Origin of the sequence: Mixta sp. Marseille-Q2659 (assembly GCF_940807255.1) — a bacterium.
Lineage (GTDB): Bacteria > Pseudomonadota > Gammaproteobacteria > Enterobacterales > Enterobacteriaceae > Mixta.
In genome coordinates this window covers 1-55,734 of record NZ_CALNWY010000028.1, presented here as the reverse complement: position 1 = coordinate 55,734, position 55,734 = coordinate 1, and the positions used below count along the sequence as shown (strand labels likewise).

The following is a 55,734-nucleotide window of genomic DNA, read 5'->3' as shown; positions in this document are numbered from 1 at the left end:
AGCACCTTAAAATCACCATCATACACTAAATCAGTAAGTTGGCAGCATTACCCAATTACTCTACAGAAAAAATATATTTTAAATAACAATGACGGGCGTGAAGGAAATAAATCTTTATTTCCCGCTGTGTTATCTCAACCTTGCCGCCTGGCGTGCCAGCTGCATTAATGCTTCCGACAGCGCCTGCGGGGAAAGGTTTTTTCCTCCCGGCGCCGCGGTGGTTTTACGCTCCACCAGGCTGACCGACAATAGTTCAGAGCGCGTCGGCGCATCGGGCTGATAAATCATCTCAACCAGCCGCTCGACACTATCTTTGCCTAACATTTTGAAGTCCTGCTTAATGGTGGTTAACGGCGGAATAAAACAGGCGCTGTCGGCGGTGTCGTCATAGCCGATAACCGAAACATCGCCCGGCACCTGCAGGCCAGCTTCCGACAGCGCCCGCAGTGCGCCCAGCGCCATCTGATCGTTCGCCACCAGAATTGCGCCGGGCTGCGCGCCATCATTCAGCAGGCGAGAAACTTGCTGATAACCGGAAAGGGCGCTCCAGTCGCCTTCCATTATCGCCGCCGGCTGAAGCTGCTGCTGTGCCAGTGCCTGTTGCCAGCCTTCAAAGCGCAGGCGCGCCGAAACGGAGCTTTGCGGCCCCGCAAGCAGCGCAATGTTGCGATGCCCCAGCGTTAACAGATGCTCAACGCCCAGACGCGCGCCTGCGGCAGGATCAAAAATCACGCTATTCGCCCTGAGCTGCGGCGAAACATCCAGAAAAAGCACCGGCACATCCTGACAGAGCGCCGCCAGATTTTGTGCGTCCTCATCTTCCAGTGGAATATTGACAATCAACCCGTCCACACGCTGCGCCAGCAGATTATTAATCGCGGCTCTGGCGGCCTCGACGCCGCTTTGCTCGGTCATTGAGATAACCACGTTAAAGCGTTTTTCCCCGGCGCGGGATTTAATAGCGGCAGCAATTTGCGAAGGGGCATGCAGGGAAAGGTCGGAGGTAGCGAGGCCGATGGTATGGCCGATTTTTCCGGCCAGCTGTTGCGCCACGCGATTAGGCACATAATTCAGGGCGGCCATCGCCGCCTCCACTTTCTGCCGGGTTTTGGGAGAGACGTTCTCCGCCTGATTGATCACGCGTGAAACGGTTTGATAAGAGACGCCGGCACGCTGCGCCACATCATAGAGAGTTATCGACTTCGCTTTCATCCCGGCTTCCTTATTACATTCACGTGAATCACTGGTGGCAAATAGTATGTCGAGAGGTGAATAAAGTAAAAGCAGGAAAGGGTGCGCTTGTTAACGAGGCGCTATCTGCCGAGCAGCAAAGCAAGAGTATCTCCGTCTTGCCGCCGTCTGGCGTTTTATCTTGATGAATAATGACTATTTCATGAGGCAAAGCAAGGAAGTTAAGTTGATGCCAGGTAAGGTGTAACGCTTTAGTTTCTTATTCTTCATTCGTGAAAAGTATTTAAAAATGAAGCTTTTTCCCGGCGCTTTAACCATTGCTGCACTGCTAACGTTTTCGTCTGCGATTCAGGCGGAGAGTTTGCCGGTTAAGACCGATAATCTTTATCGAAGCCGCGGCCTGGCCATCTTTAATAATCAAAATGACAATATAAGGCCTTCACAAGATTTTAATGAAGATACATTAAGAGAAATGCAGCGCACCCTTAAGCAACTCGAGACGGCGCAAAACTCGAGTGTTAATGGATCCTATAATCAGGAGCGTGAATTTTCTGAGATGAAAAGTAAAATTTCTCAATATGAGCGTGAAATTGCTGACCAAAGCAGCAGGATAAATAAACTGGAGCAGGAAAACAGCCGTCTCGCCAGAAAGATTAATGAACTGGCAAATAAAATTAAATAAGCTTCTGAAGGCGTTTGAGCGGCGAATTGGCGGAAGATCACAGGAGTCGAACCTGCCCGGGACCGCTGGCGGCCCCAACCGGATTTGAAGTCCGGCCGCCTCACCGGAGACGACGATCTTCCATTCCATTCCATTCGATGAGGCGCAAAGTATACCACCGGAAACGTCGTGATACAGCCAGCCTTTACGCCTCAATAATCGGCTAATTATTCTACAAACGTTCTCTTATCATTGTCGGGTCGGTAACTGACCGGCCCGTGCCCTTTGCTAACTCATCACCTCGCCATTCTGCTGCCGATACTCCTTTGGCGTACTGGCGTAGCTCTTTTTAAACACCGAATAAAAATATTGCAGCGAAGGGTAGCCGCACATTTGCGAAATCTCGTTAATCGGTATAGACGAGGAGATCAGCAGCGTACGTGCGCGCTCCAGCTTCTCGCTGTGAATAATGGTGTGAATTGTCTCGCCGGTTTCATCCTTAAAGCGCTTTTCCAGGTTCGAGCGCGACATGCCTACCGCATCCAGCACCTGCTCAACCTTAATCCCTTTGCAGGCGTTGAAGCGGATATAGTGCATCGCCTGAATCACTGCCGGATCGTGCAGGGAACGAAAGTCGGTGGAGCGGCGGGCGATCACCTTAACCGGCGGCACCAGAATGCGCTGCAGCGGCATCGCTTGTTGATCCAGCAAGCGATGCAGCAGCTTGGCCGCCTGATAGCCCATCTGGCGGGTGCCCTGCGCCACCGATGAAAGCGCGACGCGCGACAGATAGCGCGTCAGCTCTTCATTATCGATACCGATCACGCAGAGCTTCTCCGGCACCGGAATTTTCAGATGTTCGCAAACCTGCAGCAGATGGCGGGCGCGCGCATCGGTAACGGCGATAATGCCGGTCTGCGGCGGCAACGTTTGCAGCCAGTCGGCAAGCCGGTTTTGTGCATGCTGCCAGTTGGCGGGCGCCGTCTCCATTCCCTGATAGATCACGCCCTGGTAACGCTCTTTCGCCATCCGCTGGCGAAACGCATGCTCGCGCTCCTGCGCCCAGCGTTTGCCGCAGGAGGCGGGTAGGCCATAAAAGGCAAAACGGTTAATGCCTTTCTCTTTCAGGTGCGAAAAGGCGCTTTCTACCAGCGCGGCGTTATCGGTCGCAATATAGTGAACCGGCGGATAATCCTCTGGCCGATGATAAGAGCCGCCGACGCCGACAATGGGCACCTCGACATTACGCAGCAGCGCCTCGATCTCTTTATCGTCGAAGTCGGCGATCACGCCGTCGCCGAGACACTCGCGCATATTGTCGATACGGCAGCGAAAATCCTCCTCAATAAAAATATCCCAGTCGGTCTGTGATGCCTGGAGATATTCGCCAACGCCCTCGACAACCTGTCGGTCATACACTTTGTTGGCGTTAAACAGCAGGCTAATGCGGAATCGTTTTTCAAACATGATCACTCCCGTTTTTTCTTCTGCATCTTGATTACCACAGCGAAACCAGACGCAGAAAAAAATTGGTGAGCCCTGTGATCTGCTTCGACGATTACACACGCCGCCGGGTGGCGGAGTCCATCCAGACCGCCAGCAGCAGGATGGCGCCCTTCACGATGTACTGCCAAAACGTGGGGACATCCATCATGCTCATACCGTTATCCAGCGAGGCCATAATAAAGGCGCCCATCACCGCGCCAGCGACCGATCCGATCCCGCCCGCCAGGCTGGTGCCGCCGATTACGCAGGCAGCGATGGCGTCCAGTTCGGCAATGTTCCCGGCGGAAGGTGAACCGGCGCCGAGGCGCGAGCTGAGGATCAAGCCTGCCACCGCAACCAGCAGACCGTTAATGGCAAATACCGCCATTTTGGTGCGCGCCACGTTAATCCCGGAGAGGCGGGCGGCGTCGAGGTTGCCGCCAATGGCGTAGATGCGACGGCCAAACGCGGTGCGCGTAGCCATAAACATACCGGCCAGCATCAGCAGCGCCAGCAGCAGCACCGGCGTCGGCACGCCGCGATAATCATTCAGCAGCCAGATAGCGCCCAGCACCAGCAGCGCGGTAATGGTCTGACGCGTTACCGCGTTGCGGGCAGGCTGTTGCGCCAGCCCCATCTGCTGACGTCGCAGCCGAAGCCGCCACTGCCAGGCGACAAACAGCCCCAGGCCGATAATGCCAAACCCGAAGCCGATGCCGTCGGGCAGATAGCTCTGGCCGATTTGCGACATCGCCGGACTGGTAGGCGCCACCGTGGTGCCGTTGGTTATGCCGACCAGCACGCCGCGAAAGGCGAGCATCCCGGCCAGCGTCACAATAAAGGAGGGGACTTTGCGATAGGCGACCCACCAGCCGTTCCAGGCGCCCAGCAGCAGGCCGAGCGCCAGCGTAACGATGATAGTTAACGGCAGCGGCCAGCCCAGCCATACATCGAAAATGGCCGCTGCGCCGCCCAGCAGGCCCATCATCGAGCCAACCGAGAGATCGATTTCCGCGGAGATAATCACAAACACCATGCCTACCGCCAGGATGCCGGTAATGGCGGTCTGGCGCAGCAGGTTGGAGACGTTACGCGCGCTCAGATAAGCGCCGTCGGTCATCCAGGTGAAAAACAGCATAATCAGCAGAATCGCGGCCAGCATCACTAGCACCTGGAGATTGAGCAGGCGCAGTTTGCCCGGCGCGCCGCCGCCGCTGGCGGGCAGCATAGCAGTATTGGTTTTAAGCATAGTGTCCACTCCGCAACGCCGCTTCCATCACCTGCTCCTGCGTCAGGTTGAGGTTCGGCAGGTCAGCTTTGATTTGTCCTTCGTGCATCACCAGCACGCGATCGCTCAGCCCCAGCACTTCCGGCAGCTCAGAGGAGATCACGATAATGGCGATGCCCTGTTGCACCAGCTGATGGATCAGCTTGTAGATTTCGACGCGGGCGCCAATATCGATGCCGCGCGTAGGCTCGTCGAGAATTAATATTTGTGGATTGAGCAGCAGGCATTTGGCGATCACCGCTTTTTGCTGGTTGCCGCCGCTGAGTCGGCCTACCGCCAGCTCCGGCGAGGAGGTTTTCACCCGGAGCTGGCGGATAGACTCGTTAATGGCAACCTGTTCGCGCGCCTCGTCCAGCACCGAAAGCGGGCCGCTAAACTGACCGAGCGCGGCCAGCGTGATATTTTTCCCCACGCCCAGCAGCGGCACGATGCCATCTTTTTTGCGGTCTTCTGGCACCATCGCAATGCCATGGTGAATGGCCTGCTGGCAATCCCAGCGTTTGGGATTCACCCGATGCGCGCCGATCGTCACTTCGCCCTCCCAGCGCCCTGGCCACAGGCCGGTAAGACACTGAACGGTTTCGGTGCGCCCGGCGCCCACCAGACCGGCGATGCCGAGAATCTCTCCGCGCCGCAGCGTGAAAGAGACATTATTTACACACCGCAGATGACGATTAACCGGATGCCAGGCGGTCAGGTTTTCCACCCGCAAAATCTCCGCGCCCTGTTCATGCGGCTCGCGCGGATAAAGCGCGGTGAGTTCACGCCCGACCATCATGGTAATGATGTCATCCTCGCTCAGGCCGGCAGCCGGACAGGTAGCGATATGCTTGCCGTCGCGGATAACGCAGATGGTGTCGGAAATCGCTTTGACTTCATTCAGCTTATGCGAGATATAGACGCAGGCGATGCCGTGATCGCGCAGATCCTTGACGATCTCCAGCAGTACGCCGGTTTCCTGCTCAGTCAGGGAAGAGGTCGGTTCATCCAGAATCAGCAGGCGCACCTGCTTGTTCAGCGCGCGGGCGATCTCCACCAGCTGCTGTTGGCCGATGCCCAGCTCACCGACGCGCGTATGCGGCGAGATATCCAGCTTCACCTGTTTCAGCAGCCGCTGACAGCGTAGCGCCATCGTCTCGTCATCCACCACGCCGCCCCGGCTGATTTCGCTGCCGAGGAAGATGTTTTCCAGCACCGTCAGCTGCCTGACCAGCGCCAGCTCCTGATGAATAATGACAATGCCTTTGCGCTCGGTATCGCGGATGGTGGTTGGACGCAGCGGCTCGCCGGCAAAGCGGATCTCGCCTTCGTAGTCGCCTGCCGGATAAAGCCCGCACAGCACCTTCATCAGCGTTGATTTTCCAGAGCCGTTTTCGCCGCACAGCGACACCACTTCGCCCGGCTCAAGGCGCAAAGAAATATCGTCCACGGCCTTCACGGCGCCGAAGCGCTTGGTAATGTTTTTCATTTCCAGCAGCGTCGTCATGACATTCTCCAGCGGTTGATTTGCCGCCAAAAGGCGGCAGCGGGCTCAGAGGTCGCTCTTTTTGTGAAAGCCGTCGGCAACGACGGTGCTGTCGATATTGCTTTTATCAACTGGAATCGGCGTCAGCAGCCAGGCAGGCACCGCTTTTTTGCCGTTGTTGAGCGTGGCGTTGGACTGCGGCTGTTTGCCGTCGCCCAGCTGAACGGCGATTTTCGCCGCCTCATCGGCCAGCTTGCTGATCGGTTTATAGACAGTCATGGTTTGGGTGCCGTTCATAATGCGCTTAATCGCCGCAAGGTCCGCATCCTGCCCGGAAATCGCCACTTTGCCCGCCAGCCCCTGCGCGGAAAGGGCCTGAATCGCGCCGCCAGCGGTCGCATCGTTTGATGCCACCACCGCATCGATATGGTTGTTGTTGGCGGTCAGGGCGTTTTCCATAATTTTCAGCGCGTTTTCCGGCAGCCAGGCGTCAACCCACTGGTCGCCGACCACCTTGATTTTGCCGGAGTCGATCAGCGGCTTCAGCACTTTCATTTGGCCGTCGCGGAACAGGCGGGCGTTATTATCCACCGGCGATCCGCCCATTAAGAAATAATTCCCCTGCGGCACCTGCTTCACAATACTTTGGGCCTGAAGTTCGCCCACTTTTTCATTATCAAACGAGATATAGAAATCAATATCGGCATTATTAATCATGCGATCGTAAGCCAGCACTTTAATTCCTTCCTGCTTCGCTTCGGCGATCACATTACTTAATACCTGGCCGTTATAGGGAATAATCACCAGCACATCGACGCCGCGGTTAATCATATTTTCTATTTGCGCCATCTGGGTTTCTTCGCTGCCGTTAGCGGACTGCACAAATACGCTGGCGCCCAGCGCCTCGGCTTTTTTGACGAAAATATCGCGATCTTTTTGCCAGCGCTCAAGGCGCAGGTCATCAATCGCCATGCCGATCTTAACCTCTTTTGCGGAGCCAGCCTGACTAAACAGAGCCAGCGCAGCGCAGATGGCCAGTAATCCGTGTTTCATTTTCATCGTTATTACCCTGTAGGTTGAGGTGTTTTTATCGGAACGATCCTGAACGGGCTGATGAATTCTTGACCTGAGCGCGGACTTTCTTCAATTACAGATTTTAATCCCGGCGTTACGATTTTTGGTTTATTGCTGGTTTTATGATGGCGATCTGTTTTTTAAGTAAACCAACTTTGATCGGAAATATTTTTTGCGTGTTTTCGCGAAGAAACAGACAACCATTCACCTTATTTTGCGAGCTGACGCACAGTTAATAATTATCTCAATTGCGGTGTGAAATAACGTAATTGAGCGTGGCTCGGGCGCTTACCAGAATAGAAGCCTGGTTGCTGACCATTTCCGGTCAACTTGTTAAGGAGTCAACGATGCAGGCTTATTTCGATCAGATTGAACGCATTAGTTATCAGGGGCCGGACAGCAGCGATCCGCTGGCATTTCGTCACTATAATCCCGACGAGATCGTGCTGGGTAAACGTATGGCGGATCACCTGCGCTTTGCCGCCTGCTACTGGCATACCTTCTGCTGGACTGGCGTGGATATGTTCGGCGTCGGCGCGTTCGATCGTCCCTGGCAAAAGGCGGGCGACGCGCTGGAAATGGCGAAGCGGAAAGCGGATGTCGCCTTTGAATTTTTCTATAAGCTGAACGTGCCTTTTTACTGTTTCCACGATGTGGATGTGTCGCCGGAAGGAGATTCGCTGCAAAGCTATCAGCGCAACCTGGCGCTGATGACCGAGGTGCTGCAGGAGAAACAGCAGCAGACCGGCGTTAAGTTACTGTGGGGCACCGCCAACTGTTTTACCCATCCGCGCTACGGCGCCGGCGCCGCCTCGAATCCTGACCCTGAAGTGTTCGCCTGGGCGGCCAGCCAGGTGTGCAGCGCCATGCAGGCGACGCATCAGTTAGGCGGCGAAAACTATGTGCTGTGGGGCGGGCGCGAAGGCTATGAAACCCTGCTGAATACCGACCTGCGCCAGGAGCGCGAGCAGCTTGGCCGCTTTATGCAGATGGTGGTGGAGCATAAACATAAAACCGGCTTCCAGGGCACGCTGTTAATCGAGCCGAAACCGCAGGAGCCGACCAAGCATCAGTATGATTACGATGTGGGAACGGTGTACGGCTTCCTGAAGCAGTTCGGCCTGGAAAAAGAGATTAAGGTTAACGTCGAGGCGAACCATGCGACGCTGGCGGGTCACAGTTTCCATCATGAAATCGCCACCGCTATCGCGCTGGGTATCTTCGGTTCGGTAGATGCTAACCGGGGCGATCCGCAGCTGGGCTGGGATACTGACCAGTTCCCTAACAGCGTGGAAGAGAACGCGCTGGTGATGTATGAGATTATCAAGGCGGGCGGCTTTACCACCGGCGGCCTGAACTTTGATGCCAAAGTCAGGCGTCAAAGCACCGATAAATACGATCTGTTCTATGGTCATATCGGCGCGATGGATACCATGGCGCTGGCGCTGAAAGTGGCGGCACGCATGATCGAAGCGGGAGAGCTGGATCGCCGCGTGGCGCAGCGCTACAGCGGCTGGAACGGCGAGCTGGGCCAGCAGATTTTGCAGGGCGAAATGTCACTGTCGGCGCTGGCCGCGCATGCCGCGCAGCATCAGTTTAATCCGCAGCACCAGAGCGGCCGCCAGGAGCAGCTGGAAAACCTGGTCAACAGCTGGCTGTATCGTTAATTAAATAAAGGGAGCCGCAGCATGGTGATCGGCATCGATTTAGGTACCTCCGGCGTCAAGGTGGTGTTACTGAGCGAGGCGGGCGAGGTTATCGCCAGCCAGACGGAAAAGCTGACGGTTTCACGCCCGCAGCCGTTGTGGAGCGAACAGGATGCCGAAAGCTGGTGGCAGGCGACCGATAACGCCATGCAGGCGCTGCGTCAGCAGCACGATCTCAGCCAGGTTAAGGCGATTGGACTGAGCGGGCAGATGCATGGCGCAACGCTGTTGGATGCGCAAAACCAACCGCTGCGTCCGGCGATCTTATGGAACGATGGCCGCAGCCAGGCACAGTGTCAGCAGCTGGAAGCGGCGGTGCCGGAAGCGCGCCGGATTACCGGCAACCTGATGATGCCGGGCTTTACCGCGCCAAAGCTGCTGTGGGTAAAGCAGCATGAGCCAGAGATCTTTGCCCGAATTGCGAAGGTGCTGTTGCCAAAAGATTATCTGCGCTGGCGGCTGACCGGCGAGTTCGCCAGCGATATGTCCGATGCGGCGGGCACGCTGTGGCTGGATGTGGCGCAACGCTGCTGGAGCGATACGCTGCTGCAGGCCTGCGGCCTGACTCAGGCACAGATGCCCCGGCTGTTTGAAGGCAATCAGATTACCGGTTTCCTGCATCCTGAACTGGCGCAGCGCTGGGGCATGGATTCGGTGCCGGTCGCGGCGGGTGGCGGCGATAACGCCGCCGGCGCGGTGGGAACCGGCATGATTAACGCCGGGCAGGGCATGCTGTCGCTGGGCACCTCCGGCGTTTATTTCGTGGTCAGCGACGGCTTTCTGGCGAACCCGGAAAGCGCGGTACACAGCTTCTGTCACGCGCTGCCGAATCGCTGGCACCTGATGTCGGTAATGCTCAGCGCCGCCTCCTGCCTGGACTGGGCCGCCACGCTGACCGGCTGCGCTGATGTGCCTGCGCTGTTGGCGGAAGCGGAACGGGCGCGAACGGATCTGCCGCCGCTCTTTTTCCTTCCCTATCTTTCCGGCGAACGCACGCCGCACAACAATCCGCAGGCCAAAGGGGTTTTCTTTGGGCTGACGCATCAGCACGGCAGGCCGGAGCTGGCTTTGGCGGTGCTGGAAGGCGTTGGCTATGCGCTGGCGGCGGGGATGGATGCGGTGCATGCCTGCGGTATCCGTCCTTCCAGCATTATGCTGATCGGCGGCGGCGCGCGCAGCCCTTTCTGGCGGCAGATGCTGGCAGATATTAGCGGGCAGACACTTGATTATTGTCGCGGCGGCGATGTTGGGCCTGCGCTCGGCGCCGCCCGTCTGGCGCAGCTGGCGCTGCATCCTGAAACGCCGCCGGAAACCTTCCTGCCCACGCTGCCGTTAGAGCAGCGTCACCAGCCGGATAGCGCCCGCCATCAGCACTATCAGGCGCGGCGCACACACTTTGCCCGCCTTTATCAGCAGCTTGCGCCGTTAATGGATACGGAATCATTATCATAGCGAGCGGTTACGGAGGCTTAATGGCAGACTACGTAGTCAGTCAATAACGCCTCCGCGTGGCTCCTCTTACTTTCATTTATCGTGCCAGCTCACATTTCAGGAATTTAGCGTTCTCACTGCAGGTCAGTGACGTGGTCTTTAACCCGCCAAAAAACAGTGAATGATAATAAAGTGTTAAATATATGTTTAATTAAGTGCGTTATTTAACAAATAAAGTCAGCCATCCTGAGACGCCAATCTTTTATTTAACCTTTATTTAACTAAATAAATGACAAAATTTCACAATAATAAACATTGATCACATTTCAATCAATTGCCATTCATCCTCTCTTCCCTTCGTTGTTAATCTCCTTTCCGTGACATGCCTCGGTCCCTAAAAAAGGTAGAACTATGAAATTCAAACTCGCCCTGCTCAGCGCTGCCCTGATTTCTGCATGCATGTTGTCCGGTACCTCCGTTGCGGCGGAAAAATATGAAATTGCCGTGGTCGCTAAGGTCACTGGTATTCCGTGGTTTAACCGCATGGAAACCGGTGTTAACGAAGCGGCTAAAAAACTGGATGTTAACGCTTATCAAACCGGCCCTTCTACGCCCGATCCGGCGCAGCAGGTGAAGGTGATTGAAGATCTTATCGCCAAGAATGTTAACGCAATTATCGTGGTGCCCAACGACGCCAAAGTGCTGGAGCCGGTGCTGAAAAAAGCACGTGATAAAGGCATTGTCGTGCTGACTCATGAGTCGCCCGACCAGCAAATTGGTCAGTGGGATATCGAAACCATCGACAGTGAAAAATATGCGCAGGCCAACGTGGATGAGCTGGCGAAAGATATGGGCGGCAAAGGCGGCTACGCCATTTACGTCGGCTCATTAACCGTGCCGCTGCACAATGCCTGGGCCGATTACGCCATTAAATACCAGAAAGAAAAATACCCGGACATGTTTGAGGTGACCTCACGCCTGCCGGTGGCGGAAAGTATCGATAAGTCTTACTCCACCACGCTGGATCTGATGAAAACCTATCCGCAGATGAAAGGCATTATCGGCTTTGGCTCGCTCGGCCCGATCGGCGCAGGCCAGGCGGTACAGAAGAAGCGTGCCAAAGAGAAAGTGGCTGTGGTGGGTATCGCGATGCCGGGACAGGCGGCGCCTTATCTGATGCGCGGCGACATTAAAAAAGCGCTGCTGTGGGATCCGAAAGACGCGGGTTACGCGCTGGTTACCGTCGCCGATCAACTATTGCAGGGCAAAGAGGTGACGCCCGATCTGACCATCGACGGTTTAGGGAAAGCCGATGTCGATATGGATAAAAAAGTGATTCGCTTTAACAAGATTCTCGAAGTCACCAAAGATAACGCTCAATCGCTCGGTTTCTAAGACCCTCAGCCAAACACCAGGGAACCGCAACGCCGGCCGTCTGGCCGGCAATATCACAAAAACGCACTTTAGCGCCCGGCTGGGCGCTACCAGGGGTATTGTCTATGGCAGACACCACCGCATTTATCACGCTTGAGAATATCAGCAAGCAATTTCCAGGCGTGCTGGCGCTGGATAATGTAAATCTGACGCTGCAAAAAGGCGAAGTCCATTGCGTGGCGGGGCAGAACGGCTGCGGCAAAAGCACCATCATTAAGGTGATCTCCGGGGTTTATCATCCCGAAAAAGGGGCGCAGATTCTGCTGGATGGCAAACTGTTCCATCATCTTACGCCACAGCTTTCTTCCCATTACGGCATTCAGGTAATTTACCAGGATCTCTCGCTGTTTCCCAACTTTAGCGTGGCGGAAAATATTGCGGTTAATCGCTATCTACCGGGCGGCGATATTTGGGTTCGCCGTGGCGCCATGAAGCAGCAGGCGCTGGCGGCAATGAAACGCATCGGCGTCACGCTCGATCCCGACAAAAAAGTAGAAAAACTCTCCATTGCCGATCGCCAGCTGGTTGCCATTTGCCGCGCCATCGCCGCCGACGCCCGTCTGGTGATTATGGATGAGCCGACCGCTTCCCTGACGCGCCAGGAGGTTAACGGCCTGCTGCGGGTGGTGAAAGAGCTGAAAGCGGCGGGGATTTGCGTGGTGTTTGTCAGCCACCGTCTGGATGAAGTAATGGAAGTGGCGGATCGCATCAGCGTGATGCGCGACGGCAAGCTGGTCGGCACCTTTCCGGCACAGGAACTCAACAGTCACGAACTGGCGTTCCTGATGACGGGACAACGCTTTCACTACAGCCCGCTCCCTGAAAAGCCACCGGTTGAACAGGCACCGATGCTGGAAGTACGTGGCTTAAGCCGTAAAGGTAAATATCACCATATCGATCTGTCGCTGCGCAGCGGGGAAATCGTCTCGATAGTTGGCCTGCTGGGGGCCGGACGCACCGAACTCTGTCTGAGCCTGTTTGGCATGACGCAGCCGGAAAGCGGTGAAATCCGCATTAACGGACAGCCGGTTACGCTACGCAGTAACCACGATGCGATAAAGCACGGGATCGGTTACGTCTCGGAAGATCGTATGACGCAGGGATTGATCATGGAGCAGTCGATCCATGACAACACCATCGTGACGGTCTTCGATCGTCTTCATACCCGCAGCGGCCTGCTCGATCGCCCCAAAGCGCACCGGCTGGTGGCCGATCTGATTCGCAATCTCAATATCAAAGTGTCAGACCCGCAGCTGCCGGTAAAAACCCTCTCCGGCGGTAACGCGCAGAGGATAGCGATCGCTAAATGGGTGGCGACTAACCCGCGCATCCTGATCCTCGATTCGCCAACGGTCGGCGTGGATATCGCGAATAAAGAGGGCATCTACCAGATCGCCCGCGACCTGGCGGAGCAGGGCATGGCGGTGCTGATGATTTGCGATGAAATCCCGGAAGCGTATTACAACAGCCATCGCGTGCTGGTAATGCGGCGCGGCGAACTGGTGGCGGAATTTAATCCCCATCGCTGCACGGAACAGGAGATTGCTAAAGAGGTTGAGGTGATCAATGAATAACGCACTTTCCCGCTTAGTAGGGCAACATGAGTTCTGGCTTGGGCTGCTGGTGATTGCGCTGGCCGTTGGGCTGAGCGTCAGCACCGATGAATTCCTCTCGCTGGGTAACCTGACGGATGTCGCCACCAGCTACGCCATTCTCGGCATTCTCGCCTGCGGGCTGTTTGTGGTGCTGATCTCCGGCGGCATCGATATCTCTTTTCCTTCCATTACCGCCATCGCCCAGTACGCGATGGCGAGCTGGGTGATCGCCCACGGCGGCAACTTCGCGCTGGCGCTGCTGATTTCCGTCGCGGTTGGGCTGCTGCTGGGGCTGCTCAACGGCTTTCTGGTGTACTGGCTGCGCGTGCCGGCGATTATCATCACCATCGCCACGCTGAACGTCTATTACGGGCTGCTGGTCTACGCCACCAAAGGCACCTGGCTGTATGGCTTCCCGGACTGGTTTATGAACGGCATCAACTGGTTCTCCTTTACCGCCGCCGACGGCTATGACTACGGCCTGACCCTGCCGCTGCTCTGTCTGGCCGCCACCATTATCTTCACCGCTATTTTGATGAACTACACCCGCCTTGGCCGCCAGATCTATGCGATGGGCGGCAACCGCGACGCGGCGTCGCGCCTGGGGCTGAACCTGCTGAAGCTGCACTTTTACGTCTACGGCTATATGGGCATTCTCGCCGGGATTGCCGCCGTGGTGCAGGCACAGATTACGCAGTCCGTGGCACCGAACTCGCTACTCGGCTTTGAGCTGACGGTACTGGCGGCGGTGGTGCTGGGCGGCACCAGCATGACCGGCGGTCGCGGCACCCTGACCGGCACGCTACTCGGCGTGATCCTGCTGGCCTTTCTGCAAAACGGCCTGACGCTGCTCAGCATCTCCTCCTACTGGCACACCGTCTTCAGCGGCACCATCATCCTGATCAGCATCAGCGCGACCGCCTGGAATGAAAAACGCAAACTTGCAAGGGAGCTTTGAGATGAAAACGTTCGCCAGATTTTTGCCCGGTGATGCCATCATCCGCTTACAGTGCGTGATTATCATCGTGGTGGCATTGGCCTTCTCGGCGCTGCTGGGCGGCCGTTTTTTTAGCGTCGCCAATTTTCAATCCATCGGCTCGCAGCTGCCGATCCTGGGAATGCTGGCGTTAGGCATGGGCATCACCATGCTGACCGGCGGCATTAATCTGTCAATTATTGCGGGCGCCAATGCCTGCTCGCTGGTGATGGCCTCAATTATCGTCAGCCACCCCGATAGCACGCTCTTTCTGCTGCTGGCGCTGCTGGCGGGCATCGCCGTGGCGGTCGCCATCGGCACGCTGAACGGGGCGCTAATCGCCTGGGTTGGCGTTTCGCCGATTCTCGCCACGCTGGGCACCATGACGCTGATTACCGGCCTGAATATTCTGCTCTCCAACGGGGCGGTCATTTCAGGCTTTCCGGCGGCGATCCAGTTTCTCGGCAATGCGACGATCGCCGGGATTCCGGTGGCCTTGCTGCTCTTTCTGCTGGTGGCGGTGTTGCTGTGGGTGCTGCTGGAGCATACAACGCTGGGCCGCAGCCTCTATCTGGTCGGCTCCAATGAGCAGGCGACGCGCTACAGCGGCGTGAATACCGTGCGCGTACAGATTGCGGTGTATGTGATTTCCGCGCTGCTCGGCTGGGTCGCCGCCATTTTGATGATGGCGAAATTCAACTCCGCCAAAGCCGGATATGGCGAATCCTATTTGCTGGTGACCATCCTCGCGTCGGTTCTCGGCGGCATCAATCCCGATGGCGGTTTTGGCCGCATCCTCGGCCTGGTGCTGGCGCTTATTGTGCTGCAGATGCTGGAAAGCGGCTTTAACCTGCTGGGGATCAGCAGCTATTTGACGATGGCGCTCTGGGGCACCGTGCTGATCCTCTTTATCGCATTACAGAATCGTAAAGCCTGATTTCAGGAGAAAGAGTATGGCGAGTTACTTTATTGGTGTGGATGTGGGAACCGGCAGCGCCCGCGCTGGGGTGTTTGATCTGAACGGCAGAATGGTCGGCCAGGCCAGCCGGGCGATTGAAATCTATCGTCCGCAGGCGGATTTCGTTGAGCAGTCCTCCGACAATATCTGGCAGGCGGTGTGTAATGCGGTGCGCGATGCGGTCAACCAGGCGGATATCAATCCGATTCAGGTGAAAGGGCTGGGTTTCGACGCTACCTGTTCGCTGGTGGTGCTGGATAAAGAGGGCAAGCCGCTGAGCATCAGTCCTTCCGGGCGCAGCGAGCAGAATATTATCGTCTGGATGGATCACCGCGCCATCACGCAGGCCGATCGTATTAACGCCTTGCATCATCGGGTGCTGGATTATGTTGGCGGCATTATCTCGCCGGAAATGCAGACGCCAAAACTGCTGTGGCTGAAACAGCATATGCCGAACACCTGGGCCAACGCCGGTTACTATTTTGATCTGCCGGACTTCCTCACCTGGCGCGCCACGGGCGACGATACGCGCTCGCTTTGTTCCACCGTCTGTAAGTGGACCTATATGGGCCATGAGGATAAATGGGACGCCAGCTATTTTCGCCAGATTGGGCTGGACGATCTGCTGGAACACGATGCGGAAAAGATTGGCCGCTACGTGAAAACCATGGGTGAACCGCTCGGTTACGGCCTGACGCAGCGCGCCGCCAGCGAAATGGGTTTGATTCCCGGCACGGCGGTCAGCGTCTCGATTATCGATGCCCATGCTGGCACGCTCGGCACGCTGGGCGCTTGCGGCGTCTCCGGTGAGGTGGCGGATTTCGACCGCCGCGTCGCGCTGATCGGCGGCACCTCGACGGGCCATATGGCGATCTCGCAGCAGCCGCGCTTTATCAACGGCGTCTGGGGGCCGTACTATTCGGCGGTGCTGCCGGATTACTGGCTCAACGAGGGCGGACAGTCAGCCACCGGCGCGTTAATCGATCATATTATCCAGTCGCATCCCTGCTATGACACGCTGCTGGCGCAGGCAAAAACCCAGGGGCAAACCATTTATGAGCAGCTTAACGCGCTGCTGCGCAAGATGGCCGGCGAGCCGGAAAACATCGCCTTCCTGACGCGCGATATTCATATCCTGCCGTACTTCCACGGCAACCGTTCGCCGCGCGCCAATCCTACGCTGACCGGCGTTATCAGCGGTCTTAAGCTGTCGCGCACGCCGGAAGATATGGCATTGCACTATCTGGCGACCATTCAGGCCATCGCGTTGGGTACGCGCCATATTATTGAGACCATGAACCAAAGCGGCTATGCCATCGATACCATTATGGCTAGCGGCGGCGGTACCAAAAATCCGGTATTCGTGCAGGAACATGCCAACGCAACCGGCTGTGCCATGCTGCTGCCGGAAGAGAGCGAAGCGATGCTGCTGGGCAGCGCGATGATGGGCACCGTGGCGGCGGGCGTGTTCGATACGATCCCGGAGGCGATGTCGGTGATGAGCCGTATCGGTAAAACGGTCACGCCGCAGACGAACCGCATCAAGCAATATTACGATCGCAAATATCAGGTGTTTCATGAGATGTACCACGATCATATGAAATACCGTCAGCTGATGCAGGAGGGCGCATGAGCAACGCATGGCAGCAGGCCGCCGACGTATGGCAAATCTACAGCGACGCGCTGACTTCGCTGGGCGCGCATCTCAGCGAATCGCATTGGGCGGCCTTGCTGGCGGAACTGCGCGGCTGCAAAGGTAAGATTGTGGTAACGGGCGTGGGCACGTCCGGCATCGCGGCGCGCAAGATTGCGCATATGCTGGCCTGCGTCGAGCGCCCGGCGATTTACCTTAACGCCACCGACGCCGCGCATGGCGATCTCGGTTTTTTACGCGCCGACGATTTAATGATTATGATTTCCCGCGGCGGCAATTCCGACGAGTTGACCCGGCTGCTGCCAGGGCTGGCGGCGAAAAATGTGCCGCTACTCAGCGTTACTGAAAATCCCAATTCAGCCATTGCCAGTGCCGCCAGACTGGTAATTTCAACCGGCGTACAGCGCGAAGCCGATCCGCTAAATATGCTGGCTACCACCTCGATTATTCTGGTGCTGGCGATTTTCGATGCGGCCTGCGCCTGCCTGATGAGCGAAAGCGGCTATTCAAAAGAGACGCTGCTGGCGGTACATCCGGGCGGCGATGTGGGATTAACGCTGCGTCAGCAGCCGTAGCGATATTCGTTCACCTGATGTTGCCTGAGGCGACGCCGCGCGCGTTTTACTGTTCTGTTACTGCTATTAGGGGTCAGTTTGGATATAGGGAATTATTGTAGGGTAAGCCTGTTTTTTGAACAGGCTTACCCTACAATGGGAAGTACTCTTGCGTCGCGCTATACGGTGTTTTCAGGGGATTTGACCCTTAATCGGATAACCTAAATGCGAGACCAAAAGAGCGACAACTTAAAAGCGATAGCTGCTGACCCAAAATCAATCCGTCATGCAACTCGATGGGTTAAATAATGTGCTTAACGTACAAAAATTTCCGTTCCCAAATTGACCCCTGTATGCACGAATCCCCCCGTTCAGCCCGACTGCTGCGCCCCTTCCGGTAACTATCGTCTTGAGTCCAACTCGGACGGACACGTAAAAACGCCACTGGCAGCAGCCATTGGTAACTGGAAAGGTGGATTTAGATATGAGAGTTCTTAAAGTGGTGGTCTGACAGCGGCTACACTGAAAGGACAGTATTTGGTATCTGCGCTCCGTGAAAGCCAGTTACCATCGGAACAAAGAGTCGGTAGCTCTGAATTCCGGCAAACGAACCACCGTTGGTAGCGGTGGTTTTTTTGTTTACAGGGCGAGAGATTACGCTCGAAAAAAAGATCTCAAGAAGATCCTTTTTGATTTAACGTTCAGCCGTTAACAATTACGTTAATACGACTCATATTTAAGCCCGTAATTCCTACTCCACCTAACGTCAAAAAGCGGCTTTCTATCAATACACCGAACCTCTGTCGGGAGGTCGTTAAAACAATAAACCTCATCTGTAGAAAACAGCAGGCTTTCATCCGGTTCCGTGCGATACCCATTCCCAAAATCAATAATCCATACATGGTAAAAGCCATCTTTCCCCTTGTGAGGTATCCCGTATTTCGCCTGAATCATGTCCTTATTGCCTTCCCACCAGGCTATCTGACGACTTTTCAGGTACGGAAAATGTCTGACCAGAATCGTATTGCCATCATGAACCGCCACAATCTCAACCGGTGTCAGATACTGCCAGAGCAGATAACCACCGACCGCAGCCGCCACAACCCCCGCTATCAGTCGCTTATTCACCCCGCCTCCCGCTGATTTCTACAGTGGCATTCATCTCGGTGATAAATGGCCTGTAGCCGTATTTCACATAGCGCTGCAGCACAAACCAGATCCGGAAAAGTCGCCCCTCACGGTAAACAGAGTTCAGGATATCCGCGTCATCAAGCCCGAAGTGATCCTGTACCCGGTAATGCACTTTCGCCCGGAAACTGCCGCCCGTCACCTCCAGTGATTTGAGCGTGATATGCGTCGACCAGGTATCATGAACGGTAATCACCAGCCCGTTAGTTTTATCGATCTGACGGTCAAATTTAGGCAGGACAGCTTTATTAACTTCCTTAAGGTTGCCCTTTTCGTCGAATAAATCGTCCTTTTTATCGAGCGGAATAAAGCCATATTCGTAGCTAACAGCATCATCCAGAGCCCTTTTAATCCCCAACAACGAGCTATCACTCGAACGGTCATTCAGGATCTGCTCCTGCAGCGCCCTGTCCAGTAGCGGGCTGCTGAACGGTGTGCCGCTATTCTCCTGCATGTGGCTGATCATCTCAGTAATGATGTTTTTGTACGGACCGTGGAATGAGAACACCCTGGCCAGCGTCCGGAACTCATCAAACATCAGCCGTGCGCTTTCCTCCCGGCTGACCACGACCGGCGCACTCTCCGTCAGGCTGCCCGGATAAAATCCGCCATACGGACTGGCGGGCGTTGACGGGACAAGGGTCAGCGTATACGGGTTCACTTTCGCCGAGACGTCCGTCAGACCAAAGCGCTCTTTCAGCGCTTCCTCGCTCAGATCACCGTGGTGCATGTCCTTCGCGCCGTAGTCATCCATTGTCCGCTTCGTGGCATAAATCAGCGCCGGAATGGGCATGGGTTCGAGCCCCTTTTCCTTCGCCTCGGCCAGTTTCTTCTTGCGGGCAGTCTCCTCCCGCTCTGCCACCCTGCCAGCATTACAGGTACTTTCGTAGGTGTCCGTCTCGACTGCGGGAATGAACCGGGCGCAACACGGGCAGGAACTGTAGCTGTCCAGCGAACCCGCCCACTCTTTCAGCTCTCCACCGACCTCGTAAGTATCACCCATGCCGCCACACACGCGAAACCTCCCCGCATGCTTACCGCAGCTCACCGGGTCGCCCGCTCTGACCTTTTGCCGCTCAATGCCGCCGATTTCGTAGGTATCATCGGATGCGCCAGCAAGAATGCGTCCGCCACAGGTCGTTTTATCCAGGTGATACAGAAAGAATCCCGTTGCCATAATCCCTCACGACATAAATGGTTATAAAACCAGCATCATACAGGAACCAAGACCCAACCTAAATCAACACACTGATTTACCATAACATCCCTTGCCCGTGTAAGTATCACTGACAGTCAGCGTAATCGGGGATTTGGCCTGTGTTTTCTGTATCTGCGTAACGTAAAAGGTTTCCGGTTTAACCATAAAAGGGTGTACCGGATTTTTTGCGGGTTGTCGCTTAACATGCGGATCAAACCGGAAAAACGACAGAAACGGGATAAACCGGAGCCACTGGCGGTGCCTGAAAGTGGCAACGAATGCTGGTCGATGGATTTCATGCCTGCTCAGCTATCGGATGGACGTTCTGTTCGTTTACTGAATGTTATCGATGACTTTAACCGGGAAGCGCTGGCGATTGAGGTGTATTTTTCCCTGCCAGCGAGTCGGATGGTCAGAACACGGGAGCAACTCTTTGAATGAAAGGGAAAACCAGCAGCTATCCGGTGCGATAACGGGCCAGAATATACAGGCAGGATACTAATGTCATGGGCGGCCCGACAGAATATACCCCTGCGTTTTATTCAGCCCGGTAAACCTCAGCAGAATGCTTATATTGAGCGATATAATCGTACAGTACGCTATGACTGGCTGGGGCAGTACCAGTTTTCCTCGCTGGATGAATTGCAGGACTGTGCCACACGCTGGCAATGGTTTTATAATCACCGGCGTCCGAATATGGCATTGAATGGCTACACGCCGATGCAGCATATTCAACGCATGTCCTGATTCTACTTATCACCTCCGTTAAAAATGGGAGGATTACCTTAACGCCGTTGTTTTTCCCTTCAGATCTGGGATGTCTTTACGGAAACGGTCTGGAACGTTATCAGCTCACCAGATGATGCCGGTCGAGACGGCGCAGCCCTAGCGCCAGCAGCAGGCTGCCCGCCAGCGTCACGCTAAAGACCAGTGCAATATCCAGCAGCGGCCATTGTTTGTGATCGAGATAATGCGTACGCATAAAGTGAATAAACAGCGCGTGAAAGCCGTAAATCGGCAGGGAATTGCGCGAGATAAGCGCCAGGCCTGGCAGCGTGCGCTGACTAAGCGTGTTCTTAAACAGCACAAACAGGCTCAGCGCGCCGATAAACACCAGCGGCCCGCAGTAGAGATACCATAAATCGGAAAACGCGCCGTTAATATGCAGCTCTTTTTTCGTGCCGATGGCGATACCGACGACGCACAGGATAAACAGCAGGCCCGCCAGCCAACTCACGCCGCGCTTTCCGGTATCCATGGTGCCGATGGCCCGACCCAATAAGGCGTACAGCAGATAATAGATGCTGTCTCCGCTGATATAGAGATTGATGGGCAGCCAGTGAAAGCGGCCTGCGGTTTGATCGGCCGTATTGGGATTCGCCAGCACCGCGACCACCAGAACCAGCGCGGCAACGTAGCGCGCGCTTACCGCCTTGACCTGAATCAGCGGGGAAAAAAGGTAAATAGTGATGATGGCAAAGAAAAACCACAGGTGATAGAAGATCGGCTTTTGCAGCAGGTGCAGTAACGAAAGGGATTCGCTAATCGGCGTCAGAACGCTGATATAAATCAGCGCTACGGCGCTGTAGAACAGCAAGCACAGCACAATCCGCAGAAAATGGCGCGACTGCGCGCTGCGCTCGCCAAAAAACAGGTAGCCGGAAATCATAAAGAACAGCGGTACGCAGACGCGTGAAGCAGAGTTCAGCAGATTCGCGCTATCCCAGGCTGATTCCGCCACCCGATCGCTGTTGGTGATATACCAGGTCGTGGTATGAATCATGATGACCATCAGGCAGGCCACCGCACGTAAGTTATCTAGCCAGCTAATCTTTTGCGAAGACATTTTTCCCTCATAAAGCTTGCACTTGCGTTTATGAGGTTAGTCCGGCGTTAGCGCTTCAACAACTCTCCGCCGTCAGGAAGCGGTTTTCATCCCGCCAGCCGCCATTGTTTCAACCTTAGCGATACAAAGCGCCAGCCAGACGAGATCACAAGCTGCACAACGCCCGGTCAGAGGGTATACTGACGCACACTTTTTAACTGACCCGTATCGCGTGCGAACTCAACATGCAAAAGTTTGATACCAAGACCTTTCAGGGCCTGATCCTGACCTTGCAGGATTACTGGGCGCGTCAGGGCTGCACCATTGTCCAACCGCTGGACATGGAAGTGGGCGCTGGCACTTCTCACCCGATGACCTGCCTGCGAGCGCTGGGGCCGGAGCCGATCGCTGCTGCCTATGTGCAGCCTTCTCGTCGTCCTACCGACGGCCGCTACGGGGAAAACCCGAACCGCCTGCAGCACTATTACCAGTTCCAGGTAATTATTAAGCCTTCGCCGGAGAACATTCAGGAGCTGTATCTCGGCTCGCTGAAAGAGCTGGGCCTCGATCCTGGCATTCACGATATTCGCTTCGTAGAAGATAACTGGGAAAACCCGACGCTGGGTGCCTGGGGCCTCGGCTGGGAAGTCTGGCTGAACGGCATGGAAGTCACGCAGTTCACCTACTTCCAGCAGGTCGGCGGCCTGGAGTGCAAACCGGTCACCGGCGAGATCACCTACGGCCTGGAGCGTCTGGCGATGTATATCCAGGGCGTTGACAGCGTATACGATCTGGTCTGGAGCGACGGCCCGCTGGGTAAAACCACCTATGGCGACGTGTTCCACCAGAACGAAGTCGAGCAGTCCACCTACAACTTTGAATATGCCGACGTCGATTTCCTTTTCACCTGCTTCGAGCAGTATGAAAAAGAAGCGCAGCAGCTGCTGGCGCTGGAAAAACCGCTGCCGCTGCCGGCCTATGAACGCATTCTGAAAGCGGCACACAGCTTCAACCTGCTGGATGCGCGCAAGGCGATCTCAGTGACTGAACGTCAGCGTTATATTCTGCGTATTCGCACCCTGACCAAAGCTGTGGCGGAAGCCTACTACGCTTCCCGCGAAGCGCTGGGCTTCCCGTTGTGCAATAACAACAAATAAGAGGCAGCCATGACAGATAAAACTTTTCTGGTGGAAATCGGCACCGAAGAGCTGCCGCCGAAAGCCCTGCGTAACCTGGCGGAATCTTTTGCCGCTAACCTGACCGCCGAGCTGGATAGCGCGGGCCTCGCCCACGGCGACGTGAACTGGTATGCCGCGCCGCGCCGTCTGGCGTTGAAAGTGGCGAACCTGAGCGCCTCGCAGCCGGATCGCGTGGTGGAAAAACGCGGCCCGGCTATCGCGGCGGCCTTTGACGCCAGCGGCGCGCCGACTAAAGCGGCCGAAGGCTGGGCGCGCGGCTGCGGCATCACCGTCGATCAGGCGGAGCGCCTGAAAACGGATAAAGGCGAGTGGCTGGTCTATCGCGCCCAGCTGCAGGGCGAAAGCGCGCAGCAGCTGCTGCCGAACATGATCGCCACAGCGCTGGCGAAGCTGCCGGTGCCGAAACTGATGCGTTGGGGCGACAGCGACGTGCAGTTTGTGCGTCCGGTGCATACCGTTACGCTGCTGCTGGGCGACGAGCTGATCCCGGCGACCATTCTGGGCATTGAATCAGGTCGTACCCTGCGCGGACATCGCTTTATGGGCGAGCCGGAATTCACCATCGACCATGCCGACCAGTATCCTGAAATTCTGGAAACGCGCGGCAAAGTGATGGCGGATTACGAAGCGCGTAAAGCCAAAATCAAAGCGGACGCCGAGGCGGCGGCGCGTCAGATCGGCGGCAACCCGGATCTGAGCGACAGCCTGCTGGAAGAGGTGACCTCGCTGGTTGAGTGGCCGGTGGTGCTGACGGCGACCTTCGAGGAAAAATTCCTCGCGGTGCCGGCGGAAGCGCTGGTCTATACCATGAAAGGCGACCAGAAATATTTCCCGGTTTACGGTAACGACGGCAAACTGCTGCCGCACTTTATTTTCGTTGCCAATATCGAATCGCGCGATCCGCAGCAGATTATTGCCGGTAACGAAAAAGTGGTGCGTCCGCGTCTGGCCGACGCCGAATTCTTCTTCAATACCGACCGTAAAAAACGTCTGGAAGATCATCTGCCGCGTCTGGAAACCGTACTGTTCCAGCAACAGCTCGGTACGCTGCGCGACAAGACCGATCGTATTCAGGCGCTGGCGGGCTGGATTGCCGCCCAGATTGGCGCCGACGTCAACCTGGCGACCCGCGCTGGCCTGCTTTCCAAGTGCGACCTGATGACCAATATGGTGTTTGAGTTTACCGACACCCAGGGCGTGATGGGCATGCACTACGCGCGCCACGACGGCGAAGCGGAAGAGGTGGCGGTTGCTCTGAACGAGCAGTATCAGCCGCGCTATGCCGGTGACGATCTGCCGTCCAGTCCGATTGCCTGCGCGCTGGCGATCGCCGATAAGATGGATACGCTGGCCGGTATTTTCGGCATTGGCCAGCATCCGAAAGGCGATAAAGACCCGTTCGCGCTGCGCCGCGCCGCGCTGGGCGTGCTGCGCATTATCGTTGAGAAGCATCTGCCGCTCGATCTGCAAACCCTGACCGAAGAGGCGGTGCGTCTGTACGGCAGCAAGCTGAGCAACGCGAATGTGGTGGATGACGTTATCGACTTTATGCTGGGCCGTTTCCGCGCCTGGTATCAGGAAGAGGGCCACAGCGTCGATACCATTCAGGCGGTGCTGGCGCGTCGTCCAACCCGTCCGGCCGATTTCGATGCGCGCATGAAGGCGGTTTCGCACTTCCGCACGCTGGATGAAGCCGCCGCGCTGGCCGCCGCCAACAAGCGCGTCTCCAATATTCTGGCCAAAGCGACCGAGCCGCTGAATGACCGTGTGCAGGCTTCGCTGCTGAAAGAAAATGAAGAGATCAAGCTGGCGACCTTTGTGACCGCGCTGGAAAGCAAGCTGCAACCCTGGTTTGCCGAAGGCCGCTATCAGGATGCGCTGATTGAGCTGGCGCAGCTGCGTGAAGCGGTAGATAACTTCTTCGATAAAGTGATGGTTAACGCCGAAGATCGCGAGGTGCGCATTATTCGCCTGACGCTGCTGGCGAAACTGCGTGAGCTGTTCCTGCAGGTTGCGGATATTTCGCTGCTGCAGTAATCCCGTTCGGTTACCGCCAATAAATCACGCCGGATAATCACCAGGTTATCCGGCGTGATTATTTTCCGCGTCTTGTCGCAGTGACGCCGTGAATTTTTTCTGCCTCCTTGCCAACAGTACGGCCAGCAACGCTTCGCCGCAGCTTTTCAGCCTCCTTTCCACTTAAGCAACGTTATTGTTTCCGCTCTGTTAAAGCTCAGGTTTTAATGTTAACCGGGCGCTAACTTAATAAATTTCCTGCCATTAACGATAAGCTACCCGGATCACAGTTATCAAGAAACGTAATTTGATAACCAGAAAACAGAATACAAGCGTGCCAGCCAATCGCTTACAACCTTTGCTATCAATTAGTGACTGCCGCAAGGTGGAGGATAACCGTAATGAGCGATGGGCGCCTTTCCGTAAAGGAAAAGATTGGCTATGGGCTGGGCGATGCCGCCAGCCATATCGTGTTCGATAACGTCATGCTGTACATGATGTTTTTTTATACGGATATATTTGGGATTCCCGCTGGCTTTGTCGGCACCTTATTCTTGCTGGCGCGCGTGCTGGACGCGGTTTCCGATCCCTGCATGGGATTGATTGCCGACCGTACTCGCAGCCGCTGGGGCAAATTCCGTCCCTAGATCCTGTTTGGCGCGGTGCCGTTCGGCATTACCTGCGTTTTTGCCTACAGCACGCCGGATCTCAGCCTCAACGGCAAAATGATTTACGCGGCGGTAACCTATACGCTGCTGACCCTCATGTATACCGTAGTCAATATTCCTTACTGCGCGTTGGGCGGCGTGATCACCAACGACCCGGAACAGCGTATTTCCCTGCAGTCCTGGCGTTTTGTGCTGGCGACGGCGGGCGGCATGCTCTCGACCGTGCTGATGATGCCGCTGGTTACGCTGATTGGCGGCGAAGATAAGGCATTCGGCTTCCAGTGGGGCATTGCGCTGCTGGCTGGCGTCGCCTTTATCATGCTGGCGGTTTGCTTCGCGACCACCAAAGAACGCGTCCAGGCGCCGCCGAATACCACGCCCATTCGTGAAGATTTACGCGACATCTGGCAGAACGATCAGTGGCGCGTGGTTGGCGTGCTGACCATCCTGAATATTATGGCGGTCTCCATCCGCGGCGGCGCCATGATGTATTACGTCACCTGGATTATGGGCTCGCCCCTCTTATTTACCGCCTTCCTGACCACCTACTGCGTCGGCAACCTGATCGGCAGCGCGCTGGCAAAACCGCTGACCGACTGGAAATGCAAAGTCAGCATCTTCTGGTGGACCAACGCCGCGCTGGCGGTTCTCAGTTTCGCCATGTTCTTTGTGCCGCTGCAGGCCAGTATCACCATGTTTATATTCATCTTTGTAATTGGCGTGCTGCATCAGCTGGTAACGCCGATTCAGTGGGTGATGATGTCCGATACGGTGGATTACGGCGAATGGCGCAACGGCAAGCGTCTGACCGGCATCAGCTTTGCCGGCACGCTGTTTGTCCTGAAACTGGGCCTGGCGATCGGCGGCGCGCTGATCGGCTGGATGCTGGCGGGCGGCGGCTATCAGGCTGGCGCCGCTACGCAAAACGGCAGCACTATCAGCATTATTATCGCGCTGTTCACGCTGCTGCCTGGCCTCTGCTATCTGCTGAGCGCGCTGGTGGCGAAGCGCTTCTACACCCTGAAAACGCCGCTGCTGAAAACGATTCTGGCGCAGCTGGCACAAAATGCCACGCAGCCGCAAAGTGCGCCTGATCAGCCGGCTCGATTCGAAAAAGCCCCGATTTCAAAATGAGTTACGCAGTAAGAGGATAAAAAATGAAGATTAGCGATGGTAACTGGCTGATTCAGCCTGGCCTCTCCCTGATTCACCCGCTGCAGGTATTTGAGGTGGCGCAACAGGGTAATGAAATGGTGCTGTATGCCGGGACAAAAGATGTCAGCGCGCGCGCCGCCCAGCTGGATACACCGTTGTTCACGCTGCACTTTTTCTCACCGCAGGAGGGCATTATCGGCGTGCGGCTGGCGCATTTTCAGGGCGGGCTGGATAAGGGGCCGCACTATCCGCTGAATCAGAGGAGCGATGTACCGGTCAGCATGGAAAACAACGCTGAGTTCGCCAGCCTGACCAGCGGCAGCCTGACTGTCAAAGTGACCAAAGGCGACGGCTGGGCGCTCGATTTTCTGCGTAACGGTGAACGCATTACCGGCAGCGCTTTTAAAAACAGCGGCTACGTGCAGGACAGCAATACGCAGCGCACGCACGTTTTCGAGCGGCTGGATCTGAGCGTCGGCGAAACCGTTTATGGCCTGGGCGAACGCTTTACCGCGCTGGTGAAAAACGGCCAGACGGTGGAAACCTGGAACCGGGACGGCGGCACCAGCACCGAACAGGCATATAAAAACATTCCGTTCTATCTGACCAACCGCGGCTACGGCGTGCTGGTGAATCACCCGGAGTGCGTCTCCTTTGAAGTTGGCTCAGAAAAAGTCTCTAAGGTGCAGTTCAGCGTCGAAGGGGAATATCTCGAATATTTTGTGATTGACGGCCCGACGCCGAAAGCGGTGCTGGATCGCTATACACGCTTAACCGGACGCCCGGCGCTGCCGCCCGCATGGTCATTCGGCCTGTGGCTGACCACCTCTTTCACCACCAATTATGATGAGGCGACGGTTAACCGCTTTATCGACGGCATGGCGGAGCGCCAGCTGCCGCTGCACGTATTCCACTTCGACTGTTTCTGGATGAAAGCCTTTCAGTGGTGCGATTTCGAATGGGACCCGGAAACCTTTCCCGATCCGGAAGGGATGCTGCGGCGGCTGAAGGCGCGCGGCCTGAAAATCTGCGTCTGGATTAATCCCTATATCGGTCAAAAATCACCGCTGTTTCAGGAAGGCAAAGCGCAGGGCTATTTGCTGAAGCGAGGCGACGGCGCGGTCTGGCAGTGGGATAAATGGCAGCCGGGGCAGGCAATCGTGGATTTTACCAACCCGGAAGCCTGCGAATGGTATGCCGGTCACCTCAGACGCCTGGTGCGGATGGGCGTGGACTGCTTTAAAACGGATTTCGGCGAGCGTATTCCTGTCGATGTGGTTTGGCATGACGGCGCCGATCCGCAGAAAATGCACAATCACTACGCCTTTATCTATAACCAGCTGGTGTGGCAGGTGCTGAAAGAGGAACTGGGTGAGGAAGAGGCGGTACTGTTTGCCCGCTCGGCCTCCGTCGGCGCGCAGCAATTTCCGGTGCATTGGGGCGGCGACTGCTACGCCAACTATGAATCGATGGCGGAAAGCTTGCGCGGCGGCCTGTCGCTCGGCATGTCCGGCTTTGGTTTCTGGAGTCACGATATTGGCGGCTTTGAAAATACCGCGCCAGCGGAAGTCTACAAGCGCTGGTGCGCCTTCGGTCTGCTGTCGAGCCACAGCCGACTGCACGGCAGCAAATCCTACCGTGTGCCCTGGGCCTACGATGATGAGGCCTGCGACGTGGTGCGCTATTTTACCCAGCTCAAATGTCGACTGATGCCTTATCTCTATCGTCAGGCGGCGCTGGCGCATGAAACCGGCACGCCGATGATGCGCGCCATGATGCTGGAGTTTCCTGACGATCCGGGCTGCGATTATCTTGACCGCCAGTATATGCTCGGCGATGCGCTGCTGGTGGCACCGGTGTTCAGCGATGCGGGCGACGTGACGTTCTGGCTGCCGGAGGGCCGCTGGACGCACCTGCTTGATAACAGCGAGGCGCAGGGCAGCCGCTGGCATAAACAGCGACATGGCTTTTTAAGTCTGCCGCTCTACGTGCGTGACAATACGCTGCTGGCGCTGGGCGCTAACGATCAAAAACCGGATTACGCCTGGCATGAAGGCACCGCGTTTCAGCTGTTTAATCTGGACGATGGACGCGAGGCGCTATGCGAAGTGCCCGCCGCCGATGGCGCCACGCTGTTTACGTTACGGATACGCCGAGAAGGAAAACAGCTGACGGTGCAGAGCGAAGGCAGCGCTTCGGGTTGGACGCTCTGCCTGCGTAATATCAGCGAGGTCAGCGGCGTGCAGCAGGGCGCGTACCGCGCCGGTGAACAGGGCGTGGTGATCACGCCTGCCAGCGCGGAATCAACGCTGGTGATCACGCTGTAGCGGACCGTTAAAAAGGCCGGAAAGAGGTTTTCCGGCCTTACCTTCCGGGTTACGAACAGGCTGCTATTTTATGTTTCGCGATGCCCATCAAATCAGACCGTGATCTTTCCCTACCGCAAATCGGCCAGACCGTAACCTGTTGCTGCCGTAAAACCGCGGACATTATTGTTGCGCACCGGCCAGGCGTTATGGTCCGCCTCAACCGGTGCGCTATTGCGAATGACTAAATAGCGCGCTGTCGCGCAGCAGGTGATCGTTGCCGCGGCGGCGGGTAAAACCGCTGCGATCAAAAAACTCCAGCAGCTGAATCGCGATTTTGCGTCCGGTGCCAAGCTGATTACGAAAATCAGCGGCGCTGGTCGCGCCCCCGGTAGCGGCGCGCTGGCGGATCAGATCGGCGAAGATCAGGATCTTATCGCTGCGGTAGTAGCGATCGCGCACGATCGCCGTAACGTGACCAAGCTGCGCTGCGGTCAGTAGCAGCTGACGGATACGCTCTTCATCTTCGCCCAATTGATTGGCGATATCGCGCACCCAGAGCGGATCGTCAAGGAATAACGGCGCCACGCGCTGCCAAAGCTGCGCCTCTTCAGCGCTAAATGCCGGTTCAAAAGCGGGCAGATGCAGCCAGCCTTGACGATTGATCAGTTCACCGTGCGCGATTAATTCATCGATTAACGCTCTGCCTATCTCCGGCTCAACGTCCGGCAACGCCATGCGTCGCAGGCGCTCCCGGCCCACGCCGGGCTGGTCGCTGTGCTGCTGATGAAAATGCGCCAGCGCTTCCAGCATTTGCCGCTGCCAGCGCTGCGCCATTTCCGGTGACAGTAGCCAGCCGCCTGCGACAACTGGCTGTAACGTATCCAGCACCTGCTGAAGCGCCTCAGGCTGTAGCTGACGTGCCCAGCTTAATGTATCCGGCAGGCAGGGCTGCTGCTGTAAATAAACGCGTATCGCTGCGCGGTCGTCCTGCGCCGCCGCCAGCTGATGCAGCCATTGCAAATAGTCAGGCTGCCGCTTACCGCGTCGCTTGCTGTTAAGCACGATCACGCGCGCGGCGGCCAGCGTCTGGCGCGCGCTGATATCACGTAAAATCAGCCGATCGTTATCTGCCAGCCACAGCGGCGTATCCAACACCAGCTCAGCCAGATTGTTCTCCAGCAGCGAAACGCGCCCGGTAATATGGCTGGCGGCGTGATAAATATGTACCGGCTGCCATTGCTGTAACGGCTGCAACGCATCCAGCGCCACAATCAACCGGCTTACGCCTTCCTTCTGCTGCGTGGCCAGCAGCCAGTCGCCGCGATGGATCTGCGCCTTTTCCACGTCGCCGCTGATATTCAGGGCGATGCGCTGTCCACCGCCCGCCTGTTCTGTCGGTTGGTTTTGCGCATGCAGGCTGCGCACCCGCACCGGCTGATTGATGCTGGTCAGCCACAGGCGATCGCCAGTGCGCACCTGGCCGGCGTGCGCGGTGCCGGTAACCACCAGCCCCGTGCCCTTAATGGTAAACGCGCGATCGATCGCCAGTCGGAAAGGGCGCGTTAGCTCCGTTTCGCGCTGCTGCAGGCTGCCCAGATGCTGGCGCAAGGCATCCAGACCGTCGCCGGTCAGGCTGCTGACTGGAAACAGGCTGCAGTTTATCCAGCCGAGCTGCTGCGTCAGCGCCTTTGTCTGCTGCGCCACTTCGGCGATACGCGCTTCGTCGACGCGATCGGTTTTGGTGAGCGCGACGGTAATCGGCGGCTGGCCGGCCAGCTTCAATAGCGTCAAATGTTCCCAGGTTTGCGGCATCACGCCATCGTCGCAGGCCACGACCAGCAGCGCATGGTTGATGCCGCCGATGCCGCTCAGCATATTAGCGAGGAATTTTTCATGGCCGGGAACGTCGATAAAACCTAATACGCGCCCGTCGGGCTGCGGCCAGTAAGCGTAGCCCAGGTCGACGGTCATGCCGCGCTTTTTCTCTTCCGGCAGGCGATCGGCGTCAGTGCCGGTAAGCGCCTGGAGCAGGGCGGTTTTGCCATGATCGACATGGCCAGCAGTGGCGATAATCATGAGGTCAGCGTCCGCAAAAACAGAGGTTCATTTTCAAGACAGCGTAAATCGAGCCATAAACGGCCTTCCTGTAACCGGCCAATAACCGGTATCTCCAGCTGACGCCAGCGCTGCGCCAGCGCCTCCAGCCCACTGCCGCGCCCCGCTTTATCAGCGAAGGTAATGGCATAGCTTGGCAGACGGTCAACTGGCAGCGATCCGCTGCCGATTTGGGAAGAGCAGGGCGCGATTTCCAGGGTGAAGGCTTCGCCCCAGGCGGCCTGCAACGGCGGCAGTAGCCGCTGCGCCTGCTGAAGAATCTCCTCCCGGTCGCGCGTCAGAAGACGCAGCGTCGGCAGTTCAGCGCGCAACCGATCCGGCTGGCGATAGAGCTGCAGCGTGGCTTCCAGCGCCGCCAGCGTCAGCTTGTCCACCCGCAGGGCGCGCTTTAACGGATGCTGCTGCAAGCGGTCGATCAGCGCCTTTTTGCCGACGATAATGCCCGCCTGCGGCCCACCCAGCAGCTTGTCGCCGGAAAAGCTCACCAGGCTGACACCGCTGGCGATCAGCCGCTGCGGCATCGGCTCGGCAGGCAGCCCGTACTGACTGAGATCGATAAGCGAACCGCTGCCGAGATCGGTAATCACTGGCAGCCCCAGCTCCGCACCCAGCGCGGCCAGCTCCGCTTCACCAACCGCTTTGGTAAAACCCTGCACCTGATAGTTGCTGGTATGTACCTTCATCAGCAGCGCGGTCTGTTCATTGACGGCGGCGCGATAATCCTTCAGGTGCGTGCGATTGGTGGTACCGACTTCGCGTAGCTGGCAGCCCGCCTGCAGCATCACATCGGGAATGCGAAAGGCGCCGCCGATCTCCACCAGCTCGCCGCGTGAAACAATCACTTCTTTACCGGGCGCCAGCGCCGCCAGCATCAGCAGCACCGCCGCTGCGTTGTTATTCACGATGCAGGCGTCTTCCGCGCCGGTCAGCTCGCACAATAAATTTGCCAGCGCCCGATCGCGGTGACCGCGCTCCGCTTCATCTAATGCATATTCCAGCGTTACCGCCTGACGTGCGGTCTGGCTGACCGCGCCGATGGCGCGTTCCGCCAGCAGCGCGCGTCCGAGATTGGTGTGCAGCACCGTACCGGTGAGGTTGAATACCGGGCGCAGCGCGCTGCGATGATGACGGGCCAGCCGTGCGGCCGCTTCCTGTGCCCAGTCGTTGTGCCAGGAAGGTAAACAGTGCTGTTGGCGGATGGTGTCGCGCGCTTCCTGCTGCATGTCGCGCAGAATGCGGGTAAGAAAGGATTGGCCGTATTGCTCGTTCAAAGCCTGAAGCGCCGGGGTGCGCAACAGGCGGTCGATAGCCGGAAGCTGGCTGTAAAGTGTACTCATAGCATCCTTGTTCTCAGGCGGCTGGCGGCACCGTGCGGGCAAAGCTTTCCCGCTGAAACAGCTTTTCTACCATTTTCACCAGCGCCGGACGGTTGACGCACCAGTTGGGCGCCACATGCCGAAAATTAAGATAGCCGATGGCGCAGGCGGCGGCGATATCAGCAAGGTTCAGCTGTTCGCCGTTCAGCCATGTTCCGTCGGCCGCCTCGCGTTCCAGCGCATCCAGCCCGCGCTGAATTTTATGGCGCTGGCGCAGCATCTCGTCCTGCGACTGCTGCTCCGTCGGGCGCAACTGCTCGCGCACGATAAACAGCGCCGCATCGCAGACGCCGTCGGCCAGCGCCTCCAGCTGCCGCACCTTGACCGCCTGAAACGCATCATCAGGCAGCAGCTTTGGCGACTGCGGCAGGGCTTCCAGTCGGGCGGCGATAATCGGCGAGTTATAACACTCGTCGTTGTCATCGACCAGCGCCGGCACTTTGCCTAAGGGATTGTATTGCGGAACGCGGCTTTCTTCAGACCAGGGGGATTCGTTCATGAATTCGAACGTAATGCCTTTTTCCAGCAGGATGACGGAAATCTTACGTACATAGGGACTGGTATAGCTGCCGATCAGTTTCATGACTTTTTCTCCCTGCTATCAAAGAGTAGGCGCGACCAGACGCGACTTGGTCTGGCCGTGTGAAATTAGTCGCTTCCGGGAAACAAAAATGGGTTAAGGCTGCTGCGGGCGAAACCTTCCTGCTCCATACGCGCATCCAGAATCAGCGAGGCGAGATCGTCGGCAACCGGTTCGACTGCCGGATCTTTCTCCTGCCACAGCATCTTCAGGTAGGTGCCGCAGTCGCCGCAGCTTTCCGCTTTGACCGCCGCCTGCTCGCTTTCCAGCGACCAGTAGTGGAGATCGCGCGTCTGTTCGCAGTTGGTGCATTTGGCGCGCACCACATACCATTCGCTTTCGCACAGGTTACAGTGCAGGTAGCGCAGGCCGCCGTTTTGCGTTCCCATATGCACCACGCTGGCGACAGGCACGCTGCCGCATACCGGACAGAATTGCCGCTGCTCGCCATATTCGGCGCGCGCCTTGCCGGGAATTAACGCCGCCATTTGCGCCCAGTAGATCGAGAGCGCCGCCCAGATAAAGGGCGCTTTATCGCTGCTGACCTGGGCAAAATCGCTTTCCAGCAGGGCGGAAGCCAGCGCTTCCAGCTCCGGCGCGGAGGTTTTTTCCAGGTTTTCCAGCACCGCCAGCGCCTGGCCGGTCATCTCCGGCTTCAGTTCTGCAATCAGCGAATGCAGCAGGCGCTGCCAGTGGGGATCGCGCGGCAGAATATGAATATCCAGCGGCGGCTTGCCGCTGGCGGCAGCTTCCACCAGGCGTGCATGGAGATCCATATGCAGCGGATGATCGTAGAGAACAATTTCCTGCGCTTCGGCAATAAACGCGGCAAAACGCAGATAGTCGCCCAGCGGATTTTTCTCCGCCAGCTGACGCAGACGCGCGGCGCGGCGGCTGTATAAATGCTTCAGCCTGGGGAAAAGTAACGGCGGAATCATATCCGCCGTTGTTTTGTCGCTCTTCTCCAGCTGTTCTTGCGGGATGATGCGAATAGTCATCAGGGACGTTTTTCCTGTTTTATCGGTTGGCCCTGCTGCGCGCGTACGGCGCGATACCAGCGCGGGTGGTGCTTCTTCGCCCAAATCGGCGTAACCCAGCCTTCCACCATAGCAGTCAGCGTGCCTTTTACCCACAGCGCGGCGTAGATATGCACCATAATCACGATGATCAGGCCCACCGCCGCGACCGAGTGCAACAGTAATGCCAGCCGAATCAGCGGAATGGGAAAGGCAGCGGCGAACCAGGGTCGCCAGATGACAATGCCACTCGCTAACAACAGCAGCAGACTGATAATAGCAGCCCAGAATACACACTTCTGCCCGAAATTATAGCGGCCGGTATCGCCGACCTCCTCATTCATGGCAATTTTGTGGATATTCTTCGCCCACAGGATATCGTCGCGGTTAATCAGGTTGTGCTTCCAGTAACGGAAGAACATCAACATGAAGGCTAGGAACATCGCCACGCCGACAAAAGGATGCAGGATGCGCGCCAGCTGCGGCGTGCCCAGCACATTCATCAACCAGTTAAACGATGGGAAGAAAAAGCCCAGCCCGCTGAGGGCGGCAAACACGAAGCAGAACGCCACAATCCAGTGATTGATGCGTTCTGGCGCGCTGTAGCGCACGATCAGGTCGCGCTTCTTCATGATTTCCGCTCCTCTTTTTCCTGCTGATCTTCATCTTCGTCCTCGCTGACGCGGTTCGGGCCGATGCCGACGTAGTGGAACACCGAGGCGGCAAAGGTCGCTGCGAAGCCGATAGCGGCCAGCGGTTTCCAGATGCCTTTCCAGAACGTTACCGTCGGGCTGATGGACGGGTTGTCCGGCAGACCGTGGTAAAGCTGCGGCTTGTTGGCGTGGTGCAGCACGTACATCACGTGCGTGCCGCCGACGCCCGCCGGATCGTACAGACCGGCGTTTTCATAGCCGCGCGTTTTCAGCTCCTCGACGCGGCCTGCCGCCACCTGCTGCATATCCGCTTTGCTGCCAAAATGGATAGCGCCGGTAGGACAGGTTTTCACGCAGGCGGGTTCCTGACCGACGGTAATGCGATCGACGCACAGCGTACATTTATAGACGCGGTTGTCGTCTTTATTCAGGCGCGGCACGTCGAACGGACAGCCAGCAATGCAATAGCCGCAGCCAATGCAGTGTTCCGACTGAAAATCGACGATGCCGTTGGCATACTGAATAATCGCGCCTTCCGACGGACAGGCTTTCAGGCAGCCCGGATCGGCGCAGTGCATGCAGCCGTCCTTGCGGATTAGCCACTCCAGCTTGCCGTTCTCTTCCACCTCCGAGAAGCGCATCACTGTCCAGGATTTGGCGGTCAAATCGGCGGGGTTATCGTACACCCCGACGTTATGTCCAACCTCATCACGAATGTCGTTCCACTCCGAACAGGCTACCTGACACGCCTTGCAGCCAATACAGGTGGTGACGTCAATCAGCTTCGCCACCTCCTGTTGATGGTCACGCGTTTGCGGCGGCGGCGTTAAGCCGTTGGTCGCGGAGCGACGAATAATGTCTTGCGACTGATAAGCCATAATCGTTCTCCGTTACACCTTTTCCACGTTAACCAAAAACGCCTTGAACTCCGGCGTCTGCGTATTGGCGTCGCCAACGAACGGCGTCAGCGTATTGGCGATAAAGCCTTTTTTCGCCACGCCCTGATAGCCCCAGTGAATCGGGATGCCGATGGTATCAACCTGCCTGCCGTCGACGTCCAGCGTGCGGATACGTTTGGTGACCACCGCTTTGGCTTTGATATAGCCGCGGTTGGAACTCACCTTAACCGTATCGCCGTGCGCGATGCCGAGCTTGCCGGCCAGCTTCTCGCCGATCTCCACGAACTGTTCCGGCTGGGCGATGGCGTTCAGCCGTGCATGCTTGGTCCAGTAGTGGAAATGCTCGGTCAGACGATAGGTCGTGCCGACGTAGGGGAACTGCTCCGCTTTGCCCATCCTCGCCAGATCGTCTTTAAACACGCGTGCCGCCGGGTTGGAGATCACGTTCGGATGCAGCGGGTTGGTGCCGATCGGCGTTTCAAACGGCTCGTAGTGTTCCGGGAACGGTCCTTCCGCCATTTTATCGATAGCAAACAGGCGGCCCATGCCTTCCGGCTGCATGATAAACGGCCCGACATCGCTGCCCGGCGCGGCAGTGCTGTAATCCGGCACATCGACGCCAGTCCACTTCGCGCCATCCCAATGCAGCAGCGCGCGCTTCGGATCCCAGGGTTTGCCCTGCGGGTCGGCGGAGGCGCGGTTGTAGAGGATGCGGCGGTTAAGCGGCCATGCCCAGCTCCAGTTCGGCGTATTGCCGAGGCCGGACGGATCGCTGTTGTCGCAGCGCGCCATCTGGTTGCCTTCCGGCGTCCAGCTGCCCGCAAAAATCCAGCAGCCGCTGGCGGTAGTGCCATCATCGCGCAGGTGCGCGAAAGTGCTGAGCAGCTGACCTTTTTTCACCAGCAGCTGACCTTTATCGTCATAAATATCGGCCAGCGCGCGTCCGTTGCTCTCCTGCGCCACTTCTTCCGGCGCCGGATTTTCCGGGGTGAGGTAATTCCAGGTCATGTTCAGCACCGGCTCCGGCGCGACGCCGCCTTCTTTGGCGTACATTTCACGCAGACGCAGGTAGATGCCGGAGAGGATCTCGCCGTCATTCAGCGCTTCGCCCGGCGCATCGGCGCCTTTGTAGTGCCATTGCAGCCAGCGCGCGGAGTTGACGATCGAGCCGTTCTCTTCCGCAAAGCAGGTGGAAGGCAGACGGAACACTTCGGTCTGAATCTGCGACGGATCGACGTCGTTGAATTCGCCGTGATTTTCCCAGAAGGTGGCGGTTTCAGTGTTCAGCGGGTCGATGGTGACCAGGAACTTCAGCTTCGACAGCGATTCAATCACTTTGCGCTTATTCGGGAAGGAGGCGACCGGGTTAAAGCCCTGGCAGAAATAGCCGTTGACCTTGCCCTGGCTCATCATCTCGAAATATTGCAGCACGTCGTAGCCTTTATCCCACTTCGGCAGCCAGTCAAAGCCCCAGCTGTTTTCACGCTGTGCTTTGTCGCCAAAGAACGCCTTCATCATGCTGACAAAGAATTTGGGATAGTTGCTCCAGTAGTTCACCTGGCCAGGCAGCGTCGCCTTCGGCGTATTGGCGCTGAGATAGCTTGCCAGATCGGTCTGTTTCTCCGACGGCAGGTTCATATAGCCGGTCAGGCTCTGCGACAGCAGGCCGAGATCGGTTAAGCCCTGAATGTTGGAGTGACCGCGCAGCGCGTTAATGCCGCCGCCCGCCATGCCCATATTGCCCAGCAGCAGCTGAATCATCGCCATGGTGCGGATGTTCTGCGCGCCCACGGAGTGCTGCGTCCAGCCGAGCGCATAGAGGAACGAGGCTGTGCGATCGTGCGCGCTGGTTTCCGCCAGCAGTTCGCAGACGTGCAGGAAATCTTTTTGCGGCGTGCCGCAGATTTTCTCCACCATTTCCGGCGTATAGCGGCTGACGTGCGTTTTCAGCAGGTTCCAGACGCAGCGCGGATGGCTCAGCGTTGTGTCACGTTTTGCGAAGCCGTTTTCGTCCAGCTCGTAATTCCAGCTGGTTTTGTCATATTTACGGGTAGCTTCGTCGTAGCCGCTGAACAGGCCATCTTCGAAGTGGAAATCTTCCCGTACGATCAGGCTGGCGTTGGTGTACGCCTCGACATATTCACGGTTGATTTTGTTATGGGTAATCAGGTAGAGCAGTACGCCCGACAGGAAAGTAATGTCAGTGCCGGAACGAATTGGGGTATAGAAATCCGCCACCGATGCGGTGCGCGTAAAGCGCGGATCGATGACAATCAGTTTGGCTTTGTTATGGATTTTGGCTTCCATCGCCCAGCGGAAACCCACCGGATGCGCTTCTGCCGCATTGCCGCCCATCACCACAACCAGATTCGCATTTCGGATGTCAACCCAGTGGTTGGTCATCGCACCGCGACCAAATGTTGGAGCAAGACTTGCTACCGTTGGTCCGTGTCAGACGCGCGCCTGGTTATCGACAGCCAGCATGCCGAGCGATCGGGTAAATTTCTGGGTTAAATAGCCGGTTTCATTACTGGAAGCAGAAGCACAGAGCATGCCGGTGCTGAGCCAGCGGTTCACCGTCACGCCCGCTTCATTTTTTTCAATAAAGTTAGCGTCGCGATCGGCTTTCATCAGCTTAGCGATACGGGTAAAGGCTTCATCCCAGCTGATGCGCTGCCATTTATCGGAGCCCGGCGCACGGTATTCCGGGTATTTCAGACGGCTTTCACTGTGTACGAAATCGAGCAGACCCGCGCCTTTCGGGCAGAGCGCGCCGCGGCTTACCGGATGATCCGGGTCACCTTCAATGTGGAAAATGGTTTCTTTGGCGTTTTTTGCGCCATCGCCGAGGCTGTACATCAATAGCCCACAGCCGACTGAACAGTAGGTACAGGTATTACGGGTTTCACGGGCGCGCAACAGTTTATATTGCCGCGTTTCCGCCAGAGCGACGTGCGGCATAAAGCCAAGCGCAGCTGCCGTAGTACCTGCCATACCGCCAGCGCAGATCTTGAAGAACTTTCTTCTGCTGACTTGCATGGTTTTTCCTTGTGGAACGACTTTGCTGTTTAATGGTTATCGGTAGCCCGCACTTTTTGTGCAGTGATTTTTTTGCGATGTGCGGGTCACAGGTTCAGAATTGCGAGGCAAATCCCGAATTGATAAGCGGGCTAAGATTACCACCTATTTTGTGTGGTTGTTATAACCAGGTAGACGTAAATTGAAATCTGATGATCAAAAAAATGCCTATGCTGTGAATAACCTCACAGGCCTCAGCGAAACGCAGGTGTGGCAACGTGATGCGCTGACGGACTCCCGTAGCGACTGGCTGGCCGATGAAGTGCCGGTAGCGCTGGTTTATAACGGTATTTCCCATGTGGTAATGATGAGTACGCCGAAAGATCTGGAGGCGTTCGCACTCGGCTTTTCGCTGTCGGAAGGCATTATCGTCGCGCCGGAAGAGATTTACGGTATGGATGTGGTGCCGGGCTGCAACGGCATTGAAGTGCAAATCGAGCTGTCCAGCCGCCGCTTTATGGCACTGAAAGCGCAGCGTCGGGCAATGGCCGGACGTACCGGCTGCGGCGTGTGCGGCGTCGAACAGCTTAATGACATCGGCAAGCCGATTCAGCCGCTGCCGTTCACCCAGACATTTGATTTAAGCCGGCTGGATAGCGCCCTGCATCAGCTGAAAGATTATCAACCGGTCGGGCAGCTTACCGGCTGTACGCATGCCGCGGCGTGGATATCCGAAAGCGGCGAACTGGCAGGCGGCTGCGAAGATGTAGGCCGTCACGTAGCGCTGGATAAGCTGTTGGGCTATCGCAGCCGTCGCGGCTGGGTGCGCGGCGCGGCGCTGGTTTCCAGTCGCGCCAGCTATGAAATGGTACAGAAGTCAGCGATGTGCGGCGTCGAAATCCTGTTTGCCGTCTCTGCCGCAACCCGGCTGGCAGTTGAAGTAGCCGAACGCAGTAACTTGACGCTGGTGGGCTTTAGTAAGCCTGGCCGCGCTACGGTTTATACCCATCCGCAGCGGCTGATTTCATCCTGAAACGTTAGCTGATTTAGTAATGAAGCATTTATAAAGAAGTTATTGCTGCGTCGCCTCGTTGTCTTTTTAGAAAGGTTAATGTTGAATCTCGCTGCTTTACCGTAATTCCTTTAGAAAATTTTGTCGTTTCTCCATAAATAAAAGGACTTACTATGAGAGTGCTAACTTCAACAGAAATAAGCTCGGTTTCTGGCGGTTTCTTTTTTTCAGCTCCGTTTATCGGCGCTGGCCTGGCTTACAATATTAGCGGCGGCAATACGGCCGCTACGCTGGCTGGAGCGGGCCTCGCCTCTATTGCTTTAGTGCCTTATTGCCCGCTGCATTGGTTATTAGGCTTAGGTTTGGGCGCTGCGGCAGTCATTTCGGCCGTAAGCGGCATGTTTAATAACGCAGGCAACGGCACAGAAACGCCGCCGGTACCGCTGCCGGCGCCTGTCGCGTTATAAATAATGCATACTGATTGAATTAAGTAGCCTTGTAATATACAAGGCTGCTTTTATTATTATCGCCTACGTTATTTGGCATAATATTAATTTATAAACGCCTTATCAGTAGCCTGTGAAACAGGCTTATTATTTTCAGGGAAATATTAAGAGTGCGTTTTTTCCTGCCTGACATTCAGCATCATGTTGGCACAGGCGCAGAACATCGTGGTGACGCGCGCGCTGTCCGCTACTTTCCTGCCATACCAGGCTTCGCGCTTGCCGCCCGCAGTTTTTTGCTTACCCAGATTGAGCGATCATCAGACAAATCTGTTATATCCTTATAAAGAGAAGGGCATTGATAATCCTTTTCCCGATCATTAATTTAACTATAATGATCCGACTGCTTACGCGGTGCTTACAACTAAAAGTGCCGCTCCTACAATAAATGGAGATGATGAACATGAGTTATTCACTGCCATCCCTGCCTTACGCATACGACGCACTGGAACCGCATTTCGACAAGCAGACGATGGAAATCCATCACACCAAACATCACCAGACCTACGTTAACAACGCCAACGCGGCGCTGGAAGGCACCGAATTCGCCGACCTGCCGGTAGACGAGCTGATCACCAAACTGGATCTGGTTCCGGCTGAGAAAAAAACCGTACTGCGCAACAACGCAGGCGGCCACTACAACCACAGCCTGTTCTGGAAAGGTCTGAAAACCGGCACCACTCTGCAGGGCGAACTGAAGGCCGCCATCGAAAAAGATTTCGGCAGCGTGGAAAAATTCCAGGAAGAGTTTGAGAAAGCCGCCGCTACCCGCTTCGGTTCAGGCTGGGCGTGGCTGGTGAAAAAAGGCGACAAACTGGCAGTGGTCTCTACCGCTAACCAGGATAGCCCGCTGATGGGCGAAGCAATTTCTGGCGCTTCCGGCTACCCAATTCTGGGCCTGGACGTGTGGGAACACGCTTACTACCTGAAATACCAGAACAAACGTCCTGACTATATTAAAGCGTTCTGGAACGTGGTTAACTGGGACGAAGCTGCAGCACGTTTCGCTAACGCAAAATAAGCGAATAAGCTGAGCGATAAATTTTACCGGCGGGGAAATAACCCGCCGGTTTTATTTTGAAATAGTGTTCCATTTAACCTTTGTTTAATAAGACCATAAATGCGGCTTTATTAATAAATGAAATTCGCTCTTTCACCACGTTTATTAGCGCAATATTAACTTTCTGTTGATATTCGCTGGCGTAATATCAGCGCATTATTTTCTATGGCTGATAAATATTATGTCTATTATTACTGAAAGTCCTGTACCCGAACTTTCAACGGGTTCACTCTTTTTCCAGTTAAGCCGCGGTAAATTTAAGCCAAATAAATTATGGGAATGCCGCCGTTTTCGGCTGAAATTCCTGCTGCGCTCGCTGGCCTATCCGGTTACCACCTTTTCTTATATGGAACGGATGTCGGAATTACCGGCAATGCGCCAGGCGTTGCTGATTCAGGGCCTGCTGCCAGCCAAAATTCATCGCCCTTATCTTTGCGCTAACTTTAGCGTGAAACAGCGCGCGCAGGCGCTGCTGGCCCATTACGACACCGTGCAGCGGCTTCCGCGCTCGCTGTATAAGCTTTTCCTGTCGCCGGTCGATCAGGTCATGGCGCGGCTGAGCGGCAAAAATGACGATCGGTTTGAGGTGGTTTGCAGCACCGGACGCTACGATCGTGAAGGCGAAATTACGCTGGTGTTGTTATATAACGCGGTAACCATTGCCTCGCTCTCTTTCTCTTTTATTGAGCAGGCTGGGGAGCTGGCGCTGTTAATTGGCGGCCTGCAGGGACCGCGCAAAACGGTAAATGCTGATATTATTCGTGACGCAACCAAATCGGCTCATGGCTTATTCCCAAAACGAGTGCTGATGGAAACGCTGTTTTATCTTGCCGGACGCTGCCAGGTTAAACAGATTCAGGCGGTGGGTGATGAAACGCACGTGTTCCGCAGCCTGCGTTACCGTCACAGCAAAAAAGAGGTGTTCCATGCCAGCTACAGCGAATTCTGGCTTTCACTGACCGGGGAAGCGCTGCCGAATGGGTTATATCAACTGCCGTTAGCGATGCCGCGTAAACCGCTGGAGGAGATCGCCAGTAAAAAACGCGCCGAGTATCGTCGTCGCTATGAGTTTATGGATACGCTGGAACAGCAGCTGTCGGATATTGTGGCGGGGAAGGGGACTGACCGGGTTTAATCAACCCGGCCTGGGATCAAAACGCTTTTGGCGCGAAGCCGGTCATCTCTTTCAGGCCCATCTCTTTGCCCAACGCGGTCATCGGGTGAACCACGATCAGGCCGCGCACGCTTTTCTTTAACGCGCCCAGGTTCGCCTGCTCTTTTTTAGTGATGGCTCGGCTGAAGGGCAGTTTCTGTAGCTTCTGCGCTTCTTTGCTCAGCTTCTGCTCGCGTACGTTGCGTAAGCGCTCGATCTCTTTGACCAGCGTCTCTTTTTCTTTCAGCAGCGCGCCGAGTTTCTCCGCATCGCCCGATTCCAGCAACATCGGCTCTTTACGATTGAGCGCGTCCAGCTGGTCGCTGAGGCGCTTGATTTCGGCTTTTTCCTGCTCTTTCATGGCTATTACCTGTACTGATGACTGGCCGCTATGATACACGAAAAGCGGCAGGGCGCGGGGCTACTTTTTAAAGGCCTGCTTCATGCTAATGCGGGAAATCAGCTCGGTCAGCGAGAGAACCATGGTGGAGCGTAGCACCTGCTGATAACGCTGCTGCTGCATCGCCCGCAGCTGTTCATCGTCAGCTGAAAAATCGGGACGCGGCGGCCAGGCGGTGACGCAGTGCAGCTCGCCGAACGGCCCCAGGATCTCATCGTCGCTGAAGCGATATTCCGTATCGTCGTGATCGAGTTCTTCACGCAGCGCCATCAGCAGTTCGCAGTCTTCATATTCATGGCGACTAATCACGCCGAGGCCGTAAATCAGCTTCAGCCTGACCGACATTTCGCCCAGCGGCCCGTCGCCCAGCAACAGCGGTTCGACGGCATATTTCACCGCATAATCATCCTTGCGAAACACTTGCAGCACCAGCCGATTGACCGCTTCGGTCAACAGCTCTACGGCGGCAATCAGGAAGCTTCTTACCGAGCGTCCGGCATTCAGACGCTCCAGCACCCGATTTTCAAAAGCCTGCTTCTCTTCCATTGTTGCCTGTACATTTATCATGCTGCGCGGGGGCACAGGCTGGCTGTGCCCTTGTTGCTCGCCGCTAAACCGCATCGGGAGCGTGCGCATTATGGCATTGCGGCATAGGCCTTAACCACTGCGGCAACGACTTCGCTGTTGGCATCGAGGCCGGAAACCTGCGCCAGCGCGGCCTGCGGGCCCACTTTTTCCAGTAATGCTTCAAGCTCCTGCGCTTGCGGATCCTGCGTGCTGCGATAATGCATGGCGGCGGCGATGCCTGTCACCAGGTTATTGTGCGGCAGCTGATACTCCAGCGTGCCCAGCGTCGGCTTGATCAGGCGATCGCCCGCGCTCAGCTTGCGCAGCGGCTGGCGGCCAACGCGCTCAACGTCATCTTTCAGGTAAGGGTTTTCAAAGCGGCCCAAAATCTTTTCGATGTAGGCGGCATGTTTTTCCGCATCAAAGCCGTAGCGCTTGATCAGCACCGCGCCGCTTTCCTGCATCGCGCCTTTCACCACCGCACGTATCGCCGGATCGAGAATCGCGTCGCGAATGGTTTGATGGCCCGCCAACTGACCGAGATAAGCGGTGATCGCGTGGCCGGTGTTCAGCGTAAACAGCTTGCGCTCAACAAACGCCATCAGGTTGTCGGTCAGTTCCATGCCGGGAATATCAGGCAGCGTGCCTTTGAACTGCGTTTTATCAACGATCCATTCGCTGAAGGTTTCGACCGTTACTTCCAGCGGATCGCTGCTGCCCGCTTCGCTGGGCGGCACGATACGATCCACGGCGGAATCGACAAAGCCGACATGCTGTTCAACCCAGGCGTGATAATTTTCCGGCAGGGCAGCCAGTACATGCTGTTTCAGCTGGCTGGTGCCGCGCACCATATTTTCACAGGCGATAATATTCAGCGGACGGGAGTTAGCGCTATCACTGCGTTTGGCCAGGCCGCGCGCGATGCTGCCTGCGATGCGTTCCAGAATCTGTGGGCCAACCGCCGTGGTAACAATATCTACCTCGGCAACCAGGTCAATGATGTCGTCGCTGGTGCTGTTTACCGCGCTGACGCCGGTCACGGTTTCGACTTGCGCCTGCTCGCCGACTACATGTACCGGATACTGATGACGGGCGTTTAACGCGTCCAGCACCGCCTGATTGACGTCAGCGAAAACCAGTTCAATACCGGCGTCCGCCAGCAGTTTGCCGATAAAACCACGACCGATATTACCGGCGCCGAAATGTAATGCTTTCATCGTTGCGATAACCTTTAAAATAAAAAAGGGGCAAGATCTGCCTTGCCCTGATAGCGGGGCCGGGCAGAGCGGCCCCTCCATATAAACGATGGATTAGGCTGGCTGACCGGTAAGCAGCTCCAGCACTTCCTGGACACTATTGGTGTTGGCCAGACGCTCAATCACGCTTTCATCATCCAGCGCGTTGGTCAGGCTGGTGATGACCTGGATATGCTCGTTGTTACGGGCAGCGATACCAATCACCAGGCGAGCAATGTCATCCTCTTCTTCACCGAAGCGAACGCCCTGCGGATACTGGCAGAACACCACGCCGGTTTTCAGCACGCGATCTTTCGCGTCGACCGTTCCGTGCGGCACCGCAATGGACTCGCCCAGATAGGTCGGGGTCAGTTTCTCACGTTCCAGCATTGCATCGACATATTCTGGCTCAACATAACCGCCTTTCACCAACTGCTCGCCGGCGAAGCGGATCGCCTCTTCTTTGCTGGCGGCGTGCTGGCCGAGGAAGATGTTCTCAGCGCTGAGCTTAAACAGGTGTTCGTTGCTACTGTCGAAGCTGTCGCTCAGGGTGGCGTTGACCTTTTCGCGATGAACCGCGCTGCGCTGCGCATCCACCAGACGGGCGGTCAGATCGCTGTACAGGCCGCTGTCGAGGAAGTTATTCAGCGAAATATGCTGCGCGTGCGGCGCCTGACGCATGGCGCGCTCGGTAAGGTCACGGTGAGTGATCACCAGGTCAACATCGCCCGGCAGCGCATTGATGGCGGTATTGGTCACGGAAATCTGCGACAGCCCGGCATCCTGCACTTTCTTACGCAGCACGCCCGCGCCCATGGCGCTGGAGCCCATACCGGCATCGCAGGCCACGATGATTTTGCGCACGTGGCTCAGGTCGCCGTTCATGCCAGCGGCGGCAGGCGCGCCTGCCTGACCTTTCGACTGCGCTTTCATGTCCTGCATACGACGGGTTGCGGCTTCAATATCGTCTTCGTCTTTCACTTTGCTGGTTTTCAGCAGGATAGCGGAGACCACGAAGGAGACGGCGAAAGCGGCCACGATCGCGGCGATATTGGCGAAGTAGGCGCCTTTTGGCGTCATTGCCAGCACCGCAAGGATAGAACCCGGAGACGCCGGAGAAACCAGGCCGCCGTTCAGCAGCGTCAGGGTAAAGACGCCGGTCATACCGCCCAGGATCACTGCCAGCAGCAGGCGCGGCGACATCAGCACATACGGGAAGTAGATCTCATGGATGCCGCCCAGGAAGTGGATAATCGCTGCGCCGCCTGCGGACTGTTTCGCATTGCCACGGCCAAAGAACATATAGGCCATCAGCACACCCATGCCTGGACCCGGGTTGGCTTCAATCAGGAAGAAGATCGATTTACCGGCTTCGCTGGCCTGCTGGATACCCAGAGGCGAGAAGATGCCGTGGTTGATGGCGTTGTTGAGGAACAAGATTTTCGCCGGTTCAACAAAGATCGAGGTCAGCGGCAGCAGGTTATTCTGCACCATGATATTCACGCCAGCGGCCAGAATATGCGAGAGCCCTTCTACCAGCGGGCCAATGGCGAGGAAAGCCAGAATCGCCAGCAGCATGCCGATAATCCCGGCGGAGAAGTTGTTAACCAACATCTCGAAGCCGCTTTTAATCTTGCCGTCTACCGCGCGGTCAAAGGTTTTGATTGCCCAGCCGCCCAGCGGACCAGCAATCATCGAGCCGAGGAACATCGGCATATCCGCGCCGACGATCACGCCCATGGTAGTGATTGCGCCGACCACGCCGCCGCGATCGCCGCCAACCAGGCGTCCGCCGGTATAACCGATAAGCAGCGGCAGCAGATAGGTGATCATCGGGCCAACCAGTTTCGCTAACGTTTCGTTAGGCAACCAGCCGGTAGGAATAAATAACGCGGTGATGATACCCCAGGCGATAAACGCACCGATATTGGGCATCACCATATTACTCAGAAAGCGACCAAAGCTTTGAACCTTGACCTTGACTGATGAGGACATAAAAACACACCCCTTATTGTTACGCGCTGACAAATAAGAGAGCGCGTGATTTTGTTAAGACGTTTCGGCGGGGAACCGTCGAATTACTGTATGCAGGCGGACTCTAGCACTAGTTTATGACGCTGCGTAGTGAGGCGGCCAAAGTGAGTTAGATCACATTTAGAGGTAGGTACGCGGACCATATTTGGTGATTCAGATCACATAAAAGCGCTTATTGAAAACAACAACGCCGAAATTATCACCGCGCAACGTGGTCAATAAGTGATATTCATCACACTTTTTTGCTGTGGGTTTGTTTCGGAATTGTGATGTTGGTCACAATAAACTTTTGTATGAAAATGCGTCAGATCACACTTTCAGCTGGCCCGAAAAATGCCATTGGACTCAAGCGCAGTGGACTAAAGGTGAATGGGCGCTAAAACGCGCACGTAAAAGGGCAGGCAGGAAAAAAGTGAGGGCGGACATTCGGAAAAGAAAAGAAGTCAAAGGGAAACGGCAGATAACATTAAAGTAAAAGGGCTGACAGCGAGAATGCGATGCCCGGTAGCCAGGAGCAAAAATAAGCTAAAGGGAAGCGGCGCAAGAGGGCGAGAAGCGCGGGAAAACGGCGGGCGCGGCGGTTAAGCGCGGCGCCCGCCGCATGGTTACTGGAAGCCGCCCTGAACTGCGCTCTGCGCCTGAGTGAGCGCCTGCGCTTTCGACGACACATTGCTCATCAACGTGTTGTACTGGCTGGCCTGATCCTGAGTCGGGAACTGAACGCCGTTATCATTAAAGGAGACGCGGGTTCCCTGCTGCTGCAGAAAATCGCCCGCCTGCACCACATCCTGGCTCAGCGACTGGAGCGCCGGCAGCAGCGGTTGCAGTGAAGAAGCTGGCTGCGTGACCACTTTGGTATAAACGCGGTCGTAAACCTGCTTCAGATCGTCCGGCTGTTTCAGCGCGGCTTTGCTGTTGTCCGCCTGAGTTTTAGCATTCTGCAGCTGCTGCGCCAACACGCTCAGCGTACCGCTTGCCTGACGCAGCGCGTCGCGGCGCGTCAGATAATCCTGCGGCACCCGCAGCGCGGAAAGTTCATCCACGACCGGACGCAAGCCCTGATCGACCGCTTTATTCACCTGCTGAGAAAAATCATAAATGATGGCGTAATCGCTGGCATAGTTGCCAAAGCGCTGCTTTTGATCTTCGCTCAGCGCCGGTAAATGTTCACCGCTACGCATCACGGTATTCTGTAGAAAATCACTGAAAGCCTTACGCTGTTCGCCTTCTTTATCACCACAGCCGGTAAGCTGCAGGACAATCAGCATCGCTGCCAACGGCAGCCACAGACGCATCCAGACGCGGGAAACTCCAGTCGCCATAGCGTTTACTCCTGTAAATGAACAAAATCTCTGTTTAATAAGGCAGCGTGGCCGCCGCGTTAAGGTGCCTAAAGCATAGATCAATGCGATTAGGCTGAATATGGCTATTAATGAATTAATAGTGAATTATCGTGAAGTTAGCGTCCCGCAGTGCCGCGTTACGCCTGATAAGCCAAAAGTGGTCGCCTGTTTTAAAAATTTAATCAGAAAGCAAGATCGAAAAATATCCAAAATATGGGCGGCAAATCTGTAACGATCGTCTAATACTTAAATTCCCGATTTATGTTGCTCAGCCTTGCGCTTAAACCCTGCAACAAACCGGCATTCTGAGCCTGGGCTTCAGGCTCTTATCTCTGTCTTCCTTCACGTGGTTTCCAGTGAGTTTTAGGAGTTTGCTATGGAAGTAAAAGATCCCATGGTTGAGTTACTTAGCAGTCTTGAACAAATTGTATTAACAGGGAATGTGGTAGGGGCTTCTTTAGTGCAGCAAGAAAAAACGGCCTCGGTGCCAGAACCACAACGCCTGCGCGAAATGACCGGTATGAAAATTGATGAATTTGCCCGCGTGATGGGCGTGAGCGTCTCTTCAGTGAAAAGTTGGGAAGCGAGACGCACCCGCCCATCAGGCAGCGCCCGGAAGCTGATGCAGCTATTGCACACCAATCCTTACCTGGGTCGTCAACTGCTTGACTGAATGCGCAAATCGCATAAAAAAACCCGCCATCTGGCGGGTTTTTTTATGGAAGCAAAACCTTCCGCCAGCGCCATTACGCCAGCGAGGTTTGCTGCGCAAGCAACTCGTGCAGATCGGACTGATGCAGCGGAGCATAGGATGAGGTGTCGACTTCGCTGCGGCTGGCGATGCTGGCCCATATTTCACTGGCGGGCGTCAGCGCTACGCGGCTTTCCGGCGGGTCGGTTTCGGCTGCGTCTGGCGTTGTTAAATCTTTCGCCGACACGCTTTCCACCTGCTTATCATCTGTTGATGCCAGCATCGCGGCAATCGCTTCCTTGCCGCCGCTCAGACCCAAATCATCCGGGGTTGAGAGCGGCGTCTTCTCGTCCGTCGCAGCGAGATCCAACTCGCTCATATCGCTGTAATTATCGATGCTGCTCATGGCCAGCAGAGGAAGCGTTTCCAGCTCGCCCGCGGCAGCCTGATCGGTATCGAAAGTTAAGGTGCGCCAGTCTTCAAAGGTGTATTCCAGATCGCTGCCATCTTCTCCGAGCGTGAACGCAGCGTTTAAGGTGTAGCTACCGTCGGCGATACCTTCCAGCGCGCTGGCCGGGATCTCCACCTGCCAGCGACCGTCATTATCGTTAGTAGTTTGCCAGTGCATACCGTTCAGCGTGATGTCTATCTCAAGGCCCGGCGAGACATAGCGCGTGTTGCCGCTAATCAGCAGCGGCGCATCGATTTCGCTTTGATCGATAAGGTCATCGCCGACGGCATAAAGCGCAATTTGCGGCATATACTGGCTTTGGCTATCTTCATCGGTAAATTCCACCAGCCGCGATGCGGGAATCGTTTGCTGGCCCGTTTCGCCCAGCATCACCGTAATGATTTGATCGCCCCATGTCGGAAGCTGGTCGGTCACCTCAGCAGGGATCACCAGGCTCCAGCGCGGATTACTCGCCTCGCCCGTTAAGACGGTGTGATACTGCTTGCCATAAAACTCCACCGTTACCGGCGTGCCTAAAGCAGCGGCGCTGGCGTCCAGCACGCTGCCGCTTAGCATCAGGCCGCCAATCATTTCATGCGCGGCGACCAGATTATCACCGGCTACCACATCCAGCGTCGCGCCAAACGGGTGTGACACCGTGTCCGGCTTCACCGTTAGCGTGGTTTCGATAACCGCGGCCGGTTCATCGTAGTAAGAAGCCCACTCCAGCCTGAGCGGCAGCGTGCCGGCGGGCAGGGCGTTAATATCCGCGCCGGGAATATAGAGCATCCAGTCGCCTTCGGTAACGCTCGCCTGATAGCTTTTGCCGTTAAGCGTGGCGGTTACCATACCGGGGTAAAAATAAGTGGTGTTGCCGGTCAGATAGTGCGCGTAAGGCTCGTCGTAGTGGGCAAGCGTGGCGTTGCCAAATGCCGGATCGAGCGTAAAGCCCGGATCCTGCGGGTTATAACGAACATCCACGCTATCGCTGGCAATCGTGTCGTAGTACTGATTCATCACGCTGGCGGTGACCAAAAACCAGCCTTTTTCCAGCCTGGCCAGCTCGTCCGCCGTCAGGGTGATTTGCCAGCGCTGATCCTGCACGTAGGCGCTGCGATAAAGGTGCAGTCCTTCACCAATTTCAATGTCGATATCGACCCGTCTGCCGTTGGCAAAGTTAATGGCCGCGCCGCTAAGCGTCACGTCTGCGGCAACTTCCTCTGCCGTCAGGAAATTATCGCCGGTGACGGCATCGACAGTAACGCTTTGCGCGGCGGTATTGCCGGTATTAAAGGAGATGGGGCGATAATCCTCGCTAACTGAAATAGTGGGATCAAAATCTTGCGGAATGCGCGCCTTTATCTCGTAATCACCGTCCGGTATCGTCGCCAGATCGCTGGCCGGAAAGGCGACCTGCCAGCGTCCATCATCATCAACGGTGGTTTGATGCGGAATTTCATTAATTTCAACAATCACGGTGCTGCCGACGGCGTAATAACGCGTCGAGCCGGTGATAATCAGCGTGTCGTCCACTTCGCTTTGATCGATAGCGTTATCGGACAGCGTGTCGATAACAATCCGCGGCTGGTAGTCGCTGGGATTGGCGTCCCGGTTGAATTCCAGAACGCGCGCCGTCACCACGCTCGGCTGATCAAAATCATCCAGCGTGACGGTTATCAGGCGCGAGCCGTTCATGGGCAGCAGCTTTGTTTCTTCTAACGGGATCACGAAACTCCAACGCAGCTCGCCATCAACCTTGGCCAGCGCGGTTTTATAATGTGAGCCGTTCAGTTCCACATCCACGACGGTGCCCGCCGCTACGCCGGCGCCAGACACGCCGCCGCTTAAATAGAGGCCGCCGCGCGGGCCCATCTCCTCGTAGGTAATCAGATTATCGTCACTGACCGCATCCAGCGTTGCCCTGACCGGCAAGGTTTGCGTTTCGTCATTGACCGTCAGCGTGATGCCGGTGGTGAAATTGCCGGTTTTCACGTTAAGCGGCACGCTGCCAGCAGGCAGGGCGTTAATATCTTCGCCCGGTATGCGCACCATCCATTCGTTAGCAACGACGACGGCCTGATAGCTTTTCCCGTTCAGTGTCAGGGTAACCGGACTGCCCTCATTTCTGATGGTGCCGGTAATGATGTGATCCCAGGGCGTGTCATAATGCATTACCGTGTCACCGCCGGGCAGCAGATCGATCTTCAGCGGAATGCGATCCACTATGTTGACCGGCAATATCGCGCTGGCGGTATCTTCGCCATCGCGCACCGTAACGTTAATTGTCGTTGGGCCGTTTTTCAGCTCGGTCTCATAGGGAACGGTTAGCGTCCATTTACCGTCCCTCACGGTGGTCATAAAGAGGGAGTGGCCCAGCTGTATCCGAACTTCGCTGTTGTTCGCCACGTTTTCGGCGCTGCCGCTGATAACCAGCCGGTAACCCGCCACATCTTCCTGAGAAATCGCGCTGCCTGGGCGCAGCGAGTCGATGGTGATAACCGCCGTGTCTTCTGGATCGCCGCCCGTAAAGATTTCAATAGATCGGCTATCCGTTAAGGTGCCGCCGCCCGTTTCCGCGTTGACGGTGAACTTATCAGCGGCCAGGTTCTGTAACATCTCCGCCGGAATCGTTACGCTCCAGTCGCCATAGGTGCCAATCTTGCCGGTAAACGTCTGGCCAGGCAGCGCGCCCGGTAAGGTAATGGTGACCGTTTCTCCCGCTGGCAGATTCAGACTGGAACCGGAAATAATGAGGTCGTTCTGGCTTTCCTGCGCGTTGATAATGTCATCCGTCGAAATCGGCGCGATCGCCAGGCGCGGCTCGGGCGAAGAAAAAATATCTTCCAGCGTGACCGTTTGCTCCAGACACGCCGTTTCAGGAGGGTAATTTCTGGAGACCTGGATTTCCAGCCGAATCTCGCCGGGCTCCAGCGTCATCAGGTCGGCGACAGGAATGGGCTGATGCCATTTGCCTTCCGCGTCAACGCGCGGCTGATAAATGGTATTGCCAAAAAGGAGATGTAGCTGGGCGCCTGGCTGCACATTTTTTACCGTACCGGATAGCTCCTCCGCGAACATCGCCCATTGCGTATCGTCGATCACAAAGTTGTTATAGGGCGGAGTCAGTATAATCTGCGGCGACATGAAATTTTCAAATACACGCACGTCGGTGGCGGTTTCATGCAGATCTTTTACCCAGGCGATAACCGTGGCGTCGCCCTGCTTCAGCTGCGCCAGATCGTCAACGGGCACCTGCGTTTCCCAGAGATTGTTTTTCACCGTCGCCGCATAAATTTCATCGCCCAGCTGCACCCAGACCTGGCTGCCGTTGGCGACGTTCACCGTGGTGCCGCTGATGGTCAGGCTGCTTGCGCGTTCGCCCGTGGTAAGCATATCGTCGCCGCTGATGGGATTAATGGTTATTTCTGCGGCGCAGCGGGTGGCGTTGCCTTTTACGACGGTAAAGGCGCGCGTATCGCTGCTGATGCCGTCGCCGGAGATGCTCTCCACGCTGACGGAAAGAGTATGTTCGCCGGGCGACAGGGTTTTCATCATCTCCGGCGTCAGCACCGTACTCCAGGCGCCGTTAGCGTCCACCGGCACCTGCCAGCTATGGCCTTCCAGCGTGACGGTAACCATCGCGCCTTCCGCCACCCGCTCCGTCAGGCCAGAGATCACCTGACCGTGCGCTTTTTCCCGGCCAATCACTTCATCGTTCCCGGCAATAGCGCCGATGGCGATGCCCGCAGCGCGGCCATCCAACATATCCATCACCAGGACTTCGCGGGTTTGCGTGGCGCTTTTGCCATGGTTATTCGTCACGCTGATAACCAGATCGTGTGTGTCATTGGTATCGTCAGTTTTCAGGCTGGTAATGGCTGACGGCGGAAGAGGGATTGACCATTCGCCGTTTTTATCGACCAGGCCTTGCCAGGTTTCGCCATTGAGCGTGACGCTGACATAGTTGCCGCTTTCTACATGGCGCGCGGTGCCGGACAGCAGTGCGGGTGCGTAATAGTCGGCGGGCGAGGTGGCGGAGAAGCCGTCGTCAAACAGCGGATTGATGGTGAGGGACGGCGTTTTTACCCCACCTTGCCCACAGCCATAATGTTTACCGGAAGCTTTTTTGCTCATGATTATCGTCTCGTATGCAGGGTTGAGGTAGGACGAGCAGTACCAGATATAATCAAGCGTGTGTTCGCAGGCACGCCTTTTTTTTGTACAGAATTTGGCTTAAGCGGCAGAGCGGAAGGAAAACAAGTCCGCCGTTAAGCGGAGAGCGTTATCTACGATTATTGTTTTTTCATCTGAAAAGGAGGCGGACTTGGTTCATGGCTGGAATTACCCAGCGGCAGCAATTATGAGATTTTTCTGAGGCTGGTTTTGCGCTGCCGCGCCGCGGTTAAACGGGCCCGGCACGCTTTAATTGTTAAAGCAAATACTTCGCAGCCTGACGGGTAAACCAGGCCTCTGGTACGTTATAGGGGCGTTGACGCAGCTGCGCGATGCCCTGCGCAATGGTCACCTGCGCCTGTTGCCAGAGCGTGGCGTCGCCCTGCTGGAGTAAACCAATCTGCACTTGCTTCTCTACCAGGTAAATGCGCGCAAAGTGTGGATCGTACTGCACAATCGCGCGGGTATTATCGATAATATCCGCCAGCTTAATGGTTTGCGCCTGCGGCGACGCGTCTGCGGTATGGCGAAAGTGCGCCACTTTTCGCGCCGCCCGGTTTTTGGCCTGTGGTTGCGCGCTGTCGGTTAACATGCCCACCAGCGCGCCAACCTCGGCGCCAAACTGCTGCGTAATATCCGCCAGCGTGGTGCCGGTATCTTCTACGGTGTCATGCAGCCAGGCAGCGGCCAGCATGTTTTCATCGTCCGTTACGCTGCGCACCAGCTCCACCACCGCGGCGGGATGAACAATATAAGGCTCATCGGTATATTTACGGCGCTGGCCGGCAGCGGCATGTACTTCAGTAGCGTAACGTCTTGCGCGTTCTTCCAGTGACTGCATCGGTACCTCCCCTGGTCGTGATTAAATGTCGCTTGCAATTATGTAGCGCGCTATCTATATTGTCACGCATGAGTACACACCAAAATGACAAAAAAGTGCCAGATGCGCTACTGCTGGATAGCCAGCTCTGTTTCGCGCTCTATTCGGCGAATCTGGCAATGAATAAGCTTTATCGTCAGCTGCTGACGCGGCTCGGCATTACCTATCCGCAATATCTGGTGATGCTGGTGTTGTGGGAGCGGGACGATGTCACGGTGTCAGATATTGGCGAACGCCTGTTTCTCGATTCCGCCACCTTAACGCCGCTGCTGAAAAGGCTGGAGGCGGCGGGATTGTTATTACGCCAGCGTTCGCGTCGGGATGAACGTCAGGTGGTGGTGACGCTGACTGCCGAAGGCCGCGCGCTGCGGGAAAAAGCTTTAAGCATTCCTGAATCGGTACTTTGCGCATCAGATTGCGATTTGACGGCGCTGAAAAACCTTAAAGGGCAGCTGGAGCAGCTGCGCGACAACCTTAATCGTTAAGTTTCCCGCCGCTGGCGGCGGGACAGGCTAGAATTTATTATGCAGCATCCATTGAATAGTGCGCGATTTAATTGCGTATAAAACATCGAAGGAGTTTACTATGTCATTAGAAAAAGTGATCTACCGTGCAAAAGCGAAAGCAACTGGCGGACGTGATGGCCGCGCGACTTCTTCAGACGGCGTGCTGGACGTTAAGCTCGGCGTACCGAAAGAGATGGGCGGCGCAGGCGGCGATGCCACTAACCCTGAGCAGCTGTTTGCTGCGGGTTATTCGGCCTGTTTCCTCGGCGCAATGAAGTTTGTTTCTTCACGCGATAAAATTGCGATGCCGAAAGAGGCGTTTATTGAAGGTGAAGTCGGTATCGGTCCGTTGCCGACCGGTTTTGGTATTGAAGCCACGCTGAATATTCATCTGCCGGGCATGGACCAGGCAGAAGCGCAAAAGCTGGTAGACGCTGCGCATATTGTTTGTCCTTATTCTAACGCCACCCGCAATAATATCGACGTCACCTTAAATATCATCAGCTAACGCTATTGGCGAACGCGTCTGACCACGCGTTCGCAGCCTTTCCTCTCTTTTTCGTGCATTAACAAACTGCGCGCTTTCTCGTAACGATGGCGAAAATTCGCTGATCCTGGTGGCTAACTGTGTTTAACTAGCCGCGCTTCTCCGGAAAAGGCTCCTTTTTCCGCTCAGAATCCTCTTGTTCATCACGTTGTATGAATATTGCGATTACCGGTAAGAACTCTGGCGCAACGAAGCGGTCTGAATAGCGTTTGTAAAGTATATGTTGCGCCGGGAAAATAGAAGGTCGAATGAATTATATAAAATCACTCACTCAGCAAAAACTCTCGCTTTTGCTGTCGCTCTACATTGGCATTTTGCTGAATCTACCCATATTTTATCGCCGTTTTGATCCTTTCCTCAGTAAGTCATCTTTTTCTGACTGGCTGTCAGCCGTGGCGGAAGTGGTAGCTATCGTATTGCTTACTTTCTTCCTGATGCGTCTGCTGTCGCTGGGCGGAAAGCTCTTTTACCGCGTTCTCGCTACGCTGCTGG

General features: G+C 56.1%; 41 protein-coding genes, 1 tRNA gene and 3 pseudogenes. 22 read left to right on the top strand and 23 right to left on the bottom strand.

Annotated elements, in window-relative coordinates:
• Positions 1-129 precede the first annotated feature (129 nt).
• Positions 130-1,212: a LacI family DNA-binding transcriptional regulator gene (locus P3C52_RS16865; RefSeq protein ID WP_275556100.1), complete on the bottom strand. Its 1,083-nt coding sequence runs from the start codon at positions 1,210-1,212 to the stop codon at positions 130-132.
• Between the two features lie 268 nt (positions 1,213-1,480).
• On the opposite strand from P3C52_RS16865, the gene P3C52_RS16860 reads away from it, so the two are divergent.
• Positions 1,481-1,873, top strand: a complete 393-nt coding sequence (locus tag P3C52_RS16860; protein WP_275556099.1) for a hypothetical protein — start codon at positions 1,481-1,483, stop codon at positions 1,871-1,873.
• A gap of 27 nt (positions 1,874-1,900) precedes the next feature.
• On the opposite strand, the gene P3C52_RS16855 is transcribed toward P3C52_RS16860, so the two are convergent.
• The 5 genes from P3C52_RS16855 to xylF form a co-directional block, all read right to left on the bottom strand.
• Positions 1,901-1,995 (bottom strand) — tRNA-Sec (locus P3C52_RS16855).
• Between the two features lie 145 nt (positions 1,996-2,140).
• Positions 2,141-3,319, bottom strand: a complete 1,179-nt coding sequence (gene xylR, locus P3C52_RS16850) for a D-xylose utilization transcriptional activator XylR (protein ID WP_275556098.1) — start codon at positions 3,317-3,319, stop codon at positions 2,141-2,143.
• Between the two features lie 91 nt (positions 3,320-3,410).
• The gene (gene xylH / locus P3C52_RS16845; protein ID WP_275556097.1) at positions 3,411-4,586 is read right to left on the bottom strand and encodes a xylose ABC transporter permease XylH; all 1,176 of its coding nucleotides are present in this window, start codon (positions 4,584-4,586) and stop codon (positions 3,411-3,413) included.
• A complete protein-coding gene (locus P3C52_RS16840) occupies positions 4,579-6,111 on the bottom strand; it encodes a xylose ABC transporter ATP-binding protein (RefSeq protein WP_275556096.1) in 1,533 nt (510 codons plus the stop codon). Before P3C52_RS16840 ends, xylH begins: the two co-directional genes overlap by 8 nt.
• A gap of 45 nt (positions 6,112-6,156) precedes the next feature.
• A complete protein-coding gene (xylF, locus tag P3C52_RS16835; RefSeq protein WP_275556095.1) occupies positions 6,157-7,149 on the bottom strand; it encodes a D-xylose ABC transporter substrate-binding protein in 993 nt (330 codons plus the stop codon).
• A 362-nt stretch (positions 7,150-7,511) separates the two neighbouring features.
• Between xylF and xylA the strand changes: the two genes are divergently transcribed.
• From xylA to P3C52_RS20960, 9 genes are all read left to right on the top strand, one after another.
• Complete coding sequence (gene xylA / locus P3C52_RS16830) at positions 7,512-8,831, top strand: xylose isomerase (RefSeq protein ID WP_275556094.1); 1,320 nt, start codon at positions 7,512-7,514, stop codon at positions 8,829-8,831.
• Between the two features lie 21 nt (positions 8,832-8,852).
• Entirely contained in the window at positions 8,853-10,322 is a 1,470-nt protein-coding gene (gene xylB / locus P3C52_RS16825) for a xylulokinase (RefSeq protein WP_275556093.1), read from the top strand.
• 390 nt (positions 10,323-10,712) lie between these two features.
• The gene (locus P3C52_RS16820; protein ID WP_275556092.1) at positions 10,713-11,696 is read left to right on the top strand and encodes an autoinducer 2 ABC transporter substrate-binding protein; all 984 of its coding nucleotides are present in this window, start codon (positions 10,713-10,715) and stop codon (positions 11,694-11,696) included.
• A 104-nt stretch (positions 11,697-11,800) separates the two neighbouring features.
• Positions 11,801-13,309, top strand: coding sequence for a sugar ABC transporter ATP-binding protein (locus P3C52_RS16815; protein ID WP_275556091.1), 1,509 nt, complete (start codon positions 11,801-11,803; stop codon positions 13,307-13,309).
• Positions 13,302-14,288, top strand: a complete 987-nt coding sequence (locus P3C52_RS16810) for an ABC transporter permease (protein ID WP_275556090.1) — start codon at positions 13,302-13,304, stop codon at positions 14,286-14,288. Before P3C52_RS16815 ends, P3C52_RS16810 begins: the two co-directional genes overlap by 8 nt.
• Position 14,289: 1 nt before the next feature.
• Positions 14,290-15,243, top strand: a complete 954-nt coding sequence (locus P3C52_RS16805) for an ABC transporter permease (RefSeq protein ID WP_275556089.1) — start codon at positions 14,290-14,292, stop codon at positions 15,241-15,243.
• A 16-nt stretch (positions 15,244-15,259) separates the two neighbouring features.
• The gene (locus P3C52_RS16800) at positions 15,260-16,897 is read left to right on the top strand and encodes an FGGY-family carbohydrate kinase (RefSeq protein ID WP_275556088.1); all 1,638 of its coding nucleotides are present in this window, start codon (positions 15,260-15,262) and stop codon (positions 16,895-16,897) included.
• The gene (locus P3C52_RS16795) at positions 16,894-17,493 is read left to right on the top strand and encodes an SIS domain-containing protein (protein ID WP_275556087.1); all 600 of its coding nucleotides are present in this window, start codon (positions 16,894-16,896) and stop codon (positions 17,491-17,493) included. The genes P3C52_RS16800 and P3C52_RS16795 overlap by 4 nt, the downstream gene beginning before the upstream one ends.
• A gap of 321 nt (positions 17,494-17,814) precedes the next feature.
• Positions 17,815-17,970, top strand: coding sequence for a replication initiation protein (locus P3C52_RS20960; RefSeq protein ID WP_343252030.1), 156 nt, complete (start codon positions 17,815-17,817; stop codon positions 17,968-17,970).
• Between the two features lie 222 nt (positions 17,971-18,192).
• Here the strand turns inward: P3C52_RS20960 and P3C52_RS16790 are convergent, their stop codons facing one another.
• Together P3C52_RS16790 and P3C52_RS16785 are read right to left on the bottom strand one after the other, a co-directional pair.
• Positions 18,193-18,600, bottom strand: a complete 408-nt coding sequence (locus tag P3C52_RS16790; protein ID WP_275556086.1) for a DUF943 family protein — start codon at positions 18,598-18,600, stop codon at positions 18,193-18,195.
• Entirely contained in the window at positions 18,593-19,837 is a 1,245-nt protein-coding gene (locus P3C52_RS16785) for a PAAR domain-containing protein (RefSeq protein ID WP_275556085.1), read from the bottom strand. Before P3C52_RS16785 ends, P3C52_RS16790 begins: the two co-directional genes overlap by 8 nt.
• A 99-nt stretch (positions 19,838-19,936) precedes the next feature.
• On the opposite strand from P3C52_RS16785, the pseudogene P3C52_RS16780 reads away from it, so the two are divergent.
• Positions 19,937-20,605: pseudogene (locus P3C52_RS16780) on the top strand (IS3 family transposase); the annotation flags it as partial.
• 100 nt (positions 20,606-20,705) lie between these two features.
• Here P3C52_RS16780 and P3C52_RS16775 read toward each other — a convergent pair.
• Positions 20,706-21,704, bottom strand: coding sequence for an acyltransferase (locus P3C52_RS16775; protein ID WP_275556084.1), 999 nt, complete (start codon positions 21,702-21,704; stop codon positions 20,706-20,708).
• 224 nt (positions 21,705-21,928) lie between these two features.
• Between P3C52_RS16775 and glyQ the strand changes: the two genes are divergently transcribed.
• The 4 genes and pseudogenes from glyQ (at position 21,929) to yicI (ending at position 29,048) form a co-directional block, all read left to right on the top strand.
• On the top strand, positions 21,929-22,840 hold the full coding sequence (glyQ, locus tag P3C52_RS16770) for a glycine--tRNA ligase subunit alpha (RefSeq protein ID WP_275556083.1): 912 nt from the start codon (positions 21,929-21,931) through the stop codon (positions 22,838-22,840).
• Positions 22,841-22,849: 9 nt separating this feature from the next.
• Complete coding sequence (gene glyS / locus P3C52_RS16765) at positions 22,850-24,919, top strand: glycine--tRNA ligase subunit beta (RefSeq protein WP_275556082.1); 2,070 nt, start codon at positions 22,850-22,852, stop codon at positions 24,917-24,919.
• Between the two features lie 380 nt (positions 24,920-25,299).
• A pseudogene (locus P3C52_RS16760) lies at positions 25,300-26,700 on the top strand (glycoside-pentoside-hexuronide family transporter).
• Positions 26,701-26,723: 23 nt separating this feature from the next.
• Positions 26,724-29,048, top strand: coding sequence for an alpha-xylosidase (yicI, locus tag P3C52_RS16755; protein WP_275556081.1), 2,325 nt, complete (start codon positions 26,724-26,726; stop codon positions 29,046-29,048).
• A gap of 210 nt (positions 29,049-29,258) precedes the next feature.
• Here yicI and selB read toward each other — a convergent pair whose 3' ends face one another.
• The 7 genes from selB to fdnG all read right to left on the bottom strand — a co-directional run bounded on the left by selB (position 29,259) and on the right by fdnG (position 38,708).
• Complete coding sequence (gene selB / locus P3C52_RS16750; protein ID WP_275556080.1) at positions 29,259-31,106, bottom strand: selenocysteine-specific translation elongation factor; 1,848 nt, start codon at positions 31,104-31,106, stop codon at positions 29,259-29,261.
• Positions 31,103-32,482 (bottom strand): L-seryl-tRNA(Sec) selenium transferase, encoded by a 1,380-nt coding sequence (gene selA / locus P3C52_RS16745; protein WP_275556079.1) that lies wholly within the window; start codon positions 32,480-32,482, stop codon positions 31,103-31,105. Before selA ends, selB begins: the two co-directional genes overlap by 4 nt.
• Before the next feature lie 13 nt (positions 32,483-32,495).
• Entirely contained in the window at positions 32,496-33,104 is a 609-nt protein-coding gene (locus P3C52_RS16740; protein ID WP_275556078.1) for a glutathione S-transferase, read from the bottom strand.
• Positions 33,105-33,169: 65 nt separating this feature from the next.
• Positions 33,170-34,099, bottom strand: a complete 930-nt coding sequence (fdhE, locus tag P3C52_RS16735; protein ID WP_275556077.1) for a formate dehydrogenase accessory protein FdhE — start codon at positions 34,097-34,099, stop codon at positions 33,170-33,172.
• Positions 34,099-34,749 (bottom strand): formate dehydrogenase cytochrome b556 subunit, encoded by a 651-nt coding sequence (gene fdoI, locus P3C52_RS16730; protein WP_275556076.1) that lies wholly within the window; start codon positions 34,747-34,749, stop codon positions 34,099-34,101. Before fdoI ends, fdhE begins: the two co-directional genes overlap by 1 nt.
• On the bottom strand, positions 34,746-35,648 hold the full coding sequence (fdxH, locus tag P3C52_RS16725; RefSeq protein ID WP_275556075.1) for a formate dehydrogenase subunit beta: 903 nt from the start codon (positions 35,646-35,648) through the stop codon (positions 34,746-34,748). The genes fdoI and fdxH overlap by 4 nt, the downstream gene beginning before the upstream one ends.
• 12 nt (positions 35,649-35,660) lie before the next feature.
• Positions 35,661-38,708: a formate dehydrogenase-N subunit alpha gene (fdnG, locus tag P3C52_RS16720; RefSeq protein WP_275556074.1), complete on the bottom strand. Its 3,048-nt coding sequence runs from the start codon at positions 38,706-38,708 to the stop codon at positions 35,661-35,663.
• 214 nt (positions 38,709-38,922) lie between these two features.
• Between fdnG and fdhD the strand changes: the two genes are divergently transcribed.
• The 3 genes from fdhD to P3C52_RS16705 all read left to right on the top strand — a co-directional run bounded on the left by fdhD (position 38,923) and on the right by P3C52_RS16705 (position 42,397).
• Complete coding sequence (fdhD, locus tag P3C52_RS16715) at positions 38,923-39,720, top strand: formate dehydrogenase accessory sulfurtransferase FdhD (RefSeq protein WP_275556073.1); 798 nt, start codon at positions 38,923-38,925, stop codon at positions 39,718-39,720.
• 885 nt (positions 39,721-40,605) lie between these two features.
• Positions 40,606-41,223 carry a superoxide dismutase [Mn] gene (gene sodA / locus P3C52_RS16710; RefSeq protein WP_275556072.1) on the top strand — a complete coding sequence of 206 codons (618 nt, stop codon included), beginning with the start codon at positions 40,606-40,608 and terminating at the stop codon, positions 41,221-41,223.
• Between the two features lie 220 nt (positions 41,224-41,443).
• Positions 41,444-42,397, top strand: a complete 954-nt coding sequence (locus P3C52_RS16705) for a VirK/YbjX family protein (protein ID WP_275556071.1) — start codon at positions 41,444-41,446, stop codon at positions 42,395-42,397.
• Between the two features lie 16 nt (positions 42,398-42,413).
• Here the strand turns inward: P3C52_RS16705 and P3C52_RS16700 are convergent, their stop codons facing one another.
• From P3C52_RS16700 to P3C52_RS16680, 5 genes are all read right to left on the bottom strand, one after another.
• Positions 42,414-42,776, bottom strand: coding sequence for a YibL family ribosome-associated protein (locus P3C52_RS16700; RefSeq protein ID WP_275556070.1), 363 nt, complete (start codon positions 42,774-42,776; stop codon positions 42,414-42,416).
• A 60-nt stretch (positions 42,777-42,836) separates the two neighbouring features.
• Complete coding sequence (mtlR, locus tag P3C52_RS16695; protein WP_275556069.1) at positions 42,837-43,382, bottom strand: mannitol operon repressor MtlR; 546 nt, start codon at positions 43,380-43,382, stop codon at positions 42,837-42,839.
• Positions 43,383-43,450: 68 nt separating this feature from the next.
• Positions 43,451-44,599 (bottom strand): mannitol-1-phosphate 5-dehydrogenase, encoded by a 1,149-nt coding sequence (mtlD, locus tag P3C52_RS16690; RefSeq protein ID WP_275556068.1) that lies wholly within the window; start codon positions 44,597-44,599, stop codon positions 43,451-43,453.
• Positions 44,600-44,692: 93 nt separating this feature from the next.
• Positions 44,693-46,612, bottom strand: coding sequence for a PTS mannitol transporter subunit IICBA (locus P3C52_RS16685; protein ID WP_275556067.1), 1,920 nt, complete (start codon positions 46,610-46,612; stop codon positions 44,693-44,695).
• Positions 46,613-47,256: 644 nt separating this feature from the next.
• Positions 47,257-47,973 (bottom strand): DUF3053 domain-containing protein, encoded by a 717-nt coding sequence (locus tag P3C52_RS16680; protein ID WP_275556066.1) that lies wholly within the window; start codon positions 47,971-47,973, stop codon positions 47,257-47,259.
• Between the two features lie 397 nt (positions 47,974-48,370).
• Here P3C52_RS16680 and P3C52_RS16675 point away from each other — a divergent pair, with 397 nt between their 5' ends.
• Complete coding sequence (locus tag P3C52_RS16675; RefSeq protein WP_275556065.1) at positions 48,371-48,667, top strand: HTH-type transcriptional regulator; 297 nt, start codon at positions 48,371-48,373, stop codon at positions 48,665-48,667.
• Positions 48,668-48,740: 73 nt separating this feature from the next.
• On the opposite strand, the gene P3C52_RS16670 is transcribed toward P3C52_RS16675, so the two are convergent.
• Together P3C52_RS16670 and P3C52_RS16665 are read right to left on the bottom strand one after the other, a co-directional pair.
• Complete coding sequence (locus P3C52_RS16670; protein ID WP_275556064.1) at positions 48,741-53,270, bottom strand: hypothetical protein; 4,530 nt, start codon at positions 53,268-53,270, stop codon at positions 48,741-48,743.
• A gap of 295 nt (positions 53,271-53,565) precedes the next feature.
• Positions 53,566-54,150 carry an HD domain-containing protein gene (locus tag P3C52_RS16665; protein ID WP_275556063.1) on the bottom strand — a complete coding sequence of 195 codons (585 nt, stop codon included), beginning with the start codon at positions 54,148-54,150 and terminating at the stop codon, positions 53,566-53,568.
• 68 nt (positions 54,151-54,218) lie between these two features.
• On the opposite strand from P3C52_RS16665, the gene P3C52_RS16660 reads away from it, so the two are divergent.
• The 3 genes and pseudogenes from P3C52_RS16660 to P3C52_RS16650 form a co-directional block, all read left to right on the top strand.
• Positions 54,219-54,674: a MarR family transcriptional regulator gene (locus tag P3C52_RS16660; RefSeq protein WP_275556062.1), complete on the top strand. Its 456-nt coding sequence runs from the start codon at positions 54,219-54,221 to the stop codon at positions 54,672-54,674.
• Between the two features lie 100 nt (positions 54,675-54,774).
• On the top strand, positions 54,775-55,203 hold the full coding sequence (locus P3C52_RS16655; RefSeq protein WP_275556061.1) for an organic hydroperoxide resistance protein: 429 nt from the start codon (positions 54,775-54,777) through the stop codon (positions 55,201-55,203).
• Between the two features lie 287 nt (positions 55,204-55,490).
• Positions 55,491-55,734, top strand: a pseudogene (locus tag P3C52_RS16650) (lipid A phosphoethanolamine transferase); the annotation flags it as partial.

Coding starts and splice junctions, on each gene's coding strand:
- P3C52_RS16865 (WP_275556100.1), bottom strand. CDS start 1,212: ATGAAAGCGAAGTCGATAACTCTCTATGATGTGGCGCAGCGTGCCGGC.
- P3C52_RS16860 (WP_275556099.1), top strand. CDS start 1,481: ATGAAGCTTTTTCCCGGCGCTTTAACCATTGCTGCACTGCTAACGTTT.
- xylR (WP_275556098.1), bottom strand. CDS start 3,319: ATGTTTGAAAAACGATTCCGCATTAGCCTGCTGTTTAACGCCAACAAA.
- xylH (WP_275556097.1), bottom strand. CDS start 4,586: ATGCTTAAAACCAATACTGCTATGCTGCCCGCCAGCGGCGGCGGCGCG.
- P3C52_RS16840 (WP_275556096.1), bottom strand. CDS start 6,111: ATGACGACGCTGCTGGAAATGAAAAACATTACCAAGCGCTTCGGCGCC.
- xylF (WP_275556095.1), bottom strand. CDS start 7,149: ATGAAAATGAAACACGGATTACTGGCCATCTGCGCTGCGCTGGCTCTG.
- xylA (WP_275556094.1), top strand. CDS start 7,512: ATGCAGGCTTATTTCGATCAGATTGAACGCATTAGTTATCAGGGGCCG.
- xylB (WP_275556093.1), top strand. CDS start 8,853: ATGGTGATCGGCATCGATTTAGGTACCTCCGGCGTCAAGGTGGTGTTA.
- P3C52_RS16820 (WP_275556092.1), top strand. CDS start 10,713: ATGAAATTCAAACTCGCCCTGCTCAGCGCTGCCCTGATTTCTGCATGC.
- P3C52_RS16815 (WP_275556091.1), top strand. CDS start 11,801: ATGGCAGACACCACCGCATTTATCACGCTTGAGAATATCAGCAAGCAA.
- P3C52_RS16810 (WP_275556090.1), top strand. CDS start 13,302: ATGAATAACGCACTTTCCCGCTTAGTAGGGCAACATGAGTTCTGGCTT.
- P3C52_RS16805 (WP_275556089.1), top strand. CDS start 14,290: ATGAAAACGTTCGCCAGATTTTTGCCCGGTGATGCCATCATCCGCTTA.
- P3C52_RS16800 (WP_275556088.1), top strand. CDS start 15,260: ATGGCGAGTTACTTTATTGGTGTGGATGTGGGAACCGGCAGCGCCCGC.
- P3C52_RS16795 (WP_275556087.1), top strand. CDS start 16,894: ATGAGCAACGCATGGCAGCAGGCCGCCGACGTATGGCAAATCTACAGC.
- P3C52_RS16785 (WP_275556085.1), bottom strand. CDS start 19,837: ATGGCAACGGGATTCTTTCTGTATCACCTGGATAAAACGACCTGTGGC.
- P3C52_RS16775 (WP_275556084.1), bottom strand. CDS start 21,704: ATGTCTTCGCAAAAGATTAGCTGGCTAGATAACTTACGTGCGGTGGCC.
- glyQ (WP_275556083.1), top strand. CDS start 21,929: ATGCAAAAGTTTGATACCAAGACCTTTCAGGGCCTGATCCTGACCTTG.
- glyS (WP_275556082.1), top strand. CDS start 22,850: ATGACAGATAAAACTTTTCTGGTGGAAATCGGCACCGAAGAGCTGCCG.
- yicI (WP_275556081.1), top strand. CDS start 26,724: ATGAAGATTAGCGATGGTAACTGGCTGATTCAGCCTGGCCTCTCCCTG.
- selB (WP_275556080.1), bottom strand. CDS start 31,106: ATGATTATCGCCACTGCTGGCCATGTCGATCATGGCAAAACCGCCCTG.
- selA (WP_275556079.1), bottom strand. CDS start 32,482: ATGAGTACACTTTACAGCCAGCTTCCGGCTATCGACCGCCTGTTGCGC.
- P3C52_RS16740 (WP_275556078.1), bottom strand. CDS start 33,104: ATGAAACTGATCGGCAGCTATACCAGTCCCTATGTACGTAAGATTTCC.
- fdhE (WP_275556077.1), bottom strand. CDS start 34,099: ATGACTATTCGCATCATCCCGCAAGAACAGCTGGAGAAGAGCGACAAA.
- fdoI (WP_275556076.1), bottom strand. CDS start 34,749: ATGAAGAAGCGCGACCTGATCGTGCGCTACAGCGCGCCAGAACGCATC.
- fdxH (WP_275556075.1), bottom strand. CDS start 35,648: ATGGCTTATCAGTCGCAAGACATTATTCGTCGCTCCGCGACCAACGGC.
- sodA (WP_275556072.1), top strand. CDS start 40,606: ATGAGTTATTCACTGCCATCCCTGCCTTACGCATACGACGCACTGGAA.
- P3C52_RS16705 (WP_275556071.1), top strand. CDS start 41,444: ATGTCTATTATTACTGAAAGTCCTGTACCCGAACTTTCAACGGGTTCA.
- P3C52_RS16700 (WP_275556070.1), bottom strand. CDS start 42,776: ATGAAAGAGCAGGAAAAAGCCGAAATCAAGCGCCTCAGCGACCAGCTG.
- mtlR (WP_275556069.1), bottom strand. CDS start 43,382: ATGATAAATGTACAGGCAACAATGGAAGAGAAGCAGGCTTTTGAAAAT.
- mtlD (WP_275556068.1), bottom strand. CDS start 44,599: ATGAAAGCATTACATTTCGGCGCCGGTAATATCGGTCGTGGTTTTATC.
- P3C52_RS16685 (WP_275556067.1), bottom strand. CDS start 46,612: ATGTCCTCATCAGTCAAGGTCAAGGTTCAAAGCTTTGGTCGCTTTCTG.
- P3C52_RS16680 (WP_275556066.1), bottom strand. CDS start 47,973: ATGGCGACTGGAGTTTCCCGCGTCTGGATGCGTCTGTGGCTGCCGTTG.
- P3C52_RS16675 (WP_275556065.1), top strand. CDS start 48,371: ATGGAAGTAAAAGATCCCATGGTTGAGTTACTTAGCAGTCTTGAACAA.
- P3C52_RS16670 (WP_275556064.1), bottom strand. CDS start 53,270: ATGAGCAAAAAAGCTTCCGGTAAACATTATGGCTGTGGGCAAGGTGGG.
- P3C52_RS16665 (WP_275556063.1), bottom strand. CDS start 54,150: ATGCAGTCACTGGAAGAACGCGCAAGACGTTACGCTACTGAAGTACAT.
- P3C52_RS16660 (WP_275556062.1), top strand. CDS start 54,219: ATGAGTACACACCAAAATGACAAAAAAGTGCCAGATGCGCTACTGCTG.
- P3C52_RS16655 (WP_275556061.1), top strand. CDS start 54,775: ATGTCATTAGAAAAAGTGATCTACCGTGCAAAAGCGAAAGCAACTGGC.